Annotated in this window: 61 protein-coding genes, 2 tRNA genes and 1 riboswitch (2 of these 64 running past the window's edge); of the genes, 51 read left to right on the forward strand and 12 right to left on the reverse strand. The window is 45.3% G+C overall.

Going from position 1 to position 57671, the window contains the following annotated elements:
- The 4 genes from J6I44_RS08685 to J6I44_RS08700 all read left to right on the forward strand — a co-directional run.
- Positions 1-892, forward strand: the 3' portion of a protein-coding gene (locus tag J6I44_RS08685) for a peptide chain release factor 3 (protein ID WP_265765683.1). The gene continues 725 nt to the left of window position 1, outside the view; only the last 892 of its 1617 coding nucleotides appear in the window; the start codon falls outside the window, past its left edge; its stop codon occupies positions 890-892.
- Positions 893-990: 98 nt separating this feature from the next.
- A complete protein-coding gene (locus J6I44_RS08690; RefSeq protein WP_265765685.1) occupies positions 991-1620 on the forward strand; it encodes a hypothetical protein in 630 nt (209 codons plus the stop codon).
- Positions 1621-1645: 25 nt separating this feature from the next.
- Positions 1646-2134: a YdeI/OmpD-associated family protein gene (locus J6I44_RS08695; protein WP_265765686.1), complete on the forward strand. Its 489-nt coding sequence runs from the start codon at positions 1646-1648 to the stop codon at positions 2132-2134.
- 36 nt (positions 2135-2170) lie between these two features.
- Positions 2171-2893, forward strand: a complete 723-nt coding sequence (locus tag J6I44_RS08700; RefSeq protein ID WP_265765687.1) for a helix-turn-helix transcriptional regulator — start codon at positions 2171-2173, stop codon at positions 2891-2893.
- A gap of 105 nt (positions 2894-2998) precedes the next feature.
- On the opposite strand, the gene J6I44_RS08705 is transcribed toward J6I44_RS08700, so the two are convergent.
- The gene (locus J6I44_RS08705) at positions 2999-3778 is read right to left on the reverse strand and encodes a hypothetical protein (protein ID WP_265765689.1); all 780 of its coding nucleotides are present in this window, start codon (positions 3776-3778) and stop codon (positions 2999-3001) included.
- Between the two features lie 282 nt (positions 3779-4060).
- On the opposite strand from J6I44_RS08705, the gene lpdA reads away from it, so the two are divergent.
- The 7 genes from lpdA (at position 4061) to J6I44_RS08740 (ending at position 10281) form a co-directional block, all read left to right on the forward strand.
- Positions 4061-5467, forward strand: coding sequence for a dihydrolipoyl dehydrogenase (gene lpdA / locus J6I44_RS08710; RefSeq protein ID WP_265765690.1), 1407 nt, complete (start codon positions 4061-4063; stop codon positions 5465-5467).
- Positions 5468-5567: 100 nt separating this feature from the next.
- Positions 5568-6329 (forward strand): lipoyl(octanoyl) transferase LipB, encoded by a 762-nt coding sequence (gene lipB / locus J6I44_RS08715; protein WP_265765692.1) that lies wholly within the window; start codon positions 5568-5570, stop codon positions 6327-6329.
- Between the two features lie 18 nt (positions 6330-6347).
- Positions 6348-7226: a lipoyl synthase gene (gene lipA / locus J6I44_RS08720; protein WP_265765693.1), complete on the forward strand. Its 879-nt coding sequence runs from the start codon at positions 6348-6350 to the stop codon at positions 7224-7226.
- A gap of 96 nt (positions 7227-7322) precedes the next feature.
- Entirely contained in the window at positions 7323-8021 is a 699-nt protein-coding gene (gene plsY / locus J6I44_RS08725) for a glycerol-3-phosphate 1-O-acyltransferase PlsY (protein ID WP_265765694.1), read from the forward strand.
- A 9-nt stretch (positions 8022-8030) separates the two neighbouring features.
- Positions 8031-9041 carry an NAD(P)H-dependent glycerol-3-phosphate dehydrogenase gene (locus J6I44_RS08730; protein WP_265765695.1) on the forward strand — a complete coding sequence of 337 codons (1011 nt, stop codon included), beginning with the start codon at positions 8031-8033 and terminating at the stop codon, positions 9039-9041.
- Between the two features lie 77 nt (positions 9042-9118).
- Positions 9119-9808, forward strand: a complete 690-nt coding sequence (locus J6I44_RS08735) for an AlbA family DNA-binding domain-containing protein (RefSeq protein WP_265765697.1) — start codon at positions 9119-9121, stop codon at positions 9806-9808.
- A gap of 14 nt (positions 9809-9822) precedes the next feature.
- Entirely contained in the window at positions 9823-10281 is a 459-nt protein-coding gene (locus J6I44_RS08740) for a HesB/IscA family protein (protein WP_265765698.1), read from the forward strand.
- A 15-nt stretch (positions 10282-10296) separates the two neighbouring features.
- On the opposite strand, the gene J6I44_RS08745 is transcribed toward J6I44_RS08740, so the two are convergent.
- The 3 genes from J6I44_RS08745 to hslO all read right to left on the reverse strand — a co-directional run bounded on the left by J6I44_RS08745 (position 10297) and on the right by hslO (position 13783).
- A complete protein-coding gene (locus J6I44_RS08745) occupies positions 10297-11439 on the reverse strand; it encodes a DmpA family aminopeptidase (protein ID WP_265765699.1) in 1143 nt (380 codons plus the stop codon).
- Between the two features lie 27 nt (positions 11440-11466).
- A complete protein-coding gene (locus J6I44_RS08750; RefSeq protein ID WP_265765700.1) occupies positions 11467-12756 on the reverse strand; it encodes an NAD(P)/FAD-dependent oxidoreductase in 1290 nt (429 codons plus the stop codon).
- A gap of 121 nt (positions 12757-12877) precedes the next feature.
- The gene (gene hslO / locus J6I44_RS08755; protein ID WP_265765701.1) at positions 12878-13783 is read right to left on the reverse strand and encodes an Hsp33 family molecular chaperone HslO; all 906 of its coding nucleotides are present in this window, start codon (positions 13781-13783) and stop codon (positions 12878-12880) included.
- Between the two features lie 368 nt (positions 13784-14151).
- Between hslO and recJ the strand changes: the two genes are divergently transcribed.
- The 3 genes from recJ to J6I44_RS08770 all read left to right on the forward strand — a co-directional run bounded on the left by recJ (position 14152) and on the right by J6I44_RS08770 (position 16996).
- Positions 14152-15864 carry a single-stranded-DNA-specific exonuclease RecJ gene (gene recJ, locus J6I44_RS08760; RefSeq protein WP_265765702.1) on the forward strand — a complete coding sequence of 571 codons (1713 nt, stop codon included), beginning with the start codon at positions 14152-14154 and terminating at the stop codon, positions 15862-15864.
- 74 nt (positions 15865-15938) lie between these two features.
- Positions 15939-16011, forward strand: a tRNA-Phe gene (locus J6I44_RS08765).
- A 562-nt stretch (positions 16012-16573) separates the two neighbouring features.
- On the forward strand, positions 16574-16996 hold the full coding sequence (locus J6I44_RS08770; protein WP_265765704.1) for a response regulator: 423 nt from the start codon (positions 16574-16576) through the stop codon (positions 16994-16996).
- Between the two features lie 10 nt (positions 16997-17006).
- Here J6I44_RS08770 and J6I44_RS08775 read toward each other — a convergent pair whose 3' ends face one another.
- The gene (locus J6I44_RS08775; RefSeq protein WP_265765705.1) at positions 17007-18005 is read right to left on the reverse strand and encodes a YhdH/YhfP family quinone oxidoreductase; all 999 of its coding nucleotides are present in this window, start codon (positions 18003-18005) and stop codon (positions 17007-17009) included.
- 159 nt (positions 18006-18164) lie between these two features.
- Between J6I44_RS08775 and J6I44_RS08780 the strand changes: the two genes are divergently transcribed.
- The 17 genes from J6I44_RS08780 (at position 18165) to fahA (ending at position 35391) form a co-directional block, all read left to right on the forward strand.
- A complete protein-coding gene (locus tag J6I44_RS08780) occupies positions 18165-19835 on the forward strand; it encodes a DUF2339 domain-containing protein (RefSeq protein WP_265765707.1) in 1671 nt (556 codons plus the stop codon).
- A gap of 170 nt (positions 19836-20005) precedes the next feature.
- A complete protein-coding gene (locus tag J6I44_RS08785; RefSeq protein WP_265765708.1) occupies positions 20006-21664 on the forward strand; it encodes a M28 family peptidase in 1659 nt (552 codons plus the stop codon).
- 285 nt (positions 21665-21949) lie between these two features.
- The gene (locus tag J6I44_RS08790) at positions 21950-22564 is read left to right on the forward strand and encodes a DsbA family protein (protein ID WP_265765709.1); all 615 of its coding nucleotides are present in this window, start codon (positions 21950-21952) and stop codon (positions 22562-22564) included.
- Between the two features lie 109 nt (positions 22565-22673).
- Positions 22674-22769, forward strand: a riboswitch (TPP riboswitch).
- Between the two features lie 122 nt (positions 22770-22891).
- On the forward strand, positions 22892-23728 hold the full coding sequence (thiD, locus tag J6I44_RS08795) for a bifunctional hydroxymethylpyrimidine kinase/phosphomethylpyrimidine kinase (RefSeq protein ID WP_265765710.1): 837 nt from the start codon (positions 22892-22894) through the stop codon (positions 23726-23728).
- A gap of 20 nt (positions 23729-23748) precedes the next feature.
- A complete protein-coding gene (tenA, locus tag J6I44_RS08800; protein ID WP_265765711.1) occupies positions 23749-24423 on the forward strand; it encodes a thiaminase II in 675 nt (224 codons plus the stop codon).
- A gap of 13 nt (positions 24424-24436) precedes the next feature.
- Complete coding sequence (locus J6I44_RS08805) at positions 24437-25012, forward strand: ECF transporter S component (protein ID WP_265765712.1); 576 nt, start codon at positions 24437-24439, stop codon at positions 25010-25012.
- Positions 25013-26527 (forward strand): ABC transporter ATP-binding protein, encoded by a 1515-nt coding sequence (locus tag J6I44_RS08810; protein ID WP_265765713.1) that lies wholly within the window; start codon positions 25013-25015, stop codon positions 26525-26527. It abuts the gene before it with no gap.
- A complete protein-coding gene (locus J6I44_RS08815) occupies positions 26517-27311 on the forward strand; it encodes an energy-coupling factor transporter transmembrane component T family protein (protein ID WP_265765714.1) in 795 nt (264 codons plus the stop codon). The genes J6I44_RS08810 and J6I44_RS08815 overlap by 11 nt, the downstream gene beginning before the upstream one ends.
- A gap of 46 nt (positions 27312-27357) precedes the next feature.
- Positions 27358-28485, forward strand: a complete 1128-nt coding sequence (gene thiO / locus J6I44_RS08820; protein WP_265765715.1) for a glycine oxidase ThiO — start codon at positions 27358-27360, stop codon at positions 28483-28485.
- Positions 28486-28639: 154 nt separating this feature from the next.
- The gene (thiS, locus tag J6I44_RS08825; RefSeq protein WP_265765716.1) at positions 28640-28843 is read left to right on the forward strand and encodes a sulfur carrier protein ThiS; all 204 of its coding nucleotides are present in this window, start codon (positions 28640-28642) and stop codon (positions 28841-28843) included.
- Between the two features lie 162 nt (positions 28844-29005).
- A complete protein-coding gene (locus tag J6I44_RS08830; RefSeq protein ID WP_265765906.1) occupies positions 29006-29791 on the forward strand; it encodes a thiazole synthase in 786 nt (261 codons plus the stop codon).
- Positions 29784-30410, forward strand: coding sequence for a thiamine phosphate synthase (gene thiE / locus J6I44_RS08835; RefSeq protein WP_265765717.1), 627 nt, complete (start codon positions 29784-29786; stop codon positions 30408-30410). Before J6I44_RS08830 ends, thiE (J6I44_RS08835) begins: the two co-directional genes overlap by 8 nt.
- Before the next feature lie 129 nt (positions 30411-30539).
- Positions 30540-31163, forward strand: a complete 624-nt coding sequence (gene thiE / locus J6I44_RS08840; protein WP_265765718.1) for a thiamine phosphate synthase — start codon at positions 30540-30542, stop codon at positions 31161-31163.
- Between the two features lie 65 nt (positions 31164-31228).
- Positions 31229-31777, forward strand: a complete 549-nt coding sequence (locus tag J6I44_RS08845) for a gamma carbonic anhydrase family protein (protein ID WP_265765719.1) — start codon at positions 31229-31231, stop codon at positions 31775-31777.
- 77 nt (positions 31778-31854) lie between these two features.
- Positions 31855-32982, forward strand: coding sequence for a radical SAM family heme chaperone HemW (gene hemW / locus J6I44_RS08850; protein WP_265765720.1), 1128 nt, complete (start codon positions 31855-31857; stop codon positions 32980-32982).
- A gap of 66 nt (positions 32983-33048) precedes the next feature.
- A complete protein-coding gene (locus tag J6I44_RS08855; RefSeq protein ID WP_265765721.1) occupies positions 33049-34029 on the forward strand; it encodes a hypothetical protein in 981 nt (326 codons plus the stop codon).
- Between the two features lie 63 nt (positions 34030-34092).
- A complete protein-coding gene (gene fahA, locus J6I44_RS08860; protein WP_265765722.1) occupies positions 34093-35391 on the forward strand; it encodes a fumarylacetoacetase in 1299 nt (432 codons plus the stop codon).
- A gap of 97 nt (positions 35392-35488) precedes the next feature.
- On the opposite strand, the gene J6I44_RS08865 is transcribed toward fahA, so the two are convergent.
- Positions 35489-37264: a T9SS type A sorting domain-containing protein gene (locus J6I44_RS08865; protein WP_265765723.1), complete on the reverse strand. Its 1776-nt coding sequence runs from the start codon at positions 37262-37264 to the stop codon at positions 35489-35491.
- Between the two features lie 63 nt (positions 37265-37327).
- Here J6I44_RS08865 and trhO point away from each other — a divergent pair, with 63 nt between their 5' ends.
- Positions 37328-38293 (forward strand): oxygen-dependent tRNA uridine(34) hydroxylase TrhO, encoded by a 966-nt coding sequence (trhO, locus tag J6I44_RS08870; protein WP_265765724.1) that lies wholly within the window; start codon positions 37328-37330, stop codon positions 38291-38293.
- 365 nt (positions 38294-38658) lie between these two features.
- Here the strand turns inward: trhO and J6I44_RS08875 are convergent, their stop codons facing one another.
- Positions 38659-39462: an alpha/beta fold hydrolase gene (locus tag J6I44_RS08875; protein WP_265765725.1), complete on the reverse strand. Its 804-nt coding sequence runs from the start codon at positions 39460-39462 to the stop codon at positions 38659-38661.
- 171 nt (positions 39463-39633) lie between these two features.
- Here J6I44_RS08875 and J6I44_RS08880 point away from each other — a divergent pair, with 171 nt between their 5' ends.
- The 10 genes from J6I44_RS08880 to J6I44_RS08925 all read left to right on the forward strand — a co-directional run bounded on the left by J6I44_RS08880 (position 39634) and on the right by J6I44_RS08925 (position 46276).
- Entirely contained in the window at positions 39634-40179 is a 546-nt protein-coding gene (locus J6I44_RS08880) for a ComEA family DNA-binding protein (protein WP_265765726.1), read from the forward strand.
- A gap of 15 nt (positions 40180-40194) precedes the next feature.
- Entirely contained in the window at positions 40195-41748 is a 1554-nt protein-coding gene (gene porX, locus J6I44_RS08885) for a T9SS response regulator signal transducer PorX (protein ID WP_265765727.1), read from the forward strand.
- A gap of 45 nt (positions 41749-41793) precedes the next feature.
- A complete protein-coding gene (gene tsaE / locus J6I44_RS08890; protein ID WP_265765728.1) occupies positions 41794-42225 on the forward strand; it encodes a tRNA (adenosine(37)-N6)-threonylcarbamoyltransferase complex ATPase subunit type 1 TsaE in 432 nt (143 codons plus the stop codon).
- Positions 42226-42244: 19 nt separating this feature from the next.
- Positions 42245-42526: a hypothetical protein gene (locus tag J6I44_RS08895; protein WP_265765729.1), complete on the forward strand. Its 282-nt coding sequence runs from the start codon at positions 42245-42247 to the stop codon at positions 42524-42526.
- Positions 42527-42973: 447 nt separating this feature from the next.
- Positions 42974-43405, forward strand: coding sequence for a hypothetical protein (locus tag J6I44_RS08900; RefSeq protein WP_265765730.1), 432 nt, complete (start codon positions 42974-42976; stop codon positions 43403-43405).
- Positions 43406-43426: 21 nt separating this feature from the next.
- On the forward strand, positions 43427-43879 hold the full coding sequence (locus J6I44_RS08905) for a hypothetical protein (protein WP_265765731.1): 453 nt from the start codon (positions 43427-43429) through the stop codon (positions 43877-43879).
- The gene (locus J6I44_RS08910; RefSeq protein WP_265765732.1) at positions 43872-44330 is read left to right on the forward strand and encodes a hypothetical protein; all 459 of its coding nucleotides are present in this window, start codon (positions 43872-43874) and stop codon (positions 44328-44330) included. Before J6I44_RS08905 ends, J6I44_RS08910 begins: the two co-directional genes overlap by 8 nt.
- A 16-nt stretch (positions 44331-44346) precedes the next feature.
- Positions 44347-45123, forward strand: coding sequence for a hypothetical protein (locus J6I44_RS08915; RefSeq protein WP_265765733.1), 777 nt, complete (start codon positions 44347-44349; stop codon positions 45121-45123).
- A gap of 134 nt (positions 45124-45257) precedes the next feature.
- Complete coding sequence (locus tag J6I44_RS08920) at positions 45258-45671, forward strand: hypothetical protein (RefSeq protein WP_265765734.1); 414 nt, start codon at positions 45258-45260, stop codon at positions 45669-45671.
- Positions 45672-45721: 50 nt separating this feature from the next.
- Positions 45722-46276, forward strand: a complete 555-nt coding sequence (locus J6I44_RS08925; protein WP_265765735.1) for a hypothetical protein — start codon at positions 45722-45724, stop codon at positions 46274-46276.
- Between the two features lie 24 nt (positions 46277-46300).
- Here the strand turns inward: J6I44_RS08925 and J6I44_RS08930 are convergent, their stop codons facing one another.
- Complete coding sequence (locus J6I44_RS08930) at positions 46301-46492, reverse strand: hypothetical protein (protein ID WP_265765736.1); 192 nt, start codon at positions 46490-46492, stop codon at positions 46301-46303.
- Between the two features lie 121 nt (positions 46493-46613).
- Between J6I44_RS08930 and J6I44_RS08935 the strand changes: the two genes are divergently transcribed.
- Positions 46614-46985 (forward strand): hypothetical protein, encoded by a 372-nt coding sequence (locus tag J6I44_RS08935; RefSeq protein WP_265765737.1) that lies wholly within the window; start codon positions 46614-46616, stop codon positions 46983-46985.
- 332 nt (positions 46986-47317) lie between these two features.
- Here J6I44_RS08935 and J6I44_RS08940 read toward each other — a convergent pair whose 3' ends face one another.
- Both J6I44_RS08940 and J6I44_RS08945 read right to left on the reverse strand, forming a co-directional pair.
- The gene (locus tag J6I44_RS08940; RefSeq protein WP_265765738.1) at positions 47318-48763 is read right to left on the reverse strand and encodes a sodium:solute symporter family protein; all 1446 of its coding nucleotides are present in this window, start codon (positions 48761-48763) and stop codon (positions 47318-47320) included.
- A gap of 149 nt (positions 48764-48912) precedes the next feature.
- The gene (locus tag J6I44_RS08945; RefSeq protein WP_265765739.1) at positions 48913-49533 is read right to left on the reverse strand and encodes a thiamine diphosphokinase; all 621 of its coding nucleotides are present in this window, start codon (positions 49531-49533) and stop codon (positions 48913-48915) included.
- A gap of 151 nt (positions 49534-49684) precedes the next feature.
- Between J6I44_RS08945 and J6I44_RS08950 the strand changes: the two genes are divergently transcribed.
- Both J6I44_RS08950 and J6I44_RS08955 read left to right on the forward strand, forming a co-directional pair.
- Complete coding sequence (locus J6I44_RS08950) at positions 49685-50668, forward strand: DHH family phosphoesterase (RefSeq protein ID WP_265765740.1); 984 nt, start codon at positions 49685-49687, stop codon at positions 50666-50668.
- Between the two features lie 17 nt (positions 50669-50685).
- Positions 50686-51942, forward strand: a complete 1257-nt coding sequence (locus tag J6I44_RS08955) for a S1C family serine protease (protein WP_265765741.1) — start codon at positions 50686-50688, stop codon at positions 51940-51942.
- Positions 51943-51966: 24 nt separating this feature from the next.
- On the opposite strand, the gene J6I44_RS08960 is transcribed toward J6I44_RS08955, so the two are convergent.
- Entirely contained in the window at positions 51967-52722 is a 756-nt protein-coding gene (locus J6I44_RS08960; protein ID WP_265765742.1) for an enoyl-CoA hydratase/isomerase family protein, read from the reverse strand.
- A 56-nt stretch (positions 52723-52778) separates the two neighbouring features.
- Here J6I44_RS08960 and J6I44_RS08965 point away from each other — a divergent pair, with 56 nt between their 5' ends.
- Positions 52779-53438, forward strand: coding sequence for a phosphoadenylyl-sulfate reductase (locus tag J6I44_RS08965; RefSeq protein WP_265765743.1), 660 nt, complete (start codon positions 52779-52781; stop codon positions 53436-53438).
- 3 nt (positions 53439-53441) lie between these two features.
- Here J6I44_RS08965 and cutA read toward each other — a convergent pair whose 3' ends face one another.
- Positions 53442-53795 carry a divalent-cation tolerance protein CutA gene (cutA, locus tag J6I44_RS08970; protein ID WP_350356688.1) on the reverse strand — a complete coding sequence of 118 codons (354 nt, stop codon included), beginning with the start codon at positions 53793-53795 and terminating at the stop codon, positions 53442-53444.
- 189 nt (positions 53796-53984) lie between these two features.
- Between cutA and J6I44_RS08975 the strand changes: the two genes are divergently transcribed.
- The 5 genes from J6I44_RS08975 to J6I44_RS08995 form a co-directional block, all read left to right on the forward strand.
- Positions 53985-54067, forward strand: a tRNA-Leu gene (locus tag J6I44_RS08975).
- Between the two features lie 67 nt (positions 54068-54134).
- Positions 54135-55418, forward strand: a complete 1284-nt coding sequence (tig, locus tag J6I44_RS08980; RefSeq protein ID WP_265765745.1) for a trigger factor — start codon at positions 54135-54137, stop codon at positions 55416-55418.
- A gap of 37 nt (positions 55419-55455) precedes the next feature.
- Positions 55456-56118, forward strand: a complete 663-nt coding sequence (gene clpP / locus J6I44_RS08985; RefSeq protein WP_286670505.1) for an ATP-dependent Clp endopeptidase proteolytic subunit ClpP — start codon at positions 55456-55458, stop codon at positions 56116-56118.
- Positions 56119-56145: 27 nt separating this feature from the next.
- Positions 56146-57411 carry an ATP-dependent Clp protease ATP-binding subunit ClpX gene (gene clpX, locus J6I44_RS08990; RefSeq protein ID WP_265765746.1) on the forward strand — a complete coding sequence of 422 codons (1266 nt, stop codon included), beginning with the start codon at positions 56146-56148 and terminating at the stop codon, positions 57409-57411.
- 191 nt (positions 57412-57602) lie between these two features.
- On the forward strand, positions 57603-57671 hold the 5' portion of the coding sequence (locus J6I44_RS08995) for a sensor histidine kinase (protein WP_265765747.1). It continues 1251 nt past the right edge of the window; 69 of the gene's 1320 nt are visible here — the first part of the coding sequence; its start codon is at positions 57603-57605; its stop codon lies off the right edge, out of view.

Here is a 57671-nt window from a genome sequence, read left to right on the forward strand (position 1 = left end):
GGAAGACATGTTCGAGATGATGGACCAGGAAGCCTTCCTGAATGGAAAGTGTACGCCCGTATTCTTTGGTTCGGCCTTGAATAACTTTGGCCTGGATGTATTCCTGGACTATTTTTCCGAGCTGGCCAATCCTCCACAACAATACCAGGATGAGGAAAGCAAAGATCGTGACTTGGCCAATGGTTTTTCGGGCTTTGTATTCAAGATGCAGGCGAATATGAATCCCGACCACCGGGATTGTGCAGCTTTTATCCGCATCACATCCGGCAAATTTGAACGGGGGCTGGAAGTGACGGAAAGCAATACAGGCAAGAAAGTTAAAATGTCAACGCCCCACACGCTAATGGGTGATGAGCGCCATATTTTGGAGGAAGCTTATCCCGGCGACGTGGTTTCGTTGTTTAATCCGGGTTCTTTTCGTATCGGGACCACTATTTATAGCGACAAGCCGGTTAAGTTTGACGTGATTCCACTCTTTACGCCGGAGCATTTTATGAAGGTATCAACGAAAGATCCCTTTAAGCGGAAGCAGCTACGCGAAGGACTTAAGCAGTTAGCGGAAGAAGGGGTCGTTCACGTTTTTGAAGTTCCCAATGGCGTTGGTAATGAACTACTGTTGGGAACCGTTGGGGCGCTACAGTTTGATGTAGTTAAGCACCGGATGGCCACAGAATATAATACCGAACTGCATATGAATGCTGTTTCATACCATGCGGCGCGTTGGCTGGCTGGTGATAAGAATATCATTGAAAAGCTGGAGAACAGTTACTCTACGCATGTCACAAAGGACATGGAGGAAAACCCTATCGTGCTTTTTGACAGTGCTTATGCCTTAAGCCAAGCTGAAGAGAAGGTAGGAACAGAGAACCTCTTCAAGTTTAAGCAGAACTGATTAGTTGAGGTAAATTAATTTTGTACCCTTGACATAGGGTTGTCAAAAGGTCGCTTATCTTACTCATCTCACAACAGGATTAACTAAAATTAGATGAGATGATTAAACAGAGTACAACTGCATCAGTAATGGAATTTACCTCTTTTAGAAAAAAAGAGGATATTACAGAAGAGGCTTTAATAGCTGCCGTTCTGGACTTCGAGTCCTCATTCTTAAGCAAACAAGAAGGCTTGGTATTGGATTGCCTGGTAAAAGGTAATTCCGGGAAATATGCGAATGTCATGTTTGCCAAAGATATGGCTTCCCTTAAGCAAATAGAACAGCAGGCCCATTCCGATAAAGCTGCGCAACATTTTTTCGAGTTACTGGATATAGACAGCGTAGATATGGCGTTTCAAGCCATATTGAAAGAAGCGTTTGAAACGCCGGATCATTTTTCTTGCGTCGAATATGGGACGTTTAGCCTTAACAATTCAGGTGACACTGATAGCCTTATAAAGGCTTCGGAAGATATTGAGGACCAATATCTGGATCGATTTGATAATACGAAGGCTCATTTTATGGGCAAGGTTGAGGAGGGGCGTTATTCTGAAGTAACGCTTGGGAGAACCTTAGGCAAAACAAAACAGATCTGTGAAGGGTATCGCCAAGAGCACATATGTCAACCCCTATTGAATATGATCGATACACAAAGCATGGAGCTGAGTTTTTGGTATCTTATCGCATAATTAAATTAGTACACTACGATCGGGTATGGAAGAGGAAACGCTATTGGTGAAGCGCACCGTGTTATTACAAAAGTTTTCGGGAAAGGGCGGATGGACGTACGTCGATCTCCCCGAGGTTTCAGTTGATTCTAACTCACCTTTTGGATGGGTGACGGTAAGTGGAACCATTGATGGGTATCTCCTAAAAAAGCATAAGCTTATGGCCAAGGGGAATGGTAAGCTCTTCCTTTCCGTAAATGCAAAGATACGGAAAAAGATTGGGAAGGAGGCTGGCGACTACGTTAAGATTCAACTATACCGGGATGAGTCAGCTGTTGAGATACCGGAGGAGATTATACGCTGTTTTGAGGTGGAGTCGCCCAAGGTAAAGAAAAATTTTATGGCGTTTAGAGAAACTGAGAAAAAGGCTTATCTGGATTGGATATATGAGGCCCAAAAAGAGGAAACCCGGGTGCGTCGTATTACAGAGATGTTGGATCGGGTGTCCCGGAATGAAAAATTTTATGGAGATTGAAGGGCTATGCCCCTAAACGTAAAGTTTTAATAATAAATGGAACAGGAAAAGATGCCACGGTTGACAAGGTTGACGGCTATTTTGACACTACTACAGTCGAAACAAGTGTTCCATGCTGCTGAAGCAGCGAAGAAGTTTAACGTAAGCAAGCGTACCATCTACCGTGATATGAAAACTCTGGAACGGGCTGGGGTCCCTATTTATACCGAGCCGGGCAAAGGGTATTCGTTGTTGGAGGGGTTTAAGCTACCACCGGTAATGCTGACTGAAGAAGAAGCAAATGCTCTTGTTACGGCGGGTAAGCTTGTTGCAAAAAACAGGGATGGATCATTTGCCAGAAATCACCAGGATGCTATCGCCAAGATCAAGGCTGTTTTAAGGTATGCAAAACGAGACAAAGCTAATTTGCTGTCGGAGCGAGTGGCAATACTCAAAAATTTCGAAGGGATAACAACCAGCGATAATCTCTCTAAGATACAGCTGGCTATTACCAATCGCCGTCTTCTGCAGTTGCAGTATCACTCAATAAGCAAAGATGAAGTAACGGTAAGAACGGTTGGACCACAGGCTCTGTATAATACGAGCGAAAACTGGATATTAATTGCCTGGTGCCGTCTGCGGAATGGTTACCGCGAGTTTCGACTAGACAGAATGAAGTCGGTGCATAAGTCTTCAGAGCGTTTTGAGAGCAGAGAGTTTAATCTGAGTGAGTACTTCAGCGCTGTAACTACAAAGAATAAAACAGCAAACGAATCGTAATGAACGACTATGAGTTTTTGGAGCCTCATCGAAGAAAGAAATTAGGAATGGAAAGGCTTCTTGCTTCCCAATTCCTAATTCTTCATTCCTAATTTTTAATTTACCTTATTTCCCGCCATTTGCTTGCAAGTCAGCAATGCAGGCACTATCCAAATCCGGAATATCGCCATCAAATAGATTGGCAAAAAAGTTAGCCGTTTCGACGGAGGGTTCCATCAGGCAGCCCTCAGTTGTGCAATGGGCGCTCGCTGCTGTTTTGTGGTCTGATTGTGTAGGTGTGCCACTGCCGACCAGGCCAAAGGTATGGCCAAACTCATGCTGGAAGACCGTCCCTTCAATTTTTTCTTTGGGGGGTGCGCCAATACCGGAGCTTACCTCGCTGATAGTTTGTCCAAAGAAAGCCATTGAGGTATTGAAGTACGCAATGCCCAGCACATTCTCCTGTGCCTGATACTTGCCATCAACAATCAAGAAATAGGCATGGAGGGTATTGCCCCGGCTATCGGTGAAATTGTTGCGATACTGTCCTTCCAGCTCTCGAATTTCCTCTGCGGAATAGGAATCTTCACCAGCCGATGCTACTTCGGTTGGAGTATTGATGGTGACTTGAGATTTGTTGAGTCGGTTTTGAAGAAAATTTTTCAGGCTATCCAACGCCGCTTGGGTGGGTTGTTGTCCGGGCATATAGTCAATTTCGAGCTCCAGAGCGGTGAAGTTACTGTCACTCAAAAAAGCCTGGGGAGTAAAGCCGGGATTAGCGGTACTTGGAAAACGATTCATGTTTTCATCAATGCCGGAAGAAGAACCGAGGCACCCAACGATGGATAATGAAATAAGTGCTATAAAAAGTGCTGATACGGTTTTGTAACGATGTTGTACATCCATAGAAAGATATTTTATTAGTATTTTATTATTTATCTAAACAGCAAACAGGAGATAATGTTTCCATGGTAGGCCTGTAAGTGGCTTAATTTTTTGGGTAAGATCTCATTTCACCCTTCCACGTATTATTATTAACTTTAGACCGCTTTAAAATTATTGACCGATTTGTTTGTTGAACTGTCAATTTCTTTTCGATTCAGCAAGAGTTTGCATTACTATAGCAGCTCATAAGCGACCGTTCATCAAATTGAATCATTCACAAAATCAACAAATGAGTAAATAATCATGGCTAAAGAATTTGACGTCTGTGTAATTGGTTCCGGCCCCGGTGGATATGTGGCCGCTATTCGTGCATCACAACTTGGTTTTAATACGGCAATTGTTGAAAAACGGCACTTGGGTGGTGTTTGTTTAAATATTGGATGTATCCCTACAAAAGCATTGCTCCGCTCGGCTGAGGTTTTTGAAAGTATTGAAGATGCCGGTGATTATGGTATCAAAGTGGACGATTATGAAGCTGATTTTGGCGGTATTATTGATCGCAGCCGAAATGTGGCAAACAAGATGAGTAAAGGGGTTCAGTTCCTGATGAAGGCTAATAAAATTGAAGTCTTTGAGGGGAAAGGTGTTTTTGAGTCTAAAGATCAGCTGAAGGTCGTTGATGAAAATGATGAAACCCAAGAACAGATAACAGCGGATCGTTTCATTGTCGCTACAGGAGCACGTCCGCGAGAGCTGCCGAATATCGAGATTGACGGCGAGAACGTAATTGATTCCGAAATAGCCATGCAGCTCGAAGAACAGCCGGAGAAGCTGGTGGTGATTGGTGCAGGTGCTATCGGCGTTGAGTTTGCTTATTTCTATAACACCATTGGCACTGATGTGACAATCGTTGAGCTGGAGGATAGCCTTGTACCCGTTGAAGATAAAGATGTGGGTAAAGAGCTTGGAAAGATTTATAAGAAGAAGGGCATGGATGTGCGCACCGGAAGCACCGTTGAAAAGGTGGAAGACGACGGTGATGGCGTAAAAGTGACCATCAAAACCGGCGATGATGAAGAAGTAGTAGAGGCCGATGTTGTCCTGTCAGCGGTAGGCGTAACGGGCAATGTTGAAGGTATTGGCCTGGATGAAATTGGCGTTGAATACGAAAGGGGCGCCATCCAAATTGATAAAGAAACCTACCAGACCAGCGTAGAAGGCATCTATGCTATTGGCGATGTAGCCGGTGGCCCTTGGTTAGCGCACAAAGCTTCCCACGAAGCTATTGTTTGCGTAGAAAAGCTGGCGGGTGAAGACCCTATTCCTGTAAATTATAACAACATTCCGGGCTGTACCTACTGTGAGCCGCAGATTGCTTCCGTAGGATACACCGAAGAGCAGGCTAAGGAAGAAGGTTATGATGTGAAGGTCGGTAAATTCCCCTTCTCTGCCAGTGGTAAAGCAACCGGACTTGGACACGAAGAAGGCTTTGTGAAGGTCGTATTTGATGAGAAATACGGTGAATGGCTAGGTTGCCACATGATTGGATCACATGTGACAGAGCTGATTGCTGAGGCTGTTGTGGCCCGTGATCTGGAGACTACCGGCCATGAAATTATTAGTGCTGTGCATCCGCACCCGACGATGTCTGAAGCCGTGATGGAAGCAGTGGCCGAAGCATACGGCGAAGGCGTGCACCTGGGCAACTAAAAACCCAGTAGTTAAAAATTAGGAATGAAGAATTAGGAGTCGGGGAGCGGTAAGCCTTTCCATTCCTAATTCTCAACTTTTAATTCCTAATTGAAAGATTATGAATGAAGTAGAATTTTACGATTTGGGGCAGGCTCCCTACCAAGCAGTATGGGATTTACAGTCCGCTATACAGCAACGACTTGTGGATGAAAAACTGGCCCGTCGTAAGCAAAAGCTTTACAAACCGGGTGATGAAAGCAACGATGTGCTACTTTTCGTTGAGCATCCGCATGTGTTTACACTCGGAAAAAGCGGCGATAAAGCCCATCTTTTAAAAGGTCTGGCCGAACTTGCTGATATCGATGCCGAGTTCGTTGAAATTGATCGCGGTGGAGACATCACCTACCACGGGCCCGGTCAAATTGTAGGATATCCTATCTTTGATATGGATCGGCATTTTACGGATATCCATAAATATCTGCGCTATTTGGAGGAAGTGGTTATTCGTACATGCGCAGATTTTGATATTGAAGCGGGACGCATTGAGGGGTTAACCGGCGTTTGGGTAGGCGATGAGAAGATATGTGCCATGGGCATAAAATGTTCGCGCTGGGTGACAATGCACGGTTTTGCACTGAATGTCAATACAGATCTCAGCTATTTTGACCATATCGTGCCGTGTGGAATTTCAAATAAGGAAGTGACTAGCCTTCAAGAGCAACTCGGCAAACGAGTTGACGAAGCCCATGTTAAAGCACAACTTTTAACACACATCGAAGAAGTTTTCGATGTGGATGTCGCTAAAGTGAATTCCCTGCCTGAACTGGACCAGCAATTTTCGTATCTTAAGCATCAGGAAGCAAAAGCAGCATCCCATTAATTAGTGATTTTCAGCTACATGATTAAAGAATTAAACGTCGTCGACCGAAATAAAAAGACTGAACGCCGTCCTGATTGGCTCAGGGTGAAGTTGCCTTCGGGCGAGAAGTTTAAGGAGGTTTCGGAAACCATCCAGAAGCATTCGTTGAATACGGTTTGCTCAGAAGCACGATGCCCAAATATGGGGGAGTGCTGGGGGAATGGTACGGCAACCTTTATGATTTTAGGGGATGTCTGCACCCGTTCTTGTTCCTTCTGTGCCGTTAAAACCGGCCGACCGGTTCAGGGCCTGGATTGGGATGAACCCCGCCGCGTAACGGATGCTGCCAAGAAAATGGGACTCAAGCACGTAGTGCTGACTTCCGTAAATCGTGATGAGCGTAAAGATGGCGGGGCACCTATTTTTGCCGAAACCCACCGCCAGCTGCGCGAAGCCATTGACGGGGTAACTATAGAATCTCTTATTCCGGATTTCAGAGGCGTTTGGGAGGCTCTGCAAATCGTTATTGATACTCCGCCGGATGTCCTAAGCCATAACCTGGAAACCGTACCCAATCTCTATCGTACTATTCGTCCCCAGGCCAAATATAAGCGCTCACTGGAGTTACTGCAGCGGTGCAAAGAACAGGGCGTGCGCACAAAAACCGGTATTATGGTCGGCTTTGGAGAAGAGCGCGAGCAGGTTATCGAACTGATGCAAGATTGCGTCGATTACGGGGTAGATGTTCTCACCATTGGCCAATATATGCAACCTACCAAGATGCACCAGCCTGTGGAAGAATGGGTACACCCCGATCAGTTTGCCGAATACAAAGAAATTGGCGAAGGATTAGGACTTGAGCATGTTGAAAGCGGTCCGTTGGTGCGATCTTCTTACCATGCCGAACGTCACGTATAGAGGTATCAGTTGTTAAAGGCTGATAATTTATCTCGACAATTTCTCTCGATCTTTTATATTGCATAAAGATCATCATTTCTCATTTAACCCTAATATATGCTTGCAGTTGGCGTCGTCATATTATTGAGTTATCTGGTAGGCTCTATTCCTTCTTCAATTTGGGTCGGAAAGCTGGTCAAAGGGGTTGACATACGCAACTATGGAAGTGGAAATGCCGGGGCCACCAATACATTTCGCCTGTTGGGGTGGCAGCCCGGGGTAGCTGTTTTGTTGATCGATTTTTTTAAAGGTTTTGCCAGTGCTTACTGGATCAGCCAACTTGCTTATTTTATTGGATCAGGACCGGTAGCGCTCTTTCCGTATTGGGAAGTCGATTCTTTCCTGCGTATAGTCTGTGGAGTAGTAGCGGTTGTTGGACACATGTTTCCCCTCTACGCCAATTTTGACGGCGGAAAAGGAATGGCCACGGCGGCCGGCATGCTTTGTGGAATTGAACCGGTATCGGTGGGAATAACTTTTGGCGTTTTCCTGATTGTGATGCTCGTTAGCCGATTTGTTTCGCTCGCTTCTCTGGTAGCTGCTTTTATCTACCCGTTGATGTTAGTCGTGCTCAGGTACGGCTTGGGCTGGCCCATAGATGGCAGTATCTTAATTTTTGGAGCTATTGTAGGTATAGGGATTATTATAAAACATCGAGGCAATATTCGTCGTTTGTTGAATGGAACTGAAAACCAGGTCGGTTCATTCAAACCGGCCGTTGGATGGCTTAATAAGGATAAACAGGAACAGGGGTAAAAGAGGACTGTGAAAAAGATCACCGTTGTAGGGGCCGGGAGTTTCGGAACGGCCCTTTCTGTTGTATTGGCAAGAGCTGGCAATGATGTGCAGCTATGGGCCCGTGAATCGGAGGTAGCCTATGGTATTAACAAGCGACATCGAAACCCTGCCTATATATCTGATGTCACCTTACCGGATTCCATCTCTTGTGATACCGATCCCAAAAAATGTTTTGACGATCCCGAGATGGTCATTTTTGCAACTCCTTCGCACGTCATGCGCGAGGTGGCTTCCAATATTAAGACGTTTCTGAATGGCAATGAAATTGTGGTAAGCGTAGCCAAAGGCATTGAAAATAAAACCTTCAAGACCATGTCTCAGGTACTGGCGGAAGTGTTGGAAGGAAAAATCATGGATGACCAGATTGGAGTTATTTCGGGACCCAGTCACGCCGAGGAGGTCAGTAAGTTTAAGCCCACCACGGTGGTAGCCAGCTCTTATTCCAATCACACTGCGCGTGTTATCCAGGAGACTTTTTTGACGCCCATGTTTCGTGTCTATTTGAACTATGATATTATTGGTGTTGAGATTGGAGGGGCTGTTAAAAATATAATGGCCATTGCAGCCGGAGTTATTGACGGAGCTGCATTGGGAGATAACGCCAAGGCGGCACTGATGACACGTGGACTTCATGAAATGAAACGGTTGGGAATGAAGTTGGGGGGATCCCAGGATACATTTTCCGGTCTGTCAGGGATGGGAGACTTAGTCGTAACCTGCACAAGCGAACACAGTCGCAATCGTTTTGTTGGATACAATATTGGACGAGGAAAAAAGTTAGATGATATCATATCACAAATGAATATGGTAGCTGAGGGCGTGAAGACCACCCGCTCTGTCTTGGAATGGAGTAAACAATTGAATGTGGAGATGCCTATTACAGCTGCTGTTTATAACGTCTTGTTTGAAGATGAAGATCCCAAGGATATGCTGTATGAATTAATGACCCGCAATCCCAAAGAAGAGATCATAATTTAACGGCAGGTCAGTTATTCACAGCTGCTTAATATTTAGCTACTATATTCGTTATATTAATAAAATAACACAGCGTGGCTATGTACTCTGACAACCGCAGCATCGCAACGCTCTCCGAAATGGATTACCTGGATGTCAAGAATCTGGCACAAACAGGAGAGGGAACGTATCTCGAATTTAAGCGAACGATACCCTCAGCGTTTAAAATTGCCCGTGAGATAGCAGCTTTTGCTAACACAAAAGGGGGTACTCTGCTTATTGGGGTGGATGACGACTGCTCATTAGTTGGGGTCTCTGGCTACCAGGAAGAAGAGTTTTTGCTCAAAAAAGCTGCCACTGAACTATGTTGGCCCCAGGTCAATATTGGAATTGAAATTGTCCATTTTGGCGATAAAGATTTGCTGGTTATTCGCGTTCCGGAATCTACTGATAAACCCATCTTCGTAAAGGGAGAAGAGGGTAAAATCGTATTTATGCGAGAAGAAGACCAGAACAAGGTGGCAAGCAAAGAGTTGATCGAAATCATTAAAAATAAAAATTCAGATACAGGAGTAACCTTTGAATATGGAGAAAATGAGCAAAAACTCTTCCGATATCTGAATGAATATGGTGAAATAACCGTTGAAAAATTTTCACACATTGTTGATGTGCCCCGAGCTGAGGCCTCAGCTACACTTGTAAACTTGGTAAGTGCCGATATTTTGAATTTATTTCGAAAGGACAATATCGATTATTTCACCTACTCACAGAACTGTGAAAAAGAATTTTAAAAATAATTACTGCAATGTCTGCTGATACAGAAGAAAATTTAAATAATGTCATTGCCGATCTAATTGATGATGACGAGGAGGACGAACAACAGTCGACATCATCACTGGCGGATTTGGAATCTGAGAGTGAGGTCGAGTTTAACGGTCCACCGGTATCTCTAACGGAACGAGCTGCCCGACAGGTCCGGAAAATACGGGATGATGAAGCCCTGGATGAAGAACTCCACCTGCGCGTTGCCGTTGAAGGAGGAGGATGCTCAGGTCTCAGTTATAAACTTGGTTTTGACCACAAATCCGAAGACGACGAAGTATTAGTCAGCCAGGGGATAGAGATCATCGTAGATTCAAAGCATATGATGTATCTTAAGGGCATATCGGTAGACTATCCGGATGGGTTAGATGCGAGGGGCTTTACCTTCGACAATCCCAATGCCACCGAAACATGTGGTTGCGGTAGCTCTTTCGCTACCTGAGTTCGTCTTTTTAGCTTAGTCTTTAACCCTTCCATAGTCTTTCATAATATCCAGCACTTCATCAATTGGGAGGGCCTCAATGGTATGCCCATTGCGGCCGGTCATCGTCTCGGCATGGAAAAGGGAATTGATGATGGCCTCTTCTGTAGCTTCTAGCGTCGCCATAAAAAGTGGAGACATAGCCTCATTACGAAGTACGTTATGCGATTGGATACGCTCTTGCGATCGGTAGGGAGTCCGGACCGACTCAGCCGTTGAAAAGGCGATCACGTAATCACCACTGCCGTTGGAGGCAATACCACCCGTCCGGGCCAGCCCCATGATAGCACGTTTGGCCAGTCGCTTGAGATTTCGGGCGCTTAACGGAGCATCTGTGGCGACAACAATCATGCAGGAGCCATCGGCGGAATCATTAAGGGTATCGCTCATATAATATTTTTCCAGTTCCTTACCCACAGGGGCACCCGCAACCTGTAAGACCCCTCCGAAGTTTGTTTGTACCAGCACACCTACGGTATAGCCACCAGACTTTTTGGGCAACTTGCGGGATGAACTTCCAATGCCCCCCTTAAATCCGAAAGCAATAGTACCTGTGCCTGCGCCAACATTACCCTGATCAACGGGGTTCGTATCGGCTGATTCAATGGCTTCAAGTACATCCTCTTTGCTTACATGCCGTCCGCGGATGTCATTCAGGTAGCCATCGTTCGTTTCGCCAACCACCGGATTCACGGATCGAACATTCTTGTTTTCATCAAAGCCAAAGGTGAAATCGATGAGCGCATCCGCAGCGGTGGGAACACTGAGTGTGTTCGTCAAAATAACAGGCGTCTCAATCGTACCCAGCTCGTTGATCTGGGTAGAGCCCGCCAGCTTGCCAAATCCATTGCCTACATAAACAGCTGCCGGTACTTTCTGCTGAAAAATATTGCCTGGATGAGGAAGGATTGCCGTAACACCGGTGCGGATATGCTCTCCCCGGATAAGCGTTTTGTGGCCAACCTGCACGCCACTTACATCCGTAACCGTATTATTAGAGCCGGTTGGCAATACGCCAAATTCAATCCCGTGTTCTCTGGCATTGGTATCCTGTGCCGACAGGGTACTCATACTACAGGCTAATAGAACAATAAAAAAGATACCGGTAATTTGTTTCATAATGGATGTAGTTAGGGCATCGCAGTATCAGTGTTTTTCTTCTTGGCCGCCGATTAATTCTTCTTCATTACTCTGCCGGTCAGTGATAAGCCGTACGCCGCGGTTAAAGGTGAGGTAATGCCACATCCATTCGACAAAAACCCTAAAACGATTGCGAAAGCCAATCAGGAAGAAAATGTGAACAATAGACCAGAGCAACCAGGCAAAAAGACCGCTGAACTTAAAGCCCCGGATATCGGCAACGGCTTTGGCGCGTCCTACGGTAGCCATGGTCCCTTTATCAGTAAACGAGAAGGTTTTACGCTCTTTGCCTTTAAGCTCCCTTTTGATAAGCTTGCCCACAAAATCGCCTTGTTGCATGGCCACCGGGGCAAGAGCGGGTAGCGGGTTGCCATCCGAATCTTCTTTATGAGCGGCATCTCCAATGACAAAAATATGATCATCATCAGACAGTGAAAGGTCATCGGTTACCACCACTCTCCCGGATCGGTCCTGTTCGGTATTGAGTGCCGATAGCAGGGGAGAGGCGGCCACTCCCGCAGCCCAGATAATGTTTGGTGTTTGGATGGTGCCTTCTGAGAAGGTGACTTTATTCTCACCGATATCGGTAACCGGCGTGTTGAGCAGAACCCGAACGCCCATCTTTTCGAGGGTGTTGCGTGCCTTTTCTGCCAGCGATTCGGGATATCCGTTGAGGATGCGCGGTGCGGCCTCCACCAGGAAAATACGGGTCTCATTTCGGCTGAAAGTGGAATAGTCGCGCATCATATTCCGTTTAGCTATTTCAGCAATGGCCCCGGCCATCTCTACCCCGGTGGGGCCACCGCCAATTACGACATAGGTTAGGTAAGGCTCCCGCAATTTAGGATCTTTAAGCTGTTCTGCCTCCTCGAGCGAAAGCAGGATCCGCTCGCGTACCTGGAGTGCATCGCCGATGGATTTTAATCCGGGTGCATGGTTGGGCCAGTCATCATTTCCGAAGTAGTTATACTTGGCGCCCGGCGCAAGCACAAGGTAATCAAAACTGATTTTCTGCCCCTTTTTGAGCTCTACAAACCGTTGGTCCCGGTTGATACCGGTTACCGTGCCCAGCAAAACCTGCAGACCTTTACGCTGGCCCAGAATCGCTCGTATAGGGGTAGCTATATCGCCCGGTGAGAGTGCAGCTGTAGCAACCTGATAAAGCAGTGGCTGAAAAAGATGGTGATTATTACGGTCGATAAGCGTAATATCGACATCGGCTCCTTTAAGTTTTTTGGCAACTGAAATACCGCCGAATCCTCCACCGACAATGACGACATGCTTGCGATCTGCCATAATAGATAATTAAGGTGTATAGATCGAAATTAGATGAACCTTATACTCATAATAACTTTAAAATATTATGAAGAAAAAGGTTAGGACGAAATTAACTAAAAAAGAATACAGTAACCAGCCGTTAATTCATTCGGGCTTTGGTCTCTTGGAGGAGGTCTTCAATTTCACGTTTTGTAATCTGGTACTGCTCATTGCAAAAGTGGCAAACCAATTCCTGGCCTTCATCGCTAATTTCTTTCAGATCATTTGGGCCCAGCATGGCCAGGGCATTTACAAACCGCTTGCGCGTACATCTACAAAAGAAATCAACCGGTTGTCGGTCCAGCTCTTTAACCGGAATGTCACCCATTGCTTTTTCCATGATATCATCTATATAATTGCCTTCGGAAAGCAAGGTACTAATAGAGTCAAACTGTTTCATTTCGGTCTGTAAACGTTCTATTAATCCTTCAGGAGCGTCGGGCATCCGCTGAATGAATAATCCGCCTGCTTCGGTAATTTGGCCCTGCTCATCAAGACCCACATCCAGTAAGATTGCAGAAGGTATTTGTTCGGATTGCACCATATAGTAGGCAATATCCCCGGTAATATCGCCAGAGATAAGCTCGATGCTACTGGTTTTGGGTTCTGCCTCGTTATAAAGGGTTTTGCGGACCGTAAGTACGCCTACGCCCAAGCCATCACTTAAGCTTGTTTGAGAGTCATTATAGTCCAATTCGACTTCCGGATGTTGAACATAACCACGAATCTCGCCCACTCTGTTGGCTTCTGCTACCAAGAGTCCGACGGGACCTTTCCCTTCAGCCCGCAGCTGGATGCGTTCTTCCCCCTTTAATTCGGAAGCCATCAGCATGGTAGCGGTTAAAGCACGGCCCAAAAGAATAGTATTAAGCAGCGAAAGCTCGTGTTTTTGACGAGCCGCTTTAATGACATCGGTTGTTTTGACGACCGAAATTTTAATATTTCCATCCGTGCTTATGCCTTTGATGAGTCTGTCTTTGTGGATAAAATCTTCTTTAGAAATCATAAGAAACAGTTAATTATTAATCGCTCTTCTCGAACAACAAAGAAAGCTGGGTAATAGTTTGTTTATGGGCGCCTGTAAATCGATTTAGATATGAGATTTTATGAACAGATTGGTGGAATACATATCGATATTTCCAGAGTGCAAGAAAATACAAAAAAATGGACTGAGTTAGTAGTATGATCACTTTTACAAAGGCCTGGATATTACCATGCGTTCCTTTTCAATTTATTTGGATAATGATATTAGTCGTTGAAATTGTATCTTACACAGAAGTATTCGTTTTAAAACCATGAAGATGGTGTGGCTGCACAGTTTGACCGCTGGTATGCTATTTATGACAAAAAAAGAAAAAACAGATAACAATAACTATGTCTTTTCAATGGGTGTATTCAGAACCCGACAACGAAGAGGCTATGTCCACATTGCAGCAAAAATTAGGGGTGTCGCCCAAAGTGGCACACCTGCTTTTGTTGCGCGGAGTAGACTCTTATGATCGGGCAAAAGCATATTTTAGACCAAATATAAATCAACTTTACGATCCTTTTTTGATGAAGGATATGGAGCCGGCTACAGAACGGCTGGCCAAAGCTATCCGAGACCGCCAACGTGTGCTGGTCTACGGTGATTATGATGTAGATGGGACCACTGCAACGTCCATTTTATACCTCTTTTTGAGTGAATTCGGGGTGGATGTGGATTTCTATATCCCCCATCGGTTTAAAGAGGGCTACGGCATCAATGAGGAAGGCATTAAGTATGCCGAAGAAATCAATGCGGACTTAATTGTTTCGGTAGACTGTGGCATTACCGCAATTTCCGAAGCAGAACAGATCAAAGAGAAGGGCATTGATCTGATCATTTGTGACCATCATAACGTTGCCGACTCGCTTCCGGATGCACTGGCGGTCCTTGATCCCAAAAGGGCAGACTGCACCTATCCATTTGAGGGGCTGTCAGGAGCCGGTGTCGGATTCAAACTGTTGCAGGGAACTGTTCAAAAACTGGGACTTAATGATTCGCTGGCTCACAAGTTTCTTGACTTGGTTGCCGTATCAATCGCATCAGATATTGTACCAATGGTTGATGAAAACAGGATTTTGATGCGGGAAGGGCTGAGACAATTTAATGCCGATCCACGGGTAGGGCTATATGCACTGACTGAACTCATAAATTTGGAAATAGGCACGATCTCCTCATCCAATATCGTATTTTCCATAGGCCCGCGGATAAATGCTGCCGGCAGGATGGGCGATGCCACCAAAGCGGTACGACTGTTAATTGCAGAGACCGATGCAGAAGCCAAGGCAAGGGCGCATGAGCTGGAAAGTATAAACATTGCCCGCCGGGATGAGGATAGCCAGACGATGGAGCAGGCGAAAGCCATTGTTGATAAAGAGTATGATCTGGAGAAAATTTCTGCCATGGTGCTCCATAATGCCGACTGGCATTTGGGGGTCATCGGGATTGTGGCTTCGCGGCTTGTAGATACCTATAGCCGTCCGGCAATAATGTTGAGTACGGTGGATGGAAAAGTAAAGGGTTCCGCTCGTAGTATTGAAGGGTTTAATATCTATGAAGCTTTTAAAGAATGTGAAGATCTGCTGGAACAGTTTGGAGGCCATAAATACGCCGCCGGGCTAACGCTGGCGAAAGAAAATGTGGAGGCATTCCGGCAGCGTATTGATAAGATAGCTTCACAAAAGCTCACCGAAAATGACTTTAAACCTGACCTGAAGATTGATTGTAATCTGGATCTTGAGAATGTGAATATGCGTTTCTGGAAATTGCTCAGTCAATTTGAACCATTTGGACCCGGAAACCTGCGGCCGATATTTGTCAGCCGTGATGTAGAGGTGGTCGGTGTGCCGACCATTGTGGGGTCGGGACATCTGAAGATGAAGGTATCACAAAACGGTTCCGGCGTTTTCGATGTGATAGGATTCAATATGCACGAATACTTACCGGTTGTTCGCAACAGCCAGAATAAGAAGCTGAATATTGCCTATTCCCTGGAAGAAAATAACTGGAATGGCCGCCGGACCCTGCAGATTCGATTGCGGGATGTACAACTGCAAAAATAAATTAGATAAAATGCCTGTAAGCTCTTTGGATAAAGCATAAAAGATCTTATATTTGGCAACTCTTAGCGCAAAAAGGGACTGTAGCTCAGTCGGTAGAGCACGCGACTGAAAATCGCGGTGTCGCCGGTTCGATTCCGGCCGGTCCCACGCAAAGCCCTGTAACTCATTGAGTTGCAGGGCTTTATTATTTTATGGTAAAACTATGCTAAAACAATTATACAGGTAGTATTTTTGGAGTAAGTTTACCGTTTGTATATTTTTGCTCTTCTACCACGAAATTTTGTTAGCTTTCTGCCCTAATTTTGTGTGAGATTTCCCATAATCCGGTCTGTCTCCATCAAGGCGACTTCAATCTTCTGCTAATGTTGAATTTCTTCAAAGCTTGACTTTTTTCCACCGCCGGTTTTGAATTGGTTTTTAGCGGGTGGTATCCCCAGTGTATAAATTCCGGGCTTTTCTGAGATCATGCCCAGATACAGCCCAATAATGGCCTTATTTAAGACAAACCTAATTTTCACACCATTGATTTAAGATTTTCCAATGGCTGTGGCAGATACCAGTAATTTGTCATTCTTTCCTTTGGAATCATCAAGATTATTAGAGGGTGGGCTTTGTTGCTCCTGAAAATATTTTTAGGTAAATTATTAATTACTTCTAATATTATTTACAGTAATACTATTTAAAACGGATAGATTAAACCGTATAAAGAATGGATGGAGAGCAAAGAGCCAAGATTCTTATTGTAGAAGACGACCTCCTGTTAAGCATGGTTGAAGAGCGTTTGGTCAATAATTTAGGCTTCAATGTTGTTGGCAAAGCGGTTACGGGAGAGGAGGCCATCCAAAAAGCGGCTGATCTCAATCCGGATGTTATTATCATGGATATCTCACTTAAAGGATCCATGAATGGTATAGATGCGATGAAAGAGATTCGAAAAACCTCCCAGGTCCCTGTCATATATCTCTCTGGTAGTTCTGATGAGAACTCTCTGGAACAAGCTAAGGAAACAAACTACTCCGGCTTTTTAATAAAGCCCGTTACCAAGGGTGATTTAGAAGCGCCGCTCATTAAGGCTCTAAATGAGGGGCAATCTGGGAGCGAAGAAAATTTGCGAACTATCGATTCGGATTAAAACGTGACCGTTAGTTTTCAAGACTGACAATAACGCGCCCCACCTGCTTACCTTCTAATATTGTATCGATTTCTTTATTCAGCTCATCCAGGGAGCATATTCGGCTTATTTTTTCCAGTGATTTCGGTTTCCAGGAGGAAGCAAGCTTATTCCAGAGTTTTTTTCTCAGGCTCATGGCACAATTTCCGCTATCAATGCCAGACAAGGTAACGCCTCTGAGGATAAACGGATATACGTTGGTATGTAGCTCATGACCGGCAATATTGCCACAGCAGCTGACCACACCATGCGGCTGCGTTTGCCGTATTATGGTGTCGAGCATTACCCCGCCAACGGTATCAATGGCCCCTGACCACCGGGCACTGAGCAATGGTTTTGAACTTTGGTCCTGAACTTCCTCCCGGGGAATGATGGCACGGGCACCAATATCTTGCAAAAACGTTTTTTGGTCCTTTTTTCCGGTAACAGCTACCACTTCATAACCCAATGTTGTTAAAATGCTTACTGCCATAGTGCCTACGCCACCGGTTGCTCCGCTTACCACTATAGGGCCATCCTCGGGTTCTATATTATGATACTGAAGCTGATATATGCCAATGGCTGCTGTTAGCCCGGCAGTGCCAAAAAGCATGCTTTCCTGAAGATTTATTTTGTTGGGCAGTGGGACAATCCAGTCGCTGGGAACCCGAATAAATTGACCAAATCCGCCGGGGGTATTTTGTCCAAGGTCATAACTGGTTACAATCACTTCATCCCCTTCCTGGAAACGCTCATCCCGGCTTTCTGTAACTACACCAGCAGCATCAATACCGGGAATATGTGGATACTGTTTGGTGACACCTTTGTTACCTGAGGCCGAAAGGGCATCTTTATAATTAAGCGAGGAATATTTAACGTTTATTAACACCTCATGGTCCGGCAACTTTTTGATTGGCCACTGACGGACCGATCGCTGGAATGTGCCATCAGATGTTTCTTCTACGACGAGCGCTTTAAAGTTGGTATTCATATCCAGAATAAATTTTGAGTTAACGATATAGCCCTTATAGCTGCGATATATTCTATTGTTATTCTGCTATAAGTATCATAACTATAAGGCTATTTAGATATCAAATAACGGATGCGGTCAGGGACGACTTGCTTCAGCAATCATAATAGCTATTAAGATATGCCGGATCAAAATAATGAGGAACTCCATAAACGCATCAGCCGCCTTGAGCAGAGGGTGCAGGAGCTCGAACAAAAGGTGGGTGAAGCATCGGGGAAAGCAGAGTCGTCGGTTTCTGAGGTACCTCCAACAGATGAAAGAGCAAAAAGTAACCGTGTTCAAGATCGGCTTGGAGAAGCACAGTTTGGGGAGCAATGGCTAAACCGTCTTGGCATTGGGTTGTTACTCATCGGTGTGGTATTCCTGTTTAAATATACCATCGACCAGGGGTGGCTTGTTCCACCCGTCCGCAGTGCTATCGGCTTGGGCATTGGCGGCTTACTTTTTGGAGCGGGACTCCGAATGGATGAGCAGATGAATCCATTTCGGCAATTACTATTGGGAGGAGGCATTGCCGTTTTTTATATCACCGGCTTTGCTACCTTTCAGCTTTATTCCTTTTTGCCGGACGTTTTGATATGGGCTTTCATGATTGTGGTTACGCTCTTGGCCCTTTCGCTATCCTTACAGCAAGATGAAGCGGTGTTATCCGTTACCGGAATAGTAGGTGCCCTGGGAACTCCTTTTATGCTGTATACCGGTTCGGGAGGCATAGGGATACTGGTGGTTTATACGACGCTCGTATTGTCGGCTGCTGCCGTTATTTACTACCAAAAAGGATGGAATTCCCTTCTCTGGAGTATGCTGGTTGGCGGCTTTTGTGTAATGGTTGTGGGCGTTTTGGCCTCAATGTTTGATGGACAATCCCTTTCTGTGGCAGAGCACTGGTATTTACAGGTTGGAATAATTGTATGGGCATTGTCAACTTGGGGAGGCGGATTCTATTATGCCATTTCAAATCCGGAAAAGGAGTATGGTAGTACGGTCCATCTATCCACTTTTTGGGTTTCGTTCTGGATGTTACCGTTGATGACTATGCACTGGGATTTTTCCAGTGAAGGAGCTTCGCTGCTTGCATTCGGGCTGGCGGTGCTTGGCATTGCAGGATACGCTTTCTTACAACATCGCAATATGGCTGCACTGGCATTTTCGCACGGTTTTATGGCGCTCATTATGAGTACCGTCGGCATTGTGCTGTTCTTTGAAGGGACCCTGCTTTTTATTTTGTTAGCCGCAGAGACCGTTGTTTTGAGATATGTTGTGACCCAAACAGGAGATTGGAAACTCAATTTCAGTGCCCACCTTCTTTTTTTACTGGTTGCTCTTTGGGTTGCCCGCGATTTATTCATGCATACGGTGCTTTATGATACAGCCTTTACCCTAAAGTCTTTTACGCAACTTTTGTTCATTGCTGCTGGGGGTACGCTTATCCCTTCATGGCTGGACCGAGCTGATTTTAAACAGTTTTACCGTATCTTAAGCCACCTGTTGCTTCTGTATTGGATTTACCAAATGTTTGGCCACTTTTCTGATGGACAGGCATGGATAACCGTTTTTTGGGGGCTATATGCTATTGGATTGCTTGTAGTAGGCTTTACTATTTATGGCAAAAGGGTGCGCCTGGTCGGTATGGGAACCTTATTTTTAGTGGTTGCTAAATTATTCCTTGTAGATCTCGCGCAGCTACAGGCACTTTGGCGGATCCTGTTATTTATTGGCTTTGGGGGAGCACTCATCCTGCTTGGTTATTATCTTCAATCCAAGTGGAACCACAGGGAGTCGGAAGTATAGCGTGGCAACCCATTCAAAATCTTTTATTTTAATCTGCGTTAAAGATGGGTGAGTACGATCACCAGCCGAGTGATTCGGCTCAGTTGTTCACTGAATCCCAATACTCATACCGTGATGTGAGCAGCTTATCCATAACACAATAACAACCTTCGCTATAAAACAGGAATAATATGATGAAAAGATTTTTACTTTTTTTGTTGGGGGCCACTCTGGCCGGATGTATGCAATCGCCTATCGAAGAAGTATCCGAGGGTATCACTGAGGAACAGCTTTTAGAACCCATTGAGAAGCTATCATCCGATGAATTTCAGGGGAGAAGTACCGGGACGGTAGGCGAAGAAAAAACGGTGACTTACTTGGTGAACCAACTTAAGGAGTATGGTATAAAAGGAGGAATGCCGGATGGCAGCTACATTCAGGATGTCCCATTGATAGGACAAACAACCTTGGAGGAAGCCACAATCACCATCCAAAAGGATGGAGAGGAGATTCATGCCTTTGATTATTATACTGATTTTATGGCCTGGCCGAGTAACTTGGAGGAAGAAGTCTCCATTGATGAGGCCGAGCTGGTTTACGTAGGTTATGGTATTCAGGCTCCGGAAGAAAACTGGGATGACTTTAAAGACACTGATGTTGAAGGGAAAATACTGGTTGTGAAAAATAATGACCCCAGTAGTGACCCAGACTTATTCAAAGGAGATACCCGCCTGTATTATGGACGCTATGGTTATAAATTTGAAAAGGCACGTGAGATGGGGGCAGCCGGTGTGCTCATTATCCATACGAGCCCTTCGGCGGGCTATGGCTGGAACGTGGTTGCCAATGGCTGGAATCGGGAACAGTTTTATCTCCGGGATAGTGAAGCCGTGGAGAGTTCGCCAACCAAGTTCAACGGTTGGTTGACGAAAGAAGTAAGTACGGCGCTTTTTGAAAGTGCAGGTCTCGATCTGGAAGAACAACTTACGGCAGCAGAATCGCGTTCATTTGAACCGGTTCTTCTGGATGGGCTATCGCTCAGCTTGGATTTAAGAGCTACATATCGACAAAAAGATGCTCAAAACGTACTGGGGGTTATAGAAGGTTCGGACAGCAAGTTGAAAGATGAATATGCGGTATTTACCGCTCATCACGATCACCTGGGCATTACCAAGCCCATACAGCAAGATTCCATTAACAATGGGGCGCTGGATAACGCCGCCGGGGTAAGTGCGGTGCTCAACTTAGCCCGTGGATATGAAAAGTTACAGCCTCAGCTAAAGCGGAGTGTGTTATTCCTGTTTGTGGGAGCCGAAGAAGTGGGTTTGCTGGGCTCTACCTACTGGGCAACACACCCCACGGTGCATCCGGGGAAGGTAAGCGGAAATATTAACCTGGATGGAATGAACGTTTATGGCGAAACCAAAGATATTGTACTGGTGGGCTATGGACGTAACAGCGTGAGTGATGTCATTGAGGAGGTGGCTGCTGAACAGGGTGTGGAGGTAAAACCTGACCCGCATCCCGATCGCGGATACTTTTATCGATCCGATCACTTTGCCCTTGCCAAGCAGGGCATACCGGCTGTTTTTCCAAATTCAGGAACCGAATTTATCAATAGGTCGGAAGAGTATTCAGCCACTGTTGATAGCTTGCAGAACGCCAACTACCATACCGTTAATGATGAAATTAACGACTACTGGGACCTAAGGGGGATGGTTCAGGATGTGCGGTTATTTTTTGAGGCAGGATATCGCATCCTTAACGCTGAAAGCATGCAGACCTGGCGACAAGGCGATGAGTTTAAACAAAAGAGACTCGAAATGCTTGAAGAAGTTGGCGGTCAGTAAGAAATAAAATGAACAACCGTTTACTCTTTGAACAATAAAAAGCTATATTAACCCGACCTTGGGATAAGGGCTGAAATTTGGTATTCATTAGTTAATCCCTCCTTGAGGAGGGTGCCCAAATTCTGAGAACCACAGAATTTGGGCGGGAGGTGTTTCCCTCATTTTTATTCGTTGAACACCCCTCCCGCCTAAAGGCGGACTCCCCTCAAGGGGAGACTATTTCCATATTTTGTTTTATCCAAGGTTGATCGATATTTAGCATTTAATCCAAACAAGTTGTAGAGTATGATGTTTTTTAGAAAGAACAATTTATTCGTTGCATTATTAGCAACTCTTTTTATGGTGGGCTGTCAAAGCTCCGATACCGACGCCCAGTCTGCCGATGCTGCAGCCGATGATCCCAATAAGGTGGTTCTGACCGAGTATAGCGATTACCAATGTCCGGCCTGTGCTTATTATCATCCCATCGTTGAAAAGATCAAGAACGAGATGGGTGATAAGGTCGAGGTACAACTTCGTTTCTTCCCGTTAAATGGTCACCGTTATTCTGCTCTGGCCGCACGAGCTGCACAGGCGGCAAAGAATCAGGATAAGTTTTATGAAATGCATGCTCTTTTATTTGAAAACCAGCAACAATGGTCGCAGGCTTCTAACCCTGTAACGGCGATCGTCAACTTTGCACGTGAGTTAGAGCTGGACTTAAACCAGTTTACCGAAGACTTGAATGCCGGAGAAACCCAGAAAATCGTGATGGAGCAAAAACAAGAGGGCGCCGACATGGGGGTAAATTCAACGCCTACTTTTTACCTGGATGGCGAGGAAGTGGAGCCACTCCCCAAAACCTATGAAGAATTTAAAGCACAGATAGAAGAACGACTGGCAAACAAACAGGGATCGTAACGATGGAAGCCCGGGAGTTAGGTTTTTTGGTATTTTTCTAATTATCCTGGGGCTATTTGCATACGGAGTAAAAAAAGAATATCATCAAAGCAGTGTTAAACTACTTGTTGCTTGTCGTTAGGAGTGCTGCAGGAATGCGGCTGAGATGAAATCCTGACAACCTGATCTGGGTAAAACCAGCGTAGGGAAACGACACACATTATCGATTGTAATCCATTTCTGCCTCTCTGGCGGTAAGCAGCACAAATTAAAGCCACTCTATGGCTGCTTAACCTCAATTAATGTAGAATCGCATACATTTTATGCGATCAATGAAGCCAGAGCAATATGACACGTAAACCTAAGAGCTATCATCGGGTATTAACGGTTGCCGGATCAGACAGTGGCGGTGGGGCCGGTGTACAGGCCGATCTTAAAACCATGTCTGCCCTTGGATGTTATGGGATGAGTGCCTTTGCAGCCCTCACTGCCCAAAATACGAAGGAAGTCCGGGCCATCCACGAAGTGCCCCCAACCTTTTTGGCTGCCCAAATTGATGCCGTCGTTGAAGACATTGGTGTGGATGCGGTCAAGATCGGCATGCTGTTTAACGCCGAACTTATCCAGGCCGTGGCCGACCGTATCGAAGAGTATCAGTTGGAAAAGGTAGTACTCGATCCGGTGATGGTTTCTCAAAGTGGTCATCAGCTGATTGAGGACGAAGCCATCGAAGTTTTGCAAACAACGCTTTTCCCCTTATGCGAAGTGATCACACCGAACCTTCCTGAAGCTGAGAAGTTGCTTGATACTGATATCAAAACAGAGGACGATATTGAGACAGCTGCCCGCGATCTGCTGCAGATGGGGCCACGTGCGGTTCTATTGAAAGGGGGGCACCTGCTGGAAGAATCCGAAAGCGCAGACTGCCTGGTAATGGCCCTTCCCGGGGATAAAGGCATTGACATCCACTGGTATCGCTCCAGGCGTATTGATACCTCAAATACACACGGAACTGGATGCACGTTATCGTCTGCCATAGCTTCTGCGAGAGCCAAGGGAAAGTCGCTACCAGAGGCCGTGCAGACAGCTAAAAATTATATCACCGAAGCCATTCGGGCCGGTAGCGAGTATCAGCTTGGGGAAGGAAGTGGACCGCTACATCATTTTTATCAAACCTGGACTTAATTTTAACTATTCAACCGATCATGAAATTTAGCGAACAACTCTGGAATCGAATTACGCCAATCTACGATGCAGTCTTGGAACTGCCCTTCATCAAGGAGCTTACCGACGGTTCTTTGCCCGAAGAAAAGTTTTTATTCTATATGAAGCAGGATACCCTTTACCTGGCCGACTATTCAAAAGCGCTGTCGCTGGCCGGTATTCGTGCAGATAGCAATGACCATACGCGGGCGTTTCTCAACTTTGCCACAAACGCCATCAGCGTAGAACGGAAGCTTCACGGACAGTTTTATGAGCAGTTCGATTCGGGGGTTGATATCCAAAAATCTCCGACCTGTTTTTCGTATACCAACTTTTTGCTGTCTACGGCCAACATGAGCGATAATGCGGTATCCATTGCGGCACTGCTGCCTTGCTTCTGGATCTATCGCGAAGCCGGCCTGCATATTTATGAAAATGCTGTTCCTGATAATCCCTATCAAGAATGGATTGATACCTATGCGGGTGAGGACTTCAATGAAAGCGTAGAAAAGGCGATTGCCATAACTGATGAAATAGCGGGAGAAGAACCGGAAAGTCGTCGCCGGGAGATGATGCATGCTTTTGTTCGTTCCTCGCAGCTGGAGTGGATGTTCTGGGACAGTGCCTACCAAATGGAAGAGTGGGCAAAACAACCAAAAGAAGCCATTCCCGCATAAAAGAACAGAAACTATGAGCTATCGGCTAACATTAACTGATATTTTGGTAACGACGGTCATTGCCCTGGTCTTTGGGGTTATCTACAAACTATGGGGGCCGCTCTACTATGCTATCAAGCCACTGGGGTTGCATCTGGAGCAACTGATCTACGGCATGTGGTTTATAGCCGCTACGGTGGCGTACCTGTTAATTCGAAAACCGGGCGTGGGATTGTTAGCCGAAGTTGCGGCTGCTTCCGGCGAATTTATCATCGGTTCGGAATGGGGCCTGGCCGTTTTGTTATCCGGGCTGGTGCAGGGGCTGGCCGCAGAAATGGTATTTGCAGCGGTGGGCTATCGAAAATATTCAATGACTATTGCCATGCTGGCTGCTATGGCTGCTACGATCGGATCCCTCTTATTGGATTCTTTACAAGGTTATATCACTGATTTAGCCATGTGGAACCTATCGCTACTGGTGCTCTTCAGGATGGTAGGAGCCATAACCCTTGCGGGATTCTTAGCCTATCGATTGGTAGCAGCGCTCGAGAAAACAGGAGTTGCAGAATTGGTGCGCCCCATTGATACCAATCAGTTTGAGTCTCAATAGATGAGTGGTAATAGTCCACATACCGATGCGTCCTCATGCGCTGCCCAAATTACGCATTTAAAGCTGCAGTTTCCGAAGAGTGAGGCTCCGCTTTTCAATGGATTCTCTCTCGATATCAAGAGGGGAGAAAAAGTGCTGCTTTTAGGTCCCTCTGGCTCTGGAAAGTCGACCTTACTAAAGGTACTTACGAGGCTCGTTCCGGATGCGATCCAAGTACCGGTGAAGTGGGAACAGCGGCGACTATTTCATTCCTGGGGCTATGTTTTTCAGGATCCGGATGCCCAATTTTGTATGCCCTATGTGGATGAAGAGATTGCCTTTGTGTTGGAGAATTTAGGTACGCCACAGGAGGTAATGCCTGCACGTATTCATAAATACCTACAGATGGTTGGATTAAATCTTGAAACCATCCACCAACCGATTGCAACACTTTCGCAAGGACAAAAGCAGCGGCTGGCCCTGGCTTCGGCCCTGGCACTGAAGCCCGACACCTTGGTGCTGGATGAGCCAACGGCCTTGCTGGATCCGGCCGGTACGGAGGCTATTTGGCAACAGGTGCGTCGACTAAGTGCCAACAAAACGCTGTTGGTTGTTGAGCATAAGATCGAAAAGATTATCGATTACATGGACCGAGTGGTAGTACTGGACGATCAGGCTAACCTTATACTTGACACTACGCCAGCGAAAATCCAGAGGGAGAACCAGTCACTACTGGATCAGTATGGCATTTGGCATGCCGAAAGTTGGGATAAATATGATGAACAAACTAAGCAACTTTCATTGACTAAGGGTAACAAGAAAAAGAGTCCGCCGGTCTTACAAATTGATCCATTAAAAGGATATCGGGATGAGGAGGTCTGTATTAGGCTACCAGCGTTGGAAGTCCATGCTGGTGAATGGATTGCCGTCACGGGGCCTAACGGCGCGGGCAAAAGTACCCTTCTGATGGCCCTCATGCAGCTGGTTCGAACAGAAGGAGTGTGCTACCTGGATGGAAAACCCATTAAAAATACGGAACAGTTAGCTTCAGAAGTTGGCTTTTTATTTCAAAACCCTGAGCTGCAGTTTGTTGGGCAAAGTGTGAGGGAGGATATAGCGTTTACGCTGGAGCGCCATCATCCCGATTGGCAGAAAGAAAAGATCAATCAACGTGTGCAGGCGGTCATGGAGCCGTTTGGACTTGCTGAGCTGGCTGATCAAAATCCCTATACGCTGTCAACGGGACAAAAGCGTAGGCTAAGTGTGGCTTCAAGCGTTGTACAGGATCGTTCTTTGTTACTGCTGGACGAACCGACCTTTGGGCAGGATGCGGGGAATACTTTTGCTATTTTGGAACGGCTTGAAGCCTGTCGCCGTAAGGGTACAGCTCTGCTGATGGTGACGCACAACCCACAGGTTGTACAACGGTTTGCAACCCGGGTTTGGCAGGTCAAAGGTGGAGAATTGAAGGCGGATATTCCCGGGGCTCGAGCTTCAAAAGCATCCAGTAGAGAAGAGGTGTCGCATGCTGTATAGTTCAGAGCATACCTCGTGGATGCATAGTGTAAATCCTGCTATGAAATTAGGAGCCATGATCCTTGGGATGGCTGTTATTCTGTTCATCCATAACGTAAATGTACTTCTGGTGCTCACGGGTCTACTGACGGGTCTGCTGTTTTTGACCTCTGGACATCCTGCAAATAGAGTTGCTCTTTTTTTACTACCATTTTTATTCGTCTTTATTTCAACAGGGATGTCGATGGTTCTATTTGGGCAGGGTGATACGCTTTGGTGGCAGTGGGGGCCGGTCAATATCAGCAGAGAAAGTTTTTTTCGTGGTCTGCATGTGGCTCTTCGGGCCCTTTGTTTTGGGATGATGGGGTTGCTCTTTGCGCTGACGACCCGCCCTGTTTTGCTATTTTATTCCCTGATGCAGCAGCTAAAATTACCGCCGCGCTATGCTTATGGTTTTATGGCTTCGCTGCGATTACTTCCGCTCATATTACAGGAGTTTAAAACGTTACGGAGGGCATATAAAGTTCGTGGTGTGCAGTTCAGAAGTAATGGGCGGGGACTGGTACAGCGAATGAAAATGTATGCGATCCCTTTACTGGCTCAAAGTATCCGGCGCGCCCAGCGCATTGCCGTATCTATGGAAGCACGGCAATTTAATAGACAGGGCGATCGGACCTATTATTATCAAACAGGGTTTTCCGGAATGGATGCGTTGATGCTTTTCAGTTGGATTGGGATTTTTACAATCGCTTGGTGGATTGGCTGGCATTTCCCCTTCGTTGAAATAACGGACGTACGATTTTGATTAAGTTATTTGGTTTGAAATTAGCAAAGAAGCATCTATCAAAATAATGAAAAAGAAACCAGAACATATTGCCATCATCGGAGGTGGTGTCATTGGACTTAGTATCGGCTGGCAGCTGCTGCGTAAAGGCGCTAAGGTAACCCTGCTGGAACGCGATGAAGTCGGAAGCCATACCAGTTATGTGGCTGCCGGGATGCTGGCGCCTTATGCCGAAGTGGGCTTCGAGGAAATCGAGCTTATGAAATTGGGACAAAAAAGCCTGCAGCTGTATCCGGAGTTTTTGGACCAGCTGGCCGAAGATACCGATGATCTTCCAACACTGGATCGTTGCGGTACACTGATGGTGGGCATCGATCGAGACGATACGGAACAGCTACGGAGATTATATGATTTTAGGGAAGAGTTGGAACTTCCTGTAGAGCTAATGACCGGTACCGCTGCCCGTGAGCGTGAGCCGTACTTGTCTCCGAATGTGGTATCGGCAGTCTGGTTATCACAGGATGCACAAATTGATAATCGTAAACTGCTGAAGGCCTTAAAGCAGGCGTTTTTGAATCGGGGGGGCATGCTGTATGAGCAGACATCGGTAGATGAAATTCAACGACAGGATAGTTCGTTATATGTAGGGACAGCTGGTGAGGAAAACCCTATAGCAGCAGATGCCATCGTGATTGCAGCCGGAAGCTGGAGTGGTCAGCTTGGTGGACTTCCAGAGAAGTACGGACCTTTGTTTCGTCCTGAAAAGGGCCAGATTATAACTCTGAAGCAAACGCGGGATTGCGATTTGAGTTGCATCGTTCGTTCGCCGCGAACATACCTGGTGCCCAAAGAAGATAAGACGATCCGTCTGGGAGCTACCAGCGAAGACAAAGGGTTTGATACAGAGGTAACAGCCGGTGGACTCAAATATCTGCTGGAATATGGTTGGGAGGTGGTACCTTCAATTTATGATTTGCCCATGGTAGAAACCATTGCCGGATTACGTCCGGCTGCTAAAGACAACCTGCCGGTCATTGGGCCAACGTCTATGCCGGGTGTTTATATGGCAGGGGGGCATCATCGCAACGGCATTTTGTTAATGCCAATTACGGCTTTTGAAGTATCCAAAGAGATATTGGATGGAAAACGATCGGAAGTACTGCACAACTTTCGGCCCGAACGATTTTATGAATAGAGGTTTTTGTAAAACCCCAAAATCCGAGCTTGTGATTGTCCCGAGGGTTCGGGAAAGCAATCTTCGGTTAAAAGCTATAAAAGGAGATCGCCACACTACGTTCGCGATGATAATTAGGTTTTACAAAGTCTTCAAATAGTATAATGTTATAATTATGGATATTAAACTGAATGGAAATAGCACCCAGACGAACGCTCAAACGGTAAAGGAGCTGCTCAAGGAAACCGGTCAGGATTTGGAGGCTGGTGGAATGGCAGTGGCCGTTAATGAATCGGTGGTTGCAAAAGAACAGTGGTCAGCGCGGCGGCTGGAAGAAGGAGACCGGGTTGAAGTTATCCGTGCGACCCAGGGTGGATGATAAGTTTTAAAAAGTTCCCGAAGAGGTTATTTCAAGCGTCCACGCTTGAAATATAAGTTAGGATGATGGAGTCCACCTTGCTGGTTGCTGCCATCTTATAAAATTTAAATTAATCCGCCTGACCTCTAAATCAGTGGTCAGATGGATATCAATACAATAATTATGGAAAAACTGACGATAGCAGAGGAAACATTCGAATCACGGTTAATTGTGGGGAGTGCCCGATTCCCCGATCCCGATACGATGTGCCGGGCACTGGAAGCGAGTGGCACCGAAATGGTGACCGTGGCCATCCGGCGGGCGAACCTCGAGAATAATGGTCAGATTGACGTGTTGAGCTACTTGCAGGAAGGTGGATACAAGCTGTTACCCAACACGGCCGGCTGTTATACCGCTAAAGAAGCGGTGCTCACGGCCAAGATGGCACGCGAGGCCCTCGATACCAACTGGATTAAGCTGGAAGTAATCGGGGATGAAGATACTCTTTTCCCGGATGTGCCGGAGCTGCTCAAAGCCGCCGAAGAGTTACTGCTGGAGGGATTTGTGGTTTTGCCGTATACCAACGACGATCCCATCACTTGCAAAAAGCTGGCCCGCATGGGATGCGCTGCCGTGATGCCGCTCGGCGCGCCCATTGGCTCAGGCATGGGCATTCGAAATCCCTATAACCTGCGCATTATCAAAGAACAGGTAGACGTACCGGTCATTGTGGATGCCGGAGTCGGTACGGCCTCGGATGCCGCTATTGCCCTTGAATTAGGGATGGATGCGGTACTTTTGAACAGCGCCGTTTCGCAGGCCAAACACCCGGTAGAGATGGCGGAAGCCATGCGTAAAGGGATAGAGGCCGGGCGTTTGGCGTATGAAGCCGGGCGGATGCCTCGTCGGTTGTATGCCAAAGCGTCCAGCCCGGAAGAAGGGCTCATTGATGTACAGCATAATGAGTGAGCCAAACTTTCGCTATTACCTGATTACCAACCGCAAGGCCTGTGCTCCTCGTTCCCTGCCACAAGTCGTGGAGGAAGCTTGCCGTGCCGGGATAGGAGCCGTTCAGCTGCGCGAAAAAGATTTGCCAGACCATGATCTCTATCAATTAGCGACTGAAGTAAGAGAAATTACGGCACGTTATAACACGCATCTTTTTATAAACGGGCGGCCAGATATTGCTTCGGCCGTCGGGGCCAATGGCATGCATTGCCGGGAAAGCGGGTTGTCGCCCTCCGATATACGAAAGCACTGGCCTGATCTTTCCATCGGGGCCAGCGTCCATTCTAAAGAAGCAGCCAAACGTGCGGAGAAAGAAGGAGCTGATTTTCTACTATTCGGACCAGTGTTTTTTACCCCATCCAAAGCAAGGTATGGCGAGCCGCAGGGATTGGAGAAATTACAAGCCGTTGTGGATGCAGTTCAGTTACCGATATTTGGAGTTGGAGGCGTGCGTCCCGATCGGGTGGAGCCATGCCTGCAATCCGGGGCATACGGTGTGGCCGGCATTTCATCCATTATGGCCGCTGATTCGGTCCGGCAAAAAGTTGATCAATGGAAGTCCATATTGAACAAATTATGAAGGAAGTTTTATAGTAAGTCACACTAATAAAATACAGGCAAGAAAAGTCTCCCTTAGCAAAGGGAGTACCGCCGAAGGCGGGGAGGGTTGTGTTTCTCAATCCTTTTGAACTTAATGTTACAACACATTATGAAGAAGAAACTATCAGGCGTTTATCTGATTACCGATACCCAGATTCAAAATCAATATTCGCACGTTGAATTGGCTGATTTTGCCTTTAAAGCGGGCGTGCAGCTGGTGCAGTATCGAAATAAGCAGGTTTCTGACCGACGGGCTCGTGAAGAAATCCAGACCATTGCCGCACTGGATAGCAAAGAAGACAGCCTGCTTATTGTAAATGACCGGGTGGACTTGGCGATGGCCGGCGGCGCGGATGGCGTCCACCTGGGGCAGGGTGATCTGCCGATTCCGGTAGCTCGCGAGCTGTTGGGAGATGAAATGGTCATTGGTGGCACTTCTTCTAACCTTGGGGAGGCAAGAGCGGTAGAAGAAGCGGGAGCAGACTATGTGGCGCTGGGCCATATTTACGAGACTTCAACAAAACACAAAGAGTATGCTCCGCGGGGATTATCAACACTTCGGCAAGTAGAGCAGGAACTATTGGTTCCACTGGTAGCCATAGGGGGCATTACGCACAGCCGGGCAGCCGATGTAATAGCTGCCGGCGCTGATCTACTGGCTGTAAGTTCTGCCATTTGTGCTGCTCCAGAACCGGAACAGGCGGCCCGTGAATTGGTCCAGCTGTTTGAATAGGAAGATGTGGCTAATTTCTCTATTTTCAGCTTGGATACTTGATAAAGCTTAAAAGTTATACAACAATGATTTACGAATTTCTTGATGCCAAGCCCGACTACCCCGATTCGGTATTTGTAGCACCCAGTGCCGATATTATCGGCGATGTTGTCTTGGGCGAGGAGAGTAGTGCCTGGTTCAATACGACGATCCGCGGAGATGTAAACTGGATTGAAATTGGTCAGCGGACCAACATCCAGGATAATAGCTGTATTCATGTGATGAACCAGACGGGGCCTACGGAGATAGGAAACGATGTAACGATAGGGCACAATGCCATGGTGCATGGCTGTACGATCCACGACCAGGCCTTAATTGGAATACATGCAACCATTTTGGATGAAGCTATTATTGAATCAGATGTGATTGTGGCAGCGGGCAGCCTGGTACCTCCGGGTAAACGGCTGGAATCGGGTTATATGTATATGGGTACGCCCGTGAAACAGGTGCGTAAATTGACGGATGAAGAGATCGCATCAATTAAAGAGCATGCCGATAACTACGTAAAATATGCCCGGGCGTATATGCAAAAAGATACCTACGAGACCAACCCGTTTTATGACAAGGATGAATGAAAAATTAAAAATGATCAATTGGAGAGGGAATACTTCATTTTTAATTCTTAATTCTTAATTCCTAATTTTTAATTGTTGTGTCCGGACTGTATATCCATATTCCGTTTTGTAAGCAGGCCTGCTCGTACTGCGATTTTTATTTTGTAACCCGGACCTCGGAGCGGGAGCACTTTGTGGATCAGCTTATCCGGGAGATTCAAGATTACGAGGGAACTGCCTATACCTCCGAATCTGTGGAAACAATTTATTTTGGCGGCGGGACGCCTTCCTTGCTTGAGCCGAAACAGGTAGAGCGCATCCTGCATGAAATCTGTCGTATCTTTCCGCTGGATTTGGATGAAATAACATTCGAGGTCAATCCGGACGATGTAACCAAGGAATTTTTGCAGGCTTTGAAGTCCATAGGTATCACGCGACTTAGTATGGGCGTGCAGACCTTTCAGCCCGAATTGTTGGAGAAGATGAATCGGGCTCATTCCAGAGATGAAGCACTCCAATGTCTGGAGGTGTTGCAGCAATCGCGCTTCAATTCCTTTACTGTAGATCTGATTTATGGAAATCCGGGGCAGACGCTGGATCAGCTCAACAGTGATATTGAGTTGTTGCTGGAGTTTGATCCACCGCATATTTCGGCTTACTCACTAACGGTAGAGCCCGATACCCGGCTGGGCAGGCAAGTAGAGCTGGGTCGCATAGTAGCTCCGGAAGATGATGCCGTAGCTCAACATTTTGATTTGGTTTACAACAAATTGAAAGAGCACGGCATCCAGCGGTATGAAGTGAGTAATTATAGCAAACCGGGATGCGAAGCAGTGCATAATAGCAACTACTGGAAACATTACAACTATTTGGGATTGGGGCCGGGCGCCCATTCATTCTGGTGGGAAGAGAAGGTCGAGCGATGGGAGCAGAAACGAGACTTGCGGGCATATTTGCGTGGTGAAGATATCCAAACTAATCGTGAAATACTTACCAGAGAACAGCTGGCCGAAGAACGGCTGATGATGGGACTGAGGACCCGTGAGGGCGTAGGCGTAAAAGAGCTTGAACGGCGATATGATTATAGCCTGAATGACCGACAAAAAAGGTATTTAGAGGATCGACAGGCAGAGCAAAAAATGCTGTTTGATGAACGGATCAAGTTAACCGATGAGGGAATAAAAATTGCGGATGCCATTATTCTTGACTTGGTAACACTTTATTGATTGAATATGTGCAGTAAATAGCTCAACTTTATCATTGATGGTGAACAGTCATTAATGGTGAGGTCTATGTATAAGAGTTTTGAAGCATTTATGGAGAGGATTGTTGATTATGCTGGTCTTTTTCCACCGGCCGACCTTTCACTTGAAAGTGCCTTGATAAATTATGAAACCTACCGGCGAAGCAGTGACGTCTGGATGCTCTCTCGGTTTATTATACCTGTCTCAAAGCTTCAAGAACTATCACCTTATGGGGAATCCCTGTTTACAGAAAAAAAGCCCTGGGATTTTTCAGTATTGGGAAAACGTACGGAAACTCTTTCCGAATTTTCGGCCTATCTTGATGAAACAGTAGCAGCTATGGAGCAGTTGCACACCGTTTATCCCGGATCTGTGACGACAGATATGTTTGAGATAGCCTTGCCTCGTGAAGTGGTGTTTGCCAATGATCAATCGCTTGTAGCTGAAGCCTGTCGAATAACAGAAAAACATTTTGGGGATGATTCCACGTTGCCTGGAAGCGTCTTTTTTGAAGCCTATTTTGAGGAAAGTTGGCAGAAAGATATAAGTGAAATTCTGAAAGGTATTGAGGTGCATAATAATCAACCGGATGAAGAGAATGGCATACATGCTGGGTTTAAATTACGCTGTGGAGGGGTCGAAAAGCGGGCCTTCCCGTCCATCGAGCAAATAGCTTTTGTGATCCGGCAGGCAAAGGAGTACAATGTAGCACTCAAAGCAACAGCCGGACTCCATCACCCGGTGCGGCATTACGCCGAGGAGGTACAAACTAAAATGCACGGCTTTTTTAATGTGTTTGGTGGCGCCATGTTAAATGCAAAGTTTGGGTTATCCCAGAAAAATTTAGAGCAAATTTTACGCGATGAAGATGCTGAACATTTTGAATTTACCGATGTTGGATTCAAATGGCAGGAATGGTCCTTATCAGTAGAAGAGATAACAAAATTACGCAATGAGGTCATCACTACCTTTGGTAGCTGTAGCTTTGACGACCCTCGAGAAGATCTTAAAAAGCTGCAATGGATGTAGTTTCGAAATCAATAGTGAATACAGTATGCACAGAATTTCTAATACTCAAACCTAATTCTGAAGATGCTTCCTACAAACGACCCTCAGCTAACGTCTTTCATTGAAATACAGGATCAATCCCACTTTCCCATTCAAAATCTGCCGTACGGGGTAGCACAGCCTGTCGATGGAGGCCCTTCATTCATATGCACAGCCATCGGTGAGTTTGTCGTTAACTTGGCTGAATTAGAGAATCGGGGCTTTTTTGACGGGCCGGAGCTGCAGGAGGTAACCGTTTTTCAGGAGCAACGCCTGAATTCTTTTGTGGCGCTGGGACCTGCCGCCTGGACCGAAGCTCGTTCAAAAATTAGTCATCTACTTCGTTCTGATACCGCTACACTGCGCGATAACCATGAGCTCCGCGAGGAGGTTCTTATACCAATGAGGGAAGTGACGATGAAGCTTCCGGTGGATGTCGGGGATTACACTGATTTTTATTCCTCTGAACAGCATGCAACCAATGTGGGGAGTATGTTTCGAGATCCTGAGAATGCCCTGAAGCCCAACTGGAAACACTTGCCGGTAGGTTACCATGGCCGAGCCAGTTCTATTGTGGTAAGTGGTACAGATATCCACCGGCCACAGGGACAAATTTTACCACCGGATAGCGACGATACACCGGTTTTTGGGGCTTCAAAATTATGCGATTTCGAGCTGGAAATGGGCTTCCTGACCGGGCCTGGAAACGAGATCGGCCAGCCTATTCCGATAGAGCAGGCCCAAGAGCATATCTTTGGGATGGTGCTGGTCAACGATTGGAGTGCACGCGATATTCAAAAGTGGGAATATCAACCGCTGGGGCCTTTCCTGGCCAAAAACTGGGCGACGTCTATTTCTCCCTGGATTGTTACGCTGGATGCCTTGGAGCCTTTTCGCATAGCAGGGCCTCGGCAAAATCCGGAGCCGTTGCCATACCTTCAGTCCAGGGGAAAGTGGACTTTTGATATTGACCTGGAAGTTCATTTACAAGCACCCGATATGGCTGAATCCCATCAAATATGTAAATCCAATGCAAAAAATTTGTATTGGAATATCTGCCAACAGCTGGCGCATCAGACCATAACAGGTTGCAATGTTCGCCCCGGTGATTTATATGCTTCCGGAACGATTAGTGGAAGTGACCCTGATTCGTATGGAAGTATGCTGGAACTGAGCTGGAAAGGAGAGAAGCCGCTGAAATTTCCCAATGGGGAAGAGCGTACGTTCTTGCAGGATGGAGATCGTATAACCATGACAGCTTATGCCGATACAGAAGATTACCGTATTGGCTTTGGAGAAGTAACCGGTAAGATACTTCCAGCCAGAGATATAGCTATGAGCTAAGGTTTCGTACGAAATACGTACTAAGTAATACATTTTTTATTATAGGAAATGCTTATCTATTTTTCGTTTTCCATTTTTACGTCTCACCTCTATTGCCTCACTTTATCAGCGTCATTTTCTTAACAATCACCTTCTGATCAGAAATGAGCTGGTAGAAATATATCCCGGAAGCCAGGTTGCTGGCATTAAAAGATTCTTCATAAGGTCCGGCCGTAAGCTCCTCATCAATTAACGTTCGCACGAGCCGGCCGCTGGTATCATAAATTTTAAACTGGATATGTGAAGCCTTATCAAGGATAAACCGAATGGTGGTAGATTCGCGAAAAGGGTTCGGATAGTTCTGGTAAACGGTAAAGCTATCGTAATTTAAGTTTCCCAACTGTAGCGTTGCTTCCTCAGTAGTACGTTGAGTCTGGTCATTTGCAAAGACAAGTCCCATATTAGTTATGTCGGACCAGTTCCAGCTGGTTTCGAGCGTGCGGCTTTGCTGAGGTGTGTCAATGATCGTTTTGGAATCAACAGATCCGTCATTGAAGAAGGCGATGATTCCAATGGTAGAGGAGGAAGTTTGTGAAGAAGAGGCAAATTCAACTCCTACTGTTCCCGAGCTCTCCGGCGGAGGGGCAATGGTATAATAAGTCGCGGAAAAATTTTCAAGAGGTTGGGGATTGGTTGGATAGGGCTTCTTCATATCATCCGAATAAAAGGAATCGCTTGATTTACTCTGAGCGCTGGGATAATGGTCGCGCTCCTCAAAGCCAAAGTCATTGGCCGAGCGCAAAGGTCCGGAAGCGTAGTGCCACAGCTGAGATGAAATATACGCTTCCTCAAAGGCTTCCCGGCCACCCAGTTGTTGGCTGAGCGCCTCCACCATCGTGATAGAAGGATCCTTTCTGATAATTTCCCAAACGTCAGGCCAGAACTCCGGACCATATCGTTCCTGAAAAAAAAGGGCCCAGCTCACATGATAATAGGAGCCCGGATAAAAAGAAGTGCCAGGGGCGCTAAAGATGGATGCCGGGTCGGCCAGGTAATTGTAATAGTCATTCACTTCATCATAAACCACTTCTTCCATGAGCGTGGCGTCCATTTCGGCCCACAGGTCGGTTTCACCACTCCAACCGGTTGCGGCAAACTGGATGGCATGTTTCAACTCATGTGCTACAGTCACTTTTATGGCCCCGATGGCATCCCCCTCGGGATCTTCATTGGAAGGGAAACCCTCAGCAAAATCGTTTTCGATTTGAATATAGGTGGTATTTGAATTAGCAGGAGCAATCGTTTGGCCATAGATAGACTCCAGGTTGATAATTTCAATACGGTAGGGCTGTTCGTTAATGAGGGGATCAGAATAGCCAAGGGTCTGAACCTGATGGCGGTAGGATGAATCGGCTGCTGCGGCCACTTCTTCCACATAATCAGGAATATCATCATTGTCAGCGTCGACAGAAGGAACTTTGTTCGGCCCCGTAGCTTCATAATCGATACGAAATGCTCCGGATGGAGACTCGTAGCTTTCGGAAGCGTTAACTCGGGGAGCTGTGGTCATTGATTCAACCTGCTGGATAGTTGCAGCAGAAAGTTTCGACCGGTTTTGGTAAAAGTCTTTGAAAGCGGGGGTCCCACATTTATAGGGTTGAGCGTTCTCCCCTTCCCGGTACAGAGTGGGTAGCTTCTGCGGATGGCGAATGGCATTAAACTGGTAGACGATTTTTTGATCAAGTGAAAGCTTGCCTTCTTTGTAGGCCTGATCAATTTTGGCATACTGGGCTTGTGCAACAATAGGCAAACAAATGCCGAGAAGTAAGGCTATTGATAGACGCCTGGAGCCAAAACGCATTAAAGTATGGTTTTTGAGTTCATTTCTTCCCAAAATACCCTTAATTTTAGGATCTGCAAACAGTTACTATATTGGTAAAAAATTAGACAACATCTGATGTACGAAGTTATACTCTATTACAAATTCACTGCTATTGAAGATCCGGAACGCTTTTGTGAGGAGCATAAGCAGTTCTGTAAAGAATCAGGCATCAAAGGACGAATTTATATCGGTGAGGAAGGCATCAACGGTACATTGGGCGGCAGCCCCGAGCAGGTGGCAAGCTATAAAGAGTATTTAAGAAGTCTCCCGGGCTTTGAAGAAACTGAGTTCAAAACAAGCGAAAGCGATTACGTCCCTTTTGCCAAACTTAAGTGTAAAACCCGCGAAGAGCTGGTTGCATTGCATATGGATGGCGTGGATCCTGAAGATGGAGGCAAATATCTTGATCCTGCCGAATGGCGAGCTGTTATGGAATCGGATGAAGATTATGTAATGATTGATGTTCGTAATGACTACGAGTCTAAGATTGGCCATTTTGAGGGTGCGATAACACCAGAAGTAGAGAATTTTTATAACTTTCCAGAGTGGCTGGATGAATTTGAACAGAAAGTGGATAAAGATAAGAAGGTACTTATGTACTGTACCGGGGGCATCCGCTGCGAGAAGTTTTCAGTACTGATGAAAGAAAAAGGCTGGCATGATGTCAACCAGCTGCATGGAGGCATCCAAAAATATGCCGCGGAAGAGGGGGGAGAGCACTATAAAGGGAAGTGCTTTGTATTTGATGATCGGCTGGTAGTACCGGTAAATGAGGATGATATGAAGCCAATCTCCAAGTGTGAGATTACCGGGAAGCCGGCCGATACCTACATCAACTGTGCAAATATGGAGTGCAATAAGCTGTTTGTCTGCTCAGAAGAAGGCGCCCGAAAAATGGAGGGCTGCTGCAGCGAAGAGTGCCTCGAAAGTGATTATAAACGTCCCTTTGACCCGGAAAATGCGTTTCGCCCTTTCCGCAAGTGGTATCATTATTTTGATGAGGAGTTCAAGGAGCGAGAGATGGAGAGCAAAGAAAAGTAGATGGATTAGAACGTTTTTATCCATTAAATGCTCATCTTTTATTCTTTTACCGGCTGTTTTAAGCGTCCGCGCTTATCACGATAATTAAAATATGACGCGTAGTGCGGTTGGAATTGGAAGAGTTTATCAAGCTATTTGGGTTTTATGAGCATTGCTTTGGAGACCCCATCTTATTCTTCCCCTCCAAGCAGAGGAGGAGACAGCCTGGTTAGTAGTCAAAGTAGAAGATAAAAAGGTTCCTCTTCCTACTGGTAGGGAGAGGCCAGGAGTGGGTCAAAAGGAGTATAGTCAATGGGTGCGTATGTTAACTGGTCTTTTATTTCAATCAATGTTAACCACTCCACACGATAACAGGTGTTATCTTTTCATTCTTCAAAAAAAGCTTTGGTAATAGAAGTAAAATGGGTCGGGCGGTCCAGGAAGGCGTAATGACCGGCATGATCGATAACCACCAGGGCTGCGTTTTGTATCCCTTCTTCCATACGTTCAGCCTGGTAAAGCGGGGCCGCCTGGTCGTTACGTCCCCACAGCAGTAGCACATCGTGTGGGATGTTGGGCAGGCATGGCTCGAGGTATTCAGTGACCGTCTTAACGAATGTCTGCCGCATAACGCCGCTTAACTTACTATAATCGCTGGAGCCTAATGCTTTCCAGAGGCTCGTTTGGCGGAGCTTGGTCAATGCTTTTTCTCTGAGCCTGGAAGGGAGAATCACAAAAGGCGCCTTGAGTATTTTAGCAGTATATTTTTTCAGATAATAGGTAGCACTTCTTTTGGGCTTCATTCCCGCACCACCTGTTATCAAGACCTTGCCGATAAGTTGTTGGCCGGCCGGACGTGCACAAAGTTTAAGTGCAATACGTCCTCCAAAAGAATGAACCAAGAGATCAGCTTTATCCAGTTTTTTATCTGCGATGAACTGCTGGATAAGGTCGGCATAGTCATCAACAGCCCAGGCCTGTTCTGGTTCAGGAGAGTTACCAAAGCCGGGTAAATCCAAAATGTAGCAAGTGCGTAGTGTGGCCAGCTGTTTAGCCAAGGGTACCATTACTTGGCCACTGCTGCCCCAACCATGCAGGATAAGCAGGGGAGGTCCGGCACCCATTTTTTGGTATGAAACGGGTCGGTTTTTGTACAAGTATTTCTGTCCATTTTGCATATCTGGTGGCAAACATCTGATTATTTTTGGCCCTAAACAAGAAAAAATGTAAGGATTTGCCCGAATTTCGATCTTACCTATAGATAGGCAGTCATTTTGATTATAAATGAGAGTTTCTTGTTCCACTGCCAAGACGGTATAAAATAACTGTAGAGAGAACAATCCTAATAAAATTAAAGGATTATGAAGAGGCGAATTTTCTTTTTCCTTGAAAGGTTGAAGGTTACCCCGGCCGAACGAAAAGCCATTTCTACTTTAATGGTACTATTAATACTGTTGGCCATCTGTAATTTGGCGCTGAAACCCTCCAATCCATTGCAGGATGAACAGTATGCGGAGCTAAAACAACGGTTCCAGGAACGCACGGCCAAACTCCAGGCTGAAAAAGCAGCCCGGATGGAGCGGTACTTTCCTCCGGAGCGCAAAGCGGCATCAATGATGGCTATAGCGGATACTATTGAGGCAGATACCACGGATGAAAAGTCGGATTCCGAGACCAAAGAAACGACGACCAAAGCTGATAAATCACGTATAAACGTCAATAAGGCCGATCGGGAGACCCTGAAAACGCTGCCGGGCATCGGCCCCGCTTACTCTAAGCGAATAATTGAGTACCGGCAAAAAAATGGTGGGTTTAAGACCATTGAGGAGCTTAAAAAAATAAAGGGAATTGGCGAAAAGCGACTGGAAAAATTGAAACCATTTGTCAAACTTAAGGATCCACAATAATTAACCTGGAGCCGAATGGCAAAGCGTATTCTTTGGGCCGATGATGAGATCGATCAGCTGAAGCCTCATATTATTTTTCTTGAAAATAAAGGATTTGAAGTGACACCCGTCACCAACGGGGGCGATGCCGTTACCCTGATCCGTGATGAGCCTTTTGATATTGTCTTCTTGGATGAGCAGATGCCCGGGATGGACGGCCTGGCAACGCTGAATAAAATTAAACGGCTTCCCTCGCCGCCCCCGGTGGTCATGATTACCAAAAGTGAAGAGGAGTCGATCATGGAAGATGCGATTGGCGGTAAGATATCCGACTACCTTATTAAGCCGGTCAATCCTAACCAGATTTTGCTGACAACCAAGCGAATCCTGGAGCGCCACCGCATTCGCAGCGAGAAGTTTGCCCAGTCGTATCTGCGCAGCTTCAATAAAATTGCGGACCGTATCCGGGATAATACCGGCTGGGAGGAATGGATCGATATCTACAAGCAACTCATCCAGTGGGATATTGACCTCGAAAGCGGTGACGAATCGCTTCGACAGGTGTTGGATGACCAGTACCAGGAAGCAAATAAGATGTTTGGCCGTTTCGTAACCGATAACTATCAGTCGTGGTTGGGCAAGTCCACGCCGCAACGACCGGCTTTATCGACTGATATTGTCAATGAGTACGTGCTGCCCCATTTAAGAAATGATCAGAAGACGCTGTTTCTGGTGATCGATTGCATGCGTTATGATCAATGGCTGGTGTTTCAAAATTTATTGAGTGATGCGTACAGCATCGATACGGATTTCTATTACTCTATCTTGCCGACGGCAACACCCTATTCACGAAATGCAATCTTTTCGGGGCTGTTTCCGCTCGAGATAGAGGATATTTATCCGGATTTATGGCACCAGGGAGAAGATGAACGATCCCTTAACCAGTTTGAGGAAGAGTTGCTAAAAAAACAGATGGGCCGTAAGGGGGTTGGTCAAAAGGTAAAATATGAAAAAGTGCTTAATGCGAAGGATGGCCATAAGGTTATGGATAATATCCATAACTACCTGCAGACACCGCTTAGCACCTTTGTGTATAACTTTGTAGATACGCTGGTGCACTCGCGATCCGATTCGGATGTACTCAAAGAAATTGCTCCGGATGTGCCGGCCTTTCGCAGCCTGACCAAAACATGGTTCCAGCATTCTTCCCTATACGATATCTTCAATACCTTGGCCGAAGAAGAGGTTGTCATTGTTGTTACCAGCGACCACGGATCGGTTCGTGCCCTGCGCGATACCAAAGTATATGGGGATCGGGATACCTCAACCAGCCTTCGCTACAAATATGGACGCAACCTGACAGCCAACGAAGATACGACTTTATTAATCGATCGTCCGGCGGACTATAAGCTACCGAGTCCCCGCCATTCCAATAATTATATCATTGCCAAAGAGGACTATTACTTTGTTTATCCAACGGATTACCACCGCTATCAAAATCGATACCGGGATACGTTCTTGCACGGCGGGGCAAGTATGGAGGAGATGATCCTGCCGATTTCAACCCTTCGCCCTAAACGCATGTTATAGTTATCAGCGCAATGACTATTTTTCATAAACGAGGATGTTGACGGTATGATGAGCGATGAACGCATAACTCGATCACCGGCAGAGACTATAGCCTTTGGACAGGAGATAGCTGATGAGCTTGAGGCTGGGGGCATCCTCTGCCTGGAGGGCGATTTGGGAGCCGGCAAGACGCACCTGGTGAAAGGTATTGCCAAAGGGTTAGATATCGATCCCAATAGCGTGCAATCCCCAACCTATACCTTGATTAATGAATACCGGGGACGATTACCACTCTATCATTTTGATTGCTACCGGATGGAGTCGCCGCAGGAGGCCCTGGAAATTGGAGCTGAAGAATATTTCTATGGAGCCGGCGTTTGCGTTATCGAATGGCCGGAGCGCATTGCCCCGTTAATCCCGCCCGAGGCGCTGTGGATAACCATCACTGCAACCGGGAAAGAGGTGCGAAAATTTGTCATTGGTAAAAAGAGATCGTAATACTGTATATTCAAGCGTTATGGCAACGAAGAAAAGACTTTCATATCGACTGGATCGACTGCCGGTTATCTATCCTTTTAACCGGCGCGCGGATAATAATATCCAGCTGGGTGATTTGGTGTACTATGGTCCCAGCCCGGAGTATTACGGTATCGGTGAGGTGGTTCGTTGCCTTGATGGCCACTGTATTGTTGATTTCCGCGGCACCGGTATCCTGAATATCGAGAAAGACGCACTGGCCATGAAATATCTCATTCCCATCCACAAGCTCAACCTGGGGCACATCCTCAAGAGTACCTGATATATTTTATATGTTCCTTTAGAAACACACCGGGGCAAGACGGCGGTTATCCGTTTTAGTTGGATTTCTTGATTTATTTTCGGCAGGCCATGCTTTTAATATTTAGGGTTCATTTTGGCTTGATCCAAAACGAACCAAAAAATAAAGGCAATGAATTTCTTGGCGGCGCTCGGTTGTATCAACGCTGGACAATTTCAATGGTCCATTCCATTCTGAGACTTTAACCACCGATTGAGCCGGTGTGAATTTGTGCGGACGCGCTGCTACCATCTCGCTTTATCCCGCCAATAAATTCGAGGCCGGTGTTTTCGACTAATAAGTATTGCTTGACTTCTTGTCGTCTTTCATGATCCCTCGGGACAGAGTCTCTTTGATTAATTTATTTTTTGTCTTTTCTAAAAAAATCCAACTTTTTTGTAACGGTCGGGGGGGTAACCACTCTTGTTTGTGCTCAACAATAATAGTACAAAGGCTGGTGTTAATTATAGACCTAACCTAATGGTTGCTAAAACTATGGCTCATGAAGTTATTCATGCAGAGATGTACAGAAAAATGATGGCCATTGCTAAAGATCCCAATTTTGATAACTTCACGAGGCAAGAGTTAACGGATCTCCTTTCAAACGATGATTATCCAGGTATCTATTATTATTATAGGAAATACGTAAAAGGTTGGCAGCACCAGCAAATGGCTAATCACTATCGAGAAACCATTGCTGATATCATTCAGAGATTTGATCGATTCCAGCATTCTCGTCAGTTTTATATGGATCTTGCCTGGGAAGGTCTCATGTATGATGACATCGATGCCTGGGCTAATAAGTCTAATGCTGAAAAGGCGAGGATTGAAAATGTTGTTTTAAACTATATAGAAAAATAACAAATATGAAGGGTGCCAAGAATGAAACAGTATTTATTTCTTATTCTTTTTTTGATTTTGGTAACTGCCTTTTGTCAGGCACAACAAGTGCCTAAAGATACAGTCTATATATCCTTTGATGAAACCAGTTCAGAAACTTGTCTAATAGATTCTGGAATGGAAAAAGATCGACAAAAGACAAATAAATTTAGAAAAATAGATACACGTAATGATCTAATATTTTTTCATATATGTAATGAACTATTTGTATTCAACAAAAAGCTATATAGTCCTGATACTACTTCAACTGGTTCTATACCTTCACAGAAAATTGCCGATATTGAGGATATGAATAAGTTATATAACAGCTTACAACCCCGAGAGTTTAAGCATCACGTATTCGACACTGTATTTATTTTGGAGCAAATTGCTAAAAACAAAGTCGTAAAATACGATGTTACATGGAATGATGAAGCATTGGGTATCATTGAATGATTTATCCCGAGTTATACTGACCGGGGTTTCTATTTTTCTTTTTTTGATTTTGTTACCGGCTGTTTGTTTAGCTCAACAAGTCCTTCTGGATACGGTCTATATCTTTTTTGATACCTCCAGTACTGAAACCTGTACTGTAGATGTAGAAGGAAAAGGTTATCAGGAAGTAAGTAAATTTAGAAAAGAAGACATCGAGAACTACAAAATATTCGATATTTGTAGTGAAGAATTTGTGTTTGTCAAAAACAAAGCCTCTAAGGATACACTTGTGCTTAGAAAAAGATCTGACATACAGTTCCAGGATATTGGCTTTCTTACTGAGGCTTATAAAAATGCAAAACCCAAAAAGTTCAAACATAATATTTTTGACCAAATATATATCGTAGAAAAAATATCGAAGGACAAGTATATCAGATATAGCGTTGGATGGGTTGATGAAAGTATAGGATGAATTGAATAATTAAGTGATGGGTCTACTAAATGGTAAGGAACATTTAATCATTGTATTTCTGATATTTCTTTCTTGTACTCGAGGTAACTCTGATAAGCCCGATGGTTCTTATCAAGAAATGGTATTGGAGAAGGTGATCAATGAACCTTCAATTCAATCATCACCTAAGGTAAGGGATACGCTATATCTACTGGAAAATGATAACATCCAATGGGCGCCTGGAACCACATTGAACGTTGCTCAACAAACAATAAAAGTAGTTCCCCAACTATCCGACCGTCAAAAAGTGCTTGAGTTTAATAAATTCAATACGACCGACAGCACTATTTCTATTGATCTCTCACTTTTTAGTCGAACTAACATCTATTTGGCAAAATACGAGATTTTAGACGATTCTATTAAAGAACAGCATCAAGAGATGATGTTTATAAAGCAAGGGCCGCCGACAGATAAGATGATGCAATCTATTTTAAATAATTCTCTTCTGAGTAAATACCTGCACCCAGCATTAGAAAGCAGAAGCCCTTTGTATCTTTTGAATAATCAGTACGTTCATGAAGATCTGAAAATATCTTACGCCGGGCATGAACTAATTATTGTTGATGATACTTCGGGGACCAATGGTCATTATTTAGAAACAACCTATTTGGTGCCTTTTAACCGAAAGGCCGACTTTGCTATCTATTACAAGATTGAAGATATATCGGTCAAAGGGACCCTGAAGGAATTCTATGACAAATGGAAAGTCGTCGATTCGAGCATTATTCCCGGCCGTTATAACTGGCCCTATTAGATATACATGATTTGGGTTTTATTTATTTGTAATTCAAGTTGTTTTAGGACTAATTGCTAAAACAACCGTGAAATTCGATGGTAAATAGTATGGATAAGCAATGGGTATGATTGGAGAACTTAAATTATTCGATAATGAAAAAGATATTGGGCCTTGGACTATTTCTATTATTAGTAAGCTTTTTGTTTATATATGATAGCTTTCGAGGCCAGGAACGCATTGCCAGTATGCTGGATATCAAAATGTCTCCGGCTTCTCTAAGGGTTGTTGATTGTGAGTCGCCCTTCGCTACCGATGTACTGGTTACCTGCGCAATTGAAGTAGATTCTGTGGATTTTACTATGCTTTTAGAGGGCTATAGCTATAAAAAGCGGGCAATATCAGCTTCGAGCTATTCAGTGGTTGGACCAAATATAGGTAAAGAGTTTGAAGTGACAGAAGAATTTTCCGTTGAACCTGATAATAGGAAATTTAAAAATGGAGGACGAGTTCAAATTTTTACAGACAAACAGAAAAAACGAGCCATCATCGATTATTATATTGAGTGATTATTCCCGTAAGAGTTTAAAGGGCTTATTAAGCATTAGAAACATCTACAATGAAAAAGTATAACTTTATAAACGAGAACGAACAGATTATTATCCTGGATAATGATCGGTACATTCGCATTAAGACATATCGCACTGATGGAGATTCTCTTCTGTCGTTATCTGACAGGGAATTTATAAGCATACTAATGCGTCAACCGCTATATAACCATCTCCTCGTTGGCCCGATTGGATATGACAAAGAAGATAACACTATTCAGGGATCTGGCCAGCATGGGCCATACGCGCTTTCATCTCTTTCTCCGGATTTATATAAGCGAATTACCAAAGAAGAGTTCCTGAAACGGCTGCAAGAACACTATGATGATCCCGACTATCTCATAAATGGAGAAAATCAGGTTCCGGATACAACCGTGCAGAAAGCCGATAAGTTTTTATCTAACATTTTTCAGCGGTCATGTAATATTTTGAGCCTGGAGTTACGGCCGTATACCAATGAGGAGCATAAAAAACATTACGGAGAAACCCCCTTACACCATGTCTTTTATGAATATATTTTTATTGAGGAGGATATATTCCATTTTTTTATTTTCGGTGAGGATTAATGAAATAGATTATATTCTTGCAACCTATTTTTCCATAAACTCCGTCTCTTCCCATAAGTCTCCATCTCGGTCACGCCCCGATAGCCACAAAATAATGCTCACCGCCAGCCCGGGGTAAAAAGGCTCGATACCCAGGAAGGTATAATCATACTCAGCTGTATTGGTGAGGGTACCGAGAATAAGCAAGCCCAGTGAGATACCAATGCTGATGAGCATTGTTTGGAGGACCAGCAGGCCGAGATTTAAAGCATTTTTCTACTGTTAAGCAGGGGATACTTGAGTCAAAAAATAATGGTAACTTGTGCTTGTCTCTTGGAGATTGTTAATACACTACACTATGTTTAAAAAAAACACACTAATCACTGTTTTTACAATTCTAATTATAGGTGGAGGCTATCTAATATTCAGATATTATTTTTTAGGTAATCCCAGACTAATATTAGAAAACGTTGGAACTACTGATATTCAAAATATTGAAGTAGCTGTATCCGGCAACTCATATCTGATTGAAAAAATAACTAAGGGTAAGCGAAAAACTGTTCGTATTGATCCCCTTACTGATTCTGATATTAAACTCATAATGAAAAGCGGAAATGATACTTTAACTATACCCATATATCTCGATAGGGCAAGTACAGGTGGGTATATTCAAGCTAAAATTACCTCGGACAGTCTTATTGATTTTAAATACAAAAGAGGATTTCTATAACTAAGAGGCGGTTTTGGGTAATGATTTCTTTCCTAAACGCTGTCACTGAAAAGTAGAATTTTCTGGCTACATTACCGAAGTGTAGGCCTCTGATTTCGATAATGGAAGGGTGTCGTTATCTTATTATAAGGCTTTGGCTTGGGAAGGTATTTGGGAATACAGTGACTTGTGGGGTGATTTATCCCAGATAGAACGAAATGCTGTGGGGCAAACCTACCAGGATGTCAAAGGAGGTATACAATATCTTTGAAAGTGGCGGAGTGAAAAATCGAGAGATATTTCGACGGTATAAAGTAGGTGGTTATAAAATATGACTTTCTCACGTATGAGATTTAAGATTTTTTAGTCTTTTCCTCTATAAACGCTGTCCTTTCCAATATATCTCCACCACGCTTCCGGCCCAAAACCCATAAAATAACACTCGCCGCCAGCCCGGGGTAAAAAGGCTCGATACCCAGGAAGGTATAATCATATTCAGTTGTATTAGTGAGGGTACCGAGAATAAGCCAAGCCAGTGATATACCGATGCTGATGAGCATGGTTGGGAGGACCCAGCTTCTTTTGAGCGTAAAAAGCCGCAGGTAGATGCCAAGCACCGGGATGAGCAGGCCGGGGATCATCACCGAGCCGATGACATACCAGAGATCGATCACACTGGGATAGATAATGATCAGCAGGATACCCAAAATAGCGGCAATGAGGGTGCTGATGCGCGTCAACGTGTTGTTTTTTGCAGTGGGCAGATGTTTAGCAAGCAGGTCGCGCCCCAGCGTTTGTCCTGAGAGAAAAAGGTAGCTGTCCAGGGTGGACATAATCGTTGCCAGCAAGGCCACGAAAAAGAGTCCCTTAAAGCCGATGGGTAGAATTTCATTAGCAAGGTAGGGATAGGCCATGATGGGTTCGGCGAGGTCGGGACCTAAAATAGCCCAGGCATAGAGACCGCTGAACATCGTTAACAGGTCAAAGGCCGACCAGAGGAAGATGGAAATAAAGATACCACGCTTGGCGGTTTTTGGACTTTTTGCCGCTGCGGCGCGCTGGTGGAAGCTGGGATCAACGAAGGTCCAGAGGGCAATGAAGAACCACACCAGGATGTACTGGAGGTTATGTCCACCCGTAATGTCACGGTAGGGGGCAGGGATGGCATCCCATAATTCAGTGGGTCCTCCGAATTGGGCCCCGGCAAACAGAAGGAGCAAGATAAATCCACCGAACATGAGGATAACCTGTAGCATATCCGTATGAATTACGGCGCTGAATCCTCCAAAGGTTACGTAAGCTACGGAAAAGAGGGCCACCGCGCTGGCATACCAGAGAAAATGGCCCGTTCCCCCGGTTAGGTATTGAAAAATGAGTCCCAGCATGAGAATGTAGGGCGCGGGACTGACGAGGATAAAGATTGGCAGGGCTGAACATTGACCGGCCTTATCGCCATAAACATTAGCTATGGCTTCGGGCAGGGAAAGGGCCTTGTTCATCCGTATTTTACCGGCCAGCAGCCATGCAAAAAGAGCCGAGAAAACATAAAAGGGAAATCCGAACAGCAGCCATTGCGAGATTCCAAACTGGTAGCTGTATTCGCCAATGCCCAAAATGCCGCCATACCAGGTGGATACCAGGGTTGCCACAAAAGCCGGGAGCGTCATCTTTCGTCCGGATAGCAGGAAAGATTCTTCGTCTGCATGTTCCCATTCGCGCTGCCAGGTCAGGTAGACCAAAAAGCCAAAGTAGGATAACATGATCCCCCAATCGATAAGGGTAAAGCTGAGCTCGGACACTGGCGTTGGGTTTTATTAAAAAGATCTAAGATATTTTTAAAATTACTGCTTTCAAAAAGATCTGATGCTGGAATGAAGAATTCTTGCTACCGGGAGTGAAACTTCCTCAGAGCTCAATCTGTGTTGAGGAAAAGCCCGGCTCCCGTTTATTAAGCATCAGCGACAAAAAGCAGCAAATCGCCTTGGCGGTATGTTATCTGCACGGGATTGTCTATTACTTCGTTGGAAGAGCCGTCGCGGACACCGTTTTCAAGGGCTTCATCCCGCAGGGGATATTTGAGCCCCGAAGTAGTAATGCCTGTTACTTTACCGGAGAGGGGAAATAATGAGATTTGTGAACCCACCGCTATTTTTTGATCAAAAACGGAGGGCAGAAGCTGAATGGTCCCAAAATTATCAATCATATAAAGCTTATTAAATTGCTCATTAAACTGCTTTAATACTGACAGGTTTTTCAGGGTATGGTCCAGTCGTTGTCCCGTCGCACCTAGGATATAGACATTAGCTGCTCCCTTTTCATAAGCTAGTGATAGCGCTTTCTCAAGATCATTGGTTTCTTGGTCCGCTTGTTGAATAACTTTGAAAGGATGACTTTGGTCGGTTCTGAAACTATCCAGGTCCCCAATGACAACATCCGGACGGATATCCATGTCGAGGGCGATATTTCCCCCACCGTCAGCGGCTATAAGGAAGCCGGCTGAGCTTATATATTTTTGCAACAGTTGTTTTGAGGGCGGTTCACCGTTGCACAATATGATGAGTTCTTTCATAGGTAATGTAAACGGATATTTACAGCTAAAAGCAATTTAGACTCTATGATACGGTAAAATTGACTAAGATTTTACCCTTAAAAAAATATTGCTTTCTTCGAAGCTATGTACCATTTTAATAAGCTTATTTTTCGCGGTCTAATCCGTTATTATGTTTGAAGAACTTGTCCAAAAGTTAAAGCAGTATCGTACGGTAGGCGTTTATTCGCATATACGTCCCGATGGAGACTGCATTGGTGCGCAAGTGGCAACCTGCTTGTGGCTGGAGAAGAATGGCATCAAGGCTTATGCTTTTAATGATGATCCCGTTCCGCTCAACCTTCAATGGCTGTCGGATTTTTTCCCCATCCAAGAGCCGAATGAGAAGCTTCTCAAAAAATGCGAGGCTTTTGTAGTGCTGGATGGCAATTCTCCCAAGCGATTTGGCAGCTATTCAGATTATATTCAGGATGATCCCAAACCGACCTACATGGTAGATCATCACCCCGACCCGCACGACGGATTTGACTTTAGCATTTCGGTAGAGAAGGCGTCTTCAACTTGTGAGCTCATTTTTCATCTCTTTTTGCAGAATGATGTTACACAAGTGGATGAGAAAGTCGCCAAAGCTCTGTATACCGGTATTTTAACAGATACAGGCTCGTTGCAGTACGACAGCGTGACGCCAGAGACGATGAATATAGCTTCAGAGCTGTTGCGTCTGGGCAAAATTCGTCCCAATGAAGTTGCTGAGAAGGTCTTTTCCAATAAGAGTTTAAACCAGCTACACTTGCTCAGCCGTGCTACCAGTACTATTGAGCTATTTGAGGACAATCAAATTGCCATTATGTACGTTACCGAAGAAATGCTCGAGGAAACCAACACCACCAATGATGATACGGAGGGCTTTGTGGCCTATCCGCTGAGTGTGCGCGGCATTAAAGCAGCGGTCTTATTCAAAGCCCTTGGCGATGGCGTTAAAATGAGCCTCCGTTCCAAAAGTGATGACGTTGATGTCAATAAATGGGCTCGTGAAATTGGCGGTGGCGGCCATAAAAAAGCCTCTGGTGCCTGGCATCCGGGTCCGCTGGAAGAAACGATCAAAGAAGTGGTGGAAATTGGTTCCAAGCAGTTGGTGAGCATTGATAAGTCGTAATATCAATCACCTTACAGATGATGAAGTTCTCCGTTTACTTTGTTGCTATCCTATTATTATCACAGCTCTGTATAGGCTGTAACGATGTTTCTCCCCAAGAAGACCAAACTGTTGATAAGAATCAAAAGGTAACAAGAGCAACCGGACGCAACCTTTCTTCTTTAGCAGCACAAGCCCCCACCCAGGGTCAGTCAACGGCATTGGAACAAGAGACATCTTCGTCGGACGAAGAAGGAGGTGCCAGCACCCAGATTAACAATAGCCGGAAAACAGCCATTACCGAGGCCGTAGAAAATGTGAGCCCTGCCGTAGTAAGTATCACCGTTACAGAAGTTGTTCAGGGCAGACGCAGAGTTGGATTTGACCAGTTCTATAATCGATTTTTTTCGGCTCCGATGGAACGGGAAGTCAGCAGCATGGGGTCCGGATTTATCATCAGTGAAGATGGCTTGGTCGTGACCAACCAGCATGTGGCGGGAGAGAACGCCAAGAAAGTGGTAATCTCATTATCAGAAGGCGCTGAGTATGAGGCTCAAGTACTCGGATCTGATGAATTAGCAGATCTTACTTTGTTAAAAATAGATGCTGATCGCACATTCCCTACGGTTGAGTTTGGAAATTCGGATAGCGTCATTGTGGGAGAGTGGTCCTTGGCGGTAGGCAATCCTTTTGGTCTTTTTGAAACAGCCGAGCCCTCAGTTACCGTAGGCGTTGTCAGTGCTATAAATCGTGATTTTCGGCCCAATCCCAACGAGCCGCGTGTCTATGTGGATATGATCCAAACCGATGCCGCCATTAACCGGGGGAATTCCGGTGGACCGTTGGTGGACAGTGAGGGGAAAGTCATCGGAGTCAATACCTTTATTTTTACCGGTGGAACCAGCCATGGCTTTGTAGGACTTGGATTCGCGATTCCCAGCAATCGGGTCCAGAAGATTATCCGCCAATTGGCTTCCTCCGGGGAGGTAGAATTATCTTTTGATCCCGGTTTGGAAACCAGGGAAATGACCTATCAAATGGTAGCACAATATGATTTGCCGGCTATACCCGGACTGTTGGTTCAAAGTGTTAACCGTGATGGTCCCGCCTATGAGGCCGGGATTTTACCCGGGGATATTATCCTGAAAATAGGTAATGAGCGAGTACAGAGCCAGATGCATGCCCGTGCTTTGTTGCGGGAATTTGAGGAAGGTGACTCTATGCGTGTAGAATTGCTCCGGAAAAATGAACGCTACGAAACGAAAATGATGCTGCGCAAGAAAGTGAAGGAGTGATAATAGAGACCGGAAGTTTAAGCCTTAATTCTCTCCTAAAAAAGATTCTACCCTCTGTTGATGCTCATCGCTTTCCCAAAATTGGGCAAAGGAATCTAATTCGGCTTCAATAGCCTTCCAGCGGCTTTTCGTGAACTGTAGGGCTCCTTCTTTGAGATTCTTAATAAAGGCACGATCCGTTCGGGTAAGGTCTTGTGCCCAATTCTGGGTGTCCGCTTCAAGCTGGCCGGGGTTGCTAACACGATCGATGAGGCCCTCGCTTAGGGCTTCTTCCGTGTCCACCGTAGCAGCTTCACCAAGCCACCGCAGGGCGGTAGAGCGACCCACACGTTCTACCAGCCGGGTAAGGCCACCCCAGCCCGGGGGCAGATAAAATTTGCTTTGGGTAAATCCAAAAGTAGCATCAGAAGTCGCAATTCTGAAGTCGAACGCAAGCATCATTTCCCACCCACCACCATAGGCTGCTCCATTAATACTGGCTATCGTCCAGCAAGGCAGTTTCTCGATTCGAGCTAAGATGCTGAGCATGCGCTTGGCCATCCTTTCCGCTTCCTGTTCAGTTTTTAGAGAATGAAACTCTCGCAGATCTCCACCGGATATAAATGTTTGCCGTCCACAGCCCGTTAAAATGAGGGCACGGGTCTCTTCATTTGTTTCAAGTTTTTCTAAAAGAGTCTCCAGTTCGGCCATAATGTCAAAATTTATGGCATTATGCACAGGGGGACGGTTGACAGTGGCTAGGCAAATATTATTTTTAAATTCGACTTTTAGGATACTCACTGTTAAATTGGGGCTTATTTAAACTCAGGAAACAGCTATGGCACAAAAGAACTTATATGTATCTCGTTAATAAAGAAAAGATTAATCGATCTCTTTCGGCTAAAATAGTAGATGCCCGAGTTGCACAGATTTTTAATTCTTTTGAAGATGTGTTGGTTACCTCCTCCTTCGGCACAACTTCAGTCGTTTTGTTACACCTGGTAAGCCGTATTAAGCCAGATTGGCCGATTTACTTTATTGATACCGGATATCATTTTGAAGAAACGCTCTCCTATAAAAGACGGTTGACACGCCTGTTAGACCTGAATGTCATCGATCTTCATCCGGATTCTTCCAGTCATGAAGCCACTGAAAAAGAGCAGCTGTGGATTAAAGATTCCGATAAATGTTGCAAGATTAATAAACTAGCCCCTATAGAACAGATCAAAAAGAAGCACAAAGTATGGATGTCTGGGTTGATCGGATTTCAAAACCGGCATCGGAGTACCCTCAAAATTATCGATGAAAAGGATGAAATACTTAAGTTTTATCCGCTCATTGACTGGAATAGTTCTTTGGTCGAAGAATATATCACCAGCCATAGTCTCCCACAGCATCCACTCAAAGAGCAGGGATACCATTCGGTGGGCTGTACGCATTGCACCGTTCCCGGAGTTGGCCGAGAGGGGCGATGGAATAATCAGGTGAAGACAGAATGTGGGTTACACCAGCGCTAAATATTAGGGTTGTTCGATTTCGTAATTAACCTGCTGGTTTTTTGTGTTATTGATGAGCCAATGCTGGTACTGTTCGTTTCCTTCCTGTTCGGTAAGTTGCAGTGAAATAACGCAGGGGCAATCGTAGCTGTGCAATTCTTTAACTCTGCCCGTCAATTCTTTTACGTTGTGATAGGGTGTTTTGGCAATAAGGATGGTTTCCTGTTCTTCTACAATTTCCCCCTCCCATCGGTAAATAGCCTCCATGCCATCTATAATATTTACACAGGCTGCCAGTTTTTCTTCTACCAGCTTCCGTCCGATAGATTTTGCTTCCTGTTTATTACTTGTGGTGATGTAAACAAGGCGAAGATTCAGAAACATGATAGCGAAGGCTTTAACTTTGCATTATTGGAACGCTTAAAAGCTACAAAATTCCTGAAATGTCTCATAGTAAGATTTTTCACGGGACAACCGTTATAAGTGTTGAAGATTGGGCAAAAAAGCCGTAGTTTTCGTGGCTCTGAAACCCCCGTAAATCCGGTGGAGGAGGATAGTAGCATACCTGCGAGAGTGGCGGAATTGGTAGACGCGCTAGATTTAGGATCTAGTGCCTTTTAGGCGTGGGGGTTCGAGTCCCCCCTCTCGTACATAGTTAAAATAATAGTGAAGGCGAATACATACCGTTCTAAATAAAACACTTGTTGGAGTAATTCTGTGGAAATAACTGTAAATGATATCACCTCTGTTGACAAAGAAATTGTAATTTCGGCCCAGCGCGAAGATTTAGAGCCGAAATTTAAAGAGGCGTATAAAAAATATCGTGGACAAATTAACATGCCTGGGTTCCGTCCGGGCAAAGTGCCGCTTAAAATCATCCAGAAACGATTTGGAGATGAAATTGAGCGTGAAGAAATCAATCAGTACGTCCAGGAAATTTTTGAAGAAGAGGTTGTGCCAGAGCACGAGCCAGTAGGTGAAACAGAAATGCTGGATCTCATTTGGGAGAATGACGAGCTGGAAGCAAAATTCAAGATTGGAGCACGCCCCGATTTCGAATTGGTTGACCTGAGCGAAGCTAAAGTTGATCGGCTGATTCATGACGTAACGGATGATGAAGTAGAAGAAGAAATTGACCGTCAGCTAAAGCAACAAGGTAACTGGGAAGAGGTTGAGGAAGAAATCACCGAGAATCACCGCGTAACGGTTGATGCTATTCCACTGGAAGACGGTGAGCCGGATGAAGAGAACAAAGCCGAAGAAGTCATTGACCTCACCAAAGAAGAATCAGACGATTTCCGTGATGATCTTTTAGGCCAGGAAGTGGGTGATGAAGTAGAGGTTGAGATTGGCCATGGCGATCATACCCATGACTTTAAACTGATTATTAAGAAGGTTGAAAAACTGCATAAGGCTGAATTCACAGACGCTTTTGCTAAAGAGCAGAGCGATGAAGAAGCCAAGAATACCGATGAGTACAGAAGCTTGGTTAAAAGCCGTATCCAGAATTATTACGATCAGTCGGCCGATGATCTTTTTAAGAACGATGTGATTGATGAACTTGTTGATAAACATGATTTCGAAGTGCCGGAGGTTTTCGTAAGCCAGGTCAAAAACCAGTACATCGAGCGTGTTAAACAGCAATCGAACGGTGAGTTACCTCCAGGTTTCGATGTGGAGGAATACAAGGAGAATATGACTGATCGTGCTCTGCGCGATGCAAAGTGGTTTTTTCTGAATGAAAAGCTTCAAGAAAAATTTGATGATATCGAGATAAAGCCCGAAGATATAGATGAACACTTGCAGATGCAGGCGGCCCAATATGGTGTCACCGTTGATCAGATGCGAAATCTGTTCGCACAGAATCCTCAACAGTTAGAAAGCCTTCGCAACAGTATTCGAGAAAATAAAGTATTTGACAAGCTGAAAGAGGAAGTTGAAATTAACGAAATCGATAAAGAAACTTATCAGGAACGGCACGACGAAGAGGTGAAGGCGTAATAGCTATTGAATTAATAAAAGTATTTTAACTTCATTTATGAATAAACAACCATTATACGAAGCGCCGACTACCGAGAATGGTGATTTTTCTCGGATTCAGAATAACAACTTAGTCCCCATGGTCGTTGAGAAGACCGAGCGGGGAGAACGAGCGTTCGATATTTATTCACGGCTTCTTAAAGACCGTATTATCTTTTTAGGTACGCCGGTTAATGATGCGGTAGCAAGTTCCATTGTTGCGCAGCTACTTTACTTGCAGGCCGAAGATCATGAAAAAGATATTAACTTGTATATTAACAGCCCCGGTGGTGTAGTTTCTTCAGGTTTAGCTATTTATGATACCATGCGGTACGTAAGTTGTGATGTTGCTACCACTTGCGTTGGTATGGCTGCCTCTATGGGGGCGGTATTGTTAGCCGGCGGAACGGCCGGCAAGCGTAATATCTTGCCCAATGCCCGGGTCATGATTCACCAACCGCTTGGTGGTGTTCGTGGGCAGGCCAGCGATATTGAGATTGAAGCACAGGAAATTCTCAGAATCAAACAACTGTTAAGTAATATCTTAGCAGAGCACAGTGGTAAAGATATCGAGCAGGTCATGGAAGACTCTGATCGGAATAAGTGGATGAGCGCCCAGGAAGCCAAAGATTATGGCTTGATTGATAATATCATGGAGCGTAAAAAAGAGAACGAAGACTAAATTTTTCAATAGTTCAAGCTTAGGACCATGAGCGATAAGGAGCAGCATAACAACGACAATTCAATTCACTGTTCTTTCTGTGGTCGGTCGAGCCATGAGGTCAATAGTATGGTGGCCGGACCGGATGATGTCTATATTTGCGATCGCTGTGTTGCAGATGCCTCAGGTATTGTGAAAAGCGATCTGGCATCAATGGCAAAGAAACGTGAAAAAAATTATAAACCTCTGCTTAAGCCTGCAGAAATTAAGTCCAAACTGGATGAGTATGTAATTGGTCAGGAAGGGGCGAAGAAGACGCTTGCCGTTGCGGTGTATAACCATTACAAGCGTATTACCTCGGACCTGCAGGACGAATTCGACGATACTGAAGTCGAGAAAAGCAATATCATGTTGCTTGGCCCTACGGGTTGTGGTAAAACACTGCTGGCCCGAACGCTGGCTAACATCATTGATGTGCCTTTCACCATTGCCGACGCTACCGTACTTACGGAAGCCGGTTATGTAGGTGAGGATGTGGAAAGTATTCTCTCAAGCCTGTTGCAATCGGCAGATTATGATGTTGAGCAGGTAAAGCGCGGCATCGTTTATATTGATGAAGTGGATAAAGTTGCTCGGAAAAGCGACAATCCATCCATTACCCGCGACGTTTCGGGCGAAGGCGTGCAGCAGGCCTTGTTGAAGATTTTAGAAGGAACAGTGGCCAATATACCGCCTAAGGGAGGGCGTAAGCATCCCGAGCAAAGTTTTATACAGGTAGATACTTCGGATATACTATTTATCTGTGGGGGGGCATTCAGCGGTTTGGAGAGTATCATTGCCAAACGACTATCGGTCAGTTCCCTGGGATTCCATTCCGAAGAACAGGTTAGCTTCAATAAAGACGATCCCGATATTTTCACGTATGTAGAGCCAGAAGACCTGCAGCGTTTTGGATTAATTCCAGAGCTTATTGGGCGTCTGCCAGTCATTTCAGGGCTCCATCAATTATCCAAAAGTGCTATGATCGATATTTTGGTTAAACCTAAAAATTCGCTGACGAAACAGTATAAGAAGCTGTTCCAGATGGAAGGGGTTGAACTGATGTTTGAGGAAGAAGCCCTTGAGCTTATTGTAGAAAAAGCTCTCAAGCGAAAGACAGGTGCCCGCGGACTTCGATCTATTATGGAGTCTTCGATGCTGGATATTATGTTTACCCTGCCGTCGATGAAGAATATTGAACGGTGTGTGGTAACTAAGGAAACCATCGATGAAGATGCACCTCCGGTTTATGAAAAGCGGAAAGCATCAGCATAGCTCCCCGGTATCAAAATATATATGATGAAGGCATCATCTTTGGGTGATGCCTTTTCTTTTTGTAGGGTATCTTAGGAAGAGGATGATTGGGCCAACTCCAAAGGGGCATAAGGTGAGACTTAAGAATATAGTTTTTTGCAGAAGCTTCTATTATTTTGGAAGATTACATGCTTTTTTATAAATAGCTTTTTATGAAACCGTATTTAACCTCAAACAGAATTAACATTGCCCTGATTGGTCTGTTTATTTTGCTGGGTATT

The organism is Fodinibius salsisoli, assembly GCF_026229185.1.
GTDB lineage: Bacteria > Bacteroidota > Rhodothermia > Balneolales > Balneolaceae > Fodinibius > Fodinibius salsisoli.

What these genes read in the sequence shown, in the direction of transcription:
- thiS (WP_265765716.1), top strand. Translation starts at nt 28,640, where the DNA reads ATGGATATTAAACTGAATGGAAATAGCACCCAGACGAACGCTCAAACG.
- tenA (WP_265765711.1), top strand. Translation starts at nt 23,749, where the DNA reads ATGAAATTTAGCGAACAACTCTGGAATCGAATTACGCCAATCTACGAT.
- J6I44_RS08880 (WP_265765726.1), top strand. Translation starts at nt 39,634, where the DNA reads ATGAAGAGGCGAATTTTCTTTTTCCTTGAAAGGTTGAAGGTTACCCCG.
- thiO (WP_265765715.1), top strand. Translation starts at nt 27,358, where the DNA reads ATGAAAAAGAAACCAGAACATATTGCCATCATCGGAGGTGGTGTCATT.
- J6I44_RS08920 (WP_265765734.1), top strand. Translation starts at nt 45,258, where the DNA reads ATGAAAAAGATATTGGGCCTTGGACTATTTCTATTATTAGTAAGCTTT.
- J6I44_RS08915 (WP_265765733.1), top strand. Translation starts at nt 44,347, where the DNA reads ATGGGTCTACTAAATGGTAAGGAACATTTAATCATTGTATTTCTGATA.
- J6I44_RS08785 (WP_265765708.1), top strand. Translation starts at nt 20,006, where the DNA reads ATGATGAAAAGATTTTTACTTTTTTTGTTGGGGGCCACTCTGGCCGGA.
- J6I44_RS08695 (WP_265765686.1), top strand. Translation starts at nt 1,646, where the DNA reads ATGGAAGAGGAAACGCTATTGGTGAAGCGCACCGTGTTATTACAAAAG.
- J6I44_RS08745 (WP_265765699.1), bottom strand. Translation starts at nt 11,439, where the DNA reads ATGAAACAAATTACCGGTATCTTTTTTATTGTTCTATTAGCCTGTAGT.
- J6I44_RS08950 (WP_265765740.1), top strand. Translation starts at nt 49,685, where the DNA reads ATGTTTGAAGAACTTGTCCAAAAGTTAAAGCAGTATCGTACGGTAGGC.
- J6I44_RS08780 (WP_265765707.1), top strand. Translation starts at nt 18,165, where the DNA reads ATGCCGGATCAAAATAATGAGGAACTCCATAAACGCATCAGCCGCCTT.
- J6I44_RS08740 (WP_265765698.1), top strand. Translation starts at nt 9,823, where the DNA reads ATGTCTGCTGATACAGAAGAAAATTTAAATAATGTCATTGCCGATCTA.
- J6I44_RS08815 (WP_265765714.1), top strand. Translation starts at nt 26,517, where the DNA reads ATGCTGTATAGTTCAGAGCATACCTCGTGGATGCATAGTGTAAATCCT.
- J6I44_RS08895 (WP_265765729.1), top strand. Translation starts at nt 42,245, where the DNA reads ATGGCAACGAAGAAAAGACTTTCATATCGACTGGATCGACTGCCGGTT.
- clpP (WP_286670505.1), top strand. Translation starts at nt 55,456, where the DNA reads ATGAATAAACAACCATTATACGAAGCGCCGACTACCGAGAATGGTGAT.
- thiE (WP_265765718.1), top strand. Translation starts at nt 30,540, where the DNA reads ATGAAGAAGAAACTATCAGGCGTTTATCTGATTACCGATACCCAGATT.
- J6I44_RS08855 (WP_265765721.1), top strand. Translation starts at nt 33,049, where the DNA reads ATGTATAAGAGTTTTGAAGCATTTATGGAGAGGATTGTTGATTATGCT.
- tsaE (WP_265765728.1), top strand. Translation starts at nt 41,794, where the DNA reads ATGATGAGCGATGAACGCATAACTCGATCACCGGCAGAGACTATAGCC.
- J6I44_RS08955 (WP_265765741.1), top strand. Translation starts at nt 50,686, where the DNA reads ATGATGAAGTTCTCCGTTTACTTTGTTGCTATCCTATTATTATCACAG.
- J6I44_RS08705 (WP_265765689.1), bottom strand. Translation starts at nt 3,778, where the DNA reads ATGGATGTACAACATCGTTACAAAACCGTATCAGCACTTTTTATAGCA.
- clpX (WP_265765746.1), top strand. Translation starts at nt 56,146, where the DNA reads ATGAGCGATAAGGAGCAGCATAACAACGACAATTCAATTCACTGTTCT.
- J6I44_RS08770 (WP_265765704.1), top strand. Translation starts at nt 16,574, where the DNA reads ATGGATGGAGAGCAAAGAGCCAAGATTCTTATTGTAGAAGACGACCTC.
- J6I44_RS08935 (WP_265765737.1), top strand. Translation starts at nt 46,614, where the DNA reads ATGTTTAAAAAAAACACACTAATCACTGTTTTTACAATTCTAATTATA.
- recJ (WP_265765702.1), top strand. Translation starts at nt 14,152, where the DNA reads ATGTCTTTTCAATGGGTGTATTCAGAACCCGACAACGAAGAGGCTATG.
- J6I44_RS08845 (WP_265765719.1), top strand. Translation starts at nt 31,229, where the DNA reads ATGATTTACGAATTTCTTGATGCCAAGCCCGACTACCCCGATTCGGTA.
- J6I44_RS08750 (WP_265765700.1), bottom strand. Translation starts at nt 12,756, where the DNA reads ATGGCAGATCGCAAGCATGTCGTCATTGTCGGTGGAGGATTCGGCGGT.
- J6I44_RS08775 (WP_265765705.1), bottom strand. Translation starts at nt 18,005, where the DNA reads ATGAATACCAACTTTAAAGCGCTCGTCGTAGAAGAAACATCTGATGGC.
- thiD (WP_265765710.1), top strand. Translation starts at nt 22,892, where the DNA reads ATGACACGTAAACCTAAGAGCTATCATCGGGTATTAACGGTTGCCGGA.
- J6I44_RS08965 (WP_265765743.1), top strand. Translation starts at nt 52,779, where the DNA reads ATGTATCTCGTTAATAAAGAAAAGATTAATCGATCTCTTTCGGCTAAA.
- trhO (WP_265765724.1), top strand. Translation starts at nt 37,328, where the DNA reads ATGTACGAAGTTATACTCTATTACAAATTCACTGCTATTGAAGATCCG.
- porX (WP_265765727.1), top strand. Translation starts at nt 40,195, where the DNA reads ATGGCAAAGCGTATTCTTTGGGCCGATGATGAGATCGATCAGCTGAAG.
- J6I44_RS08790 (WP_265765709.1), top strand. Translation starts at nt 21,950, where the DNA reads ATGATGTTTTTTAGAAAGAACAATTTATTCGTTGCATTATTAGCAACT.
- J6I44_RS08735 (WP_265765697.1), top strand. Translation starts at nt 9,119, where the DNA reads ATGTACTCTGACAACCGCAGCATCGCAACGCTCTCCGAAATGGATTAC.
- hslO (WP_265765701.1), bottom strand. Translation starts at nt 13,783, where the DNA reads ATGATTTCTAAAGAAGATTTTATCCACAAAGACAGACTCATCAAAGGC.
- lipB (WP_265765692.1), top strand. Translation starts at nt 5,568, where the DNA reads ATGAATGAAGTAGAATTTTACGATTTGGGGCAGGCTCCCTACCAAGCA.
- lipA (WP_265765693.1), top strand. Translation starts at nt 6,348, where the DNA reads ATGATTAAAGAATTAAACGTCGTCGACCGAAATAAAAAGACTGAACGC.
- J6I44_RS08925 (WP_265765735.1), top strand. Translation starts at nt 45,722, where the DNA reads ATGAAAAAGTATAACTTTATAAACGAGAACGAACAGATTATTATCCTG.
- J6I44_RS08945 (WP_265765739.1), bottom strand. Translation starts at nt 49,533, where the DNA reads ATGAAAGAACTCATCATATTGTGCAACGGTGAACCGCCCTCAAAACAA.
- lpdA (WP_265765690.1), top strand. Translation starts at nt 4,061, where the DNA reads ATGGCTAAAGAATTTGACGTCTGTGTAATTGGTTCCGGCCCCGGTGGA.
- J6I44_RS08930 (WP_265765736.1), bottom strand. Translation starts at nt 46,492, where the DNA reads ATGCTCATCAGCATTGGTATCTCACTGGGCTTGCTTATTCTCGGTACC.
- J6I44_RS08830 (WP_265765906.1), top strand. Translation starts at nt 29,006, where the DNA reads ATGGAAAAACTGACGATAGCAGAGGAAACATTCGAATCACGGTTAATT.
- J6I44_RS08690 (WP_265765685.1), top strand. Translation starts at nt 991, where the DNA reads ATGATTAAACAGAGTACAACTGCATCAGTAATGGAATTTACCTCTTTT.
- J6I44_RS08905 (WP_265765731.1), top strand. Translation starts at nt 43,427, where the DNA reads ATGAAACAGTATTTATTTCTTATTCTTTTTTTGATTTTGGTAACTGCC.
- J6I44_RS08700 (WP_265765687.1), top strand. Translation starts at nt 2,171, where the DNA reads ATGGAACAGGAAAAGATGCCACGGTTGACAAGGTTGACGGCTATTTTG.
- plsY (WP_265765694.1), top strand. Translation starts at nt 7,323, where the DNA reads ATGCTTGCAGTTGGCGTCGTCATATTATTGAGTTATCTGGTAGGCTCT.
- fahA (WP_265765722.1), top strand. Translation starts at nt 34,093, where the DNA reads ATGCTTCCTACAAACGACCCTCAGCTAACGTCTTTCATTGAAATACAG.
- J6I44_RS08810 (WP_265765713.1), top strand. Translation starts at nt 25,013, where the DNA reads ATGAGTGGTAATAGTCCACATACCGATGCGTCCTCATGCGCTGCCCAA.
- J6I44_RS08805 (WP_265765712.1), top strand. Translation starts at nt 24,437, where the DNA reads ATGAGCTATCGGCTAACATTAACTGATATTTTGGTAACGACGGTCATT.
- thiE (WP_265765717.1), top strand. Translation starts at nt 29,784, where the DNA reads ATGAGTGAGCCAAACTTTCGCTATTACCTGATTACCAACCGCAAGGCC.